This window comes from Rhizobium aethiopicum (assembly GCF_900094625.1).
Lineage (GTDB): Bacteria > Pseudomonadota > Alphaproteobacteria > Rhizobiales > Rhizobiaceae > Rhizobium > Rhizobium aethiopicum.
Genome location: NZ_FMAJ01000012.1, coordinates 114,925 through 159,096 on the forward strand (window position 1 = coordinate 114,925; position 44,172 = coordinate 159,096).

At 62.2% G+C, this 44,172-nt stretch carries 49 protein-coding genes and 1 pseudogene (1 of these 50 only partly in view); 17 read left to right on the forward strand and 33 right to left on the reverse strand.

Features of this window, described 5'->3' with window-relative positions; translation table 11 throughout:
* From ccmI to GA0061105_RS23230, 5 genes are all read right to left on the reverse strand, one after another.
* A protein-coding gene (ccmI, locus tag GA0061105_RS23210) for a c-type cytochrome biogenesis protein CcmI (RefSeq protein WP_064692322.1) crosses the window boundary here: on the reverse strand, window positions 1-777 show its 5' portion. 354 nt of this gene lie to the left of the window's left edge; the window shows 777 of its 1,131 coding nt (coding positions 1-777); its start codon is at window positions 775-777; its stop codon lies beyond the left edge, outside the window.
* Window positions 778-875: 98 nt separating this feature from the next.
* Window positions 876-1,301 (reverse strand): hypothetical protein, encoded by a 426-nt coding sequence (locus GA0061105_RS23215; protein ID WP_092753157.1) that lies wholly within the window; start codon window positions 1,299-1,301, stop codon window positions 876-878.
* Between the two features lie 119 nt (window positions 1,302-1,420).
* On the reverse strand, window positions 1,421-2,824 hold the full coding sequence (locus GA0061105_RS23220; RefSeq protein ID WP_064692320.1) for a sensor histidine kinase: 1,404 nt from the start codon (window positions 2,822-2,824) through the stop codon (window positions 1,421-1,423).
* Entirely contained in the window at window positions 2,814-3,485 is a 672-nt protein-coding gene (locus tag GA0061105_RS23225; RefSeq protein ID WP_064692319.1) for a response regulator transcription factor, read from the reverse strand. The genes GA0061105_RS23220 and GA0061105_RS23225 overlap by 11 nt, the downstream gene beginning before the upstream one ends.
* Before the next feature lie 54 nt (window positions 3,486-3,539).
* Entirely contained in the window at window positions 3,540-3,788 is a 249-nt protein-coding gene (locus GA0061105_RS23230) for a hypothetical protein (RefSeq protein ID WP_064692318.1), read from the reverse strand.
* Between the two features lie 517 nt (window positions 3,789-4,305).
* Between GA0061105_RS23230 and GA0061105_RS23235 the strand changes: the two genes are divergently transcribed.
* Window positions 4,306-5,529: an MFS transporter gene (locus GA0061105_RS23235; RefSeq protein WP_092753158.1), complete on the forward strand. Its 1,224-nt coding sequence runs from the start codon at window positions 4,306-4,308 to the stop codon at window positions 5,527-5,529.
* Window positions 5,530-5,798: 269 nt separating this feature from the next.
* Here the strand turns inward: GA0061105_RS23235 and GA0061105_RS23240 are convergent, their stop codons facing one another.
* Together GA0061105_RS23240 and GA0061105_RS23245 are read right to left on the reverse strand one after the other, a co-directional pair.
* On the reverse strand, window positions 5,799-6,104 hold the full coding sequence (locus GA0061105_RS23240; RefSeq protein WP_064692316.1) for a Dabb family protein: 306 nt from the start codon (window positions 6,102-6,104) through the stop codon (window positions 5,799-5,801).
* Between the two features lie 13 nt (window positions 6,105-6,117).
* Window positions 6,118-6,812: pseudogene (locus GA0061105_RS23245) on the reverse strand (hypothetical protein).
* Between the two features lie 156 nt (window positions 6,813-6,968).
* Between GA0061105_RS23245 and GA0061105_RS33780 the strand changes: the two are divergent.
* Window positions 6,969-7,100, forward strand: coding sequence for a hypothetical protein (locus GA0061105_RS33780; RefSeq protein WP_280949949.1), 132 nt, complete (start codon window positions 6,969-6,971; stop codon window positions 7,098-7,100).
* 41 nt (window positions 7,101-7,141) lie between these two features.
* Here the strand turns inward: GA0061105_RS33780 and GA0061105_RS23250 are convergent, their stop codons facing one another.
* The 4 genes from GA0061105_RS23250 to GA0061105_RS23265 form a co-directional block, all read right to left on the reverse strand.
* Entirely contained in the window at window positions 7,142-7,699 is a 558-nt protein-coding gene (locus tag GA0061105_RS23250; protein WP_064692314.1) for a TetR/AcrR family transcriptional regulator, read from the reverse strand.
* Between the two features lie 20 nt (window positions 7,700-7,719).
* Window positions 7,720-8,181 (reverse strand): nuclear transport factor 2 family protein, encoded by a 462-nt coding sequence (locus GA0061105_RS23255; protein WP_064692313.1) that lies wholly within the window; start codon window positions 8,179-8,181, stop codon window positions 7,720-7,722.
* Between the two features lie 75 nt (window positions 8,182-8,256).
* Window positions 8,257-9,189 (reverse strand): pyridoxamine 5'-phosphate oxidase family protein, encoded by a 933-nt coding sequence (locus tag GA0061105_RS23260; protein WP_064692674.1) that lies wholly within the window; start codon window positions 9,187-9,189, stop codon window positions 8,257-8,259.
* Window positions 9,190-9,247: 58 nt separating this feature from the next.
* A complete protein-coding gene (locus tag GA0061105_RS23265) occupies window positions 9,248-9,859 on the reverse strand; it encodes a glutathione S-transferase family protein (protein WP_092753162.1) in 612 nt (203 codons plus the stop codon).
* Between the two features lie 131 nt (window positions 9,860-9,990).
* Here GA0061105_RS23265 and GA0061105_RS23270 point away from each other — a divergent pair, with 131 nt between their 5' ends.
* Window positions 9,991-10,884: a LysR family transcriptional regulator gene (locus GA0061105_RS23270; RefSeq protein ID WP_092753164.1), complete on the forward strand. Its 894-nt coding sequence runs from the start codon at window positions 9,991-9,993 to the stop codon at window positions 10,882-10,884.
* 9 nt (window positions 10,885-10,893) lie between these two features.
* Here GA0061105_RS23270 and GA0061105_RS23275 read toward each other — a convergent pair whose 3' ends face one another.
* Both GA0061105_RS23275 and GA0061105_RS23280 read right to left on the reverse strand, forming a co-directional pair.
* Window positions 10,894-11,262, reverse strand: coding sequence for a DUF983 domain-containing protein (locus GA0061105_RS23275; RefSeq protein ID WP_092753166.1), 369 nt, complete (start codon window positions 11,260-11,262; stop codon window positions 10,894-10,896).
* Window positions 11,263-11,451: 189 nt separating this feature from the next.
* On the reverse strand, window positions 11,452-12,855 hold the full coding sequence (locus GA0061105_RS23280; RefSeq protein ID WP_092753168.1) for an aminotransferase-like domain-containing protein: 1,404 nt from the start codon (window positions 12,853-12,855) through the stop codon (window positions 11,452-11,454).
* A 217-nt stretch (window positions 12,856-13,072) separates the two neighbouring features.
* Here GA0061105_RS23280 and GA0061105_RS23285 point away from each other — a divergent pair, with 217 nt between their 5' ends.
* On the forward strand, window positions 13,073-13,978 hold the full coding sequence (locus GA0061105_RS23285; protein WP_064692673.1) for a S1C family serine protease: 906 nt from the start codon (window positions 13,073-13,075) through the stop codon (window positions 13,976-13,978).
* A 42-nt stretch (window positions 13,979-14,020) separates the two neighbouring features.
* On the opposite strand, the gene GA0061105_RS23290 is transcribed toward GA0061105_RS23285, so the two are convergent.
* The gene (locus GA0061105_RS23290; RefSeq protein ID WP_092753170.1) at window positions 14,021-14,905 is read right to left on the reverse strand and encodes a LysR family transcriptional regulator; all 885 of its coding nucleotides are present in this window, start codon (window positions 14,903-14,905) and stop codon (window positions 14,021-14,023) included.
* A gap of 102 nt (window positions 14,906-15,007) precedes the next feature.
* Here GA0061105_RS23290 and GA0061105_RS23295 point away from each other — a divergent pair, with 102 nt between their 5' ends.
* The 4 genes from GA0061105_RS23295 (at window position 15,008) to GA0061105_RS23310 (ending at window position 18,279) form a co-directional block, all read left to right on the forward strand.
* On the forward strand, window positions 15,008-15,625 hold the full coding sequence (locus GA0061105_RS23295) for an NADPH-dependent F420 reductase (RefSeq protein ID WP_092753172.1): 618 nt from the start codon (window positions 15,008-15,010) through the stop codon (window positions 15,623-15,625).
* A 134-nt stretch (window positions 15,626-15,759) separates the two neighbouring features.
* Window positions 15,760-16,140, forward strand: coding sequence for a VOC family protein (locus tag GA0061105_RS23300; protein ID WP_092753174.1), 381 nt, complete (start codon window positions 15,760-15,762; stop codon window positions 16,138-16,140).
* 300 nt (window positions 16,141-16,440) lie between these two features.
* Window positions 16,441-16,875: a hypothetical protein gene (locus GA0061105_RS34085; protein ID WP_425348779.1), complete on the forward strand. Its 435-nt coding sequence runs from the start codon at window positions 16,441-16,443 to the stop codon at window positions 16,873-16,875.
* 300 nt (window positions 16,876-17,175) lie between these two features.
* Entirely contained in the window at window positions 17,176-18,279 is a 1,104-nt protein-coding gene (locus GA0061105_RS23310) for a fatty acid desaturase (protein ID WP_092753176.1), read from the forward strand.
* A gap of 9 nt (window positions 18,280-18,288) precedes the next feature.
* Here GA0061105_RS23310 and GA0061105_RS23315 read toward each other — a convergent pair whose 3' ends face one another.
* Window positions 18,289-19,203 carry an SDR family oxidoreductase gene (locus GA0061105_RS23315; RefSeq protein ID WP_092753178.1) on the reverse strand — a complete coding sequence of 305 codons (915 nt, stop codon included), beginning with the start codon at window positions 19,201-19,203 and terminating at the stop codon, window positions 18,289-18,291.
* A 103-nt stretch (window positions 19,204-19,306) separates the two neighbouring features.
* On the opposite strand from GA0061105_RS23315, the gene GA0061105_RS23320 reads away from it, so the two are divergent.
* Complete coding sequence (locus tag GA0061105_RS23320; protein ID WP_092753206.1) at window positions 19,307-19,867, forward strand: TetR family transcriptional regulator; 561 nt, start codon at window positions 19,307-19,309, stop codon at window positions 19,865-19,867.
* Between the two features lie 24 nt (window positions 19,868-19,891).
* On the opposite strand, the gene GA0061105_RS23325 is transcribed toward GA0061105_RS23320, so the two are convergent.
* The 4 genes from GA0061105_RS23325 to GA0061105_RS23340 all read right to left on the reverse strand — a co-directional run bounded on the left by GA0061105_RS23325 (window position 19,892) and on the right by GA0061105_RS23340 (window position 22,634).
* The gene (locus tag GA0061105_RS23325; protein WP_064692671.1) at window positions 19,892-20,518 is read right to left on the reverse strand and encodes an exopolysaccharide biosynthesis protein; all 627 of its coding nucleotides are present in this window, start codon (window positions 20,516-20,518) and stop codon (window positions 19,892-19,894) included.
* A 27-nt stretch (window positions 20,519-20,545) separates the two neighbouring features.
* Complete coding sequence (locus GA0061105_RS23330; protein ID WP_092753180.1) at window positions 20,546-20,848, reverse strand: hypothetical protein; 303 nt, start codon at window positions 20,846-20,848, stop codon at window positions 20,546-20,548.
* A 44-nt stretch (window positions 20,849-20,892) separates the two neighbouring features.
* Window positions 20,893-21,876, reverse strand: a complete 984-nt coding sequence (locus GA0061105_RS23335) for a TerC family protein (protein ID WP_064692302.1) — start codon at window positions 21,874-21,876, stop codon at window positions 20,893-20,895.
* A 281-nt stretch (window positions 21,877-22,157) separates the two neighbouring features.
* Window positions 22,158-22,634, reverse strand: a complete 477-nt coding sequence (locus GA0061105_RS23340; RefSeq protein WP_092753182.1) for a YcgN family cysteine cluster protein — start codon at window positions 22,632-22,634, stop codon at window positions 22,158-22,160.
* Between the two features lie 169 nt (window positions 22,635-22,803).
* Here GA0061105_RS23340 and GA0061105_RS23345 point away from each other — a divergent pair, with 169 nt between their 5' ends.
* The 3 genes from GA0061105_RS23345 to GA0061105_RS23355 all read left to right on the forward strand — a co-directional run bounded on the left by GA0061105_RS23345 (window position 22,804) and on the right by GA0061105_RS23355 (window position 26,201).
* Window positions 22,804-24,990, forward strand: a complete 2,187-nt coding sequence (locus GA0061105_RS23345) for a transglycosylase domain-containing protein (RefSeq protein ID WP_092753184.1) — start codon at window positions 22,804-22,806, stop codon at window positions 24,988-24,990.
* An 82-nt stretch (window positions 24,991-25,072) separates the two neighbouring features.
* Window positions 25,073-25,660, forward strand: a complete 588-nt coding sequence (locus GA0061105_RS23350) for a DUF1214 domain-containing protein (RefSeq protein ID WP_092753186.1) — start codon at window positions 25,073-25,075, stop codon at window positions 25,658-25,660.
* Complete coding sequence (locus GA0061105_RS23355; protein ID WP_064692298.1) at window positions 25,653-26,201, forward strand: DUF1254 domain-containing protein; 549 nt, start codon at window positions 25,653-25,655, stop codon at window positions 26,199-26,201. The genes GA0061105_RS23350 and GA0061105_RS23355 overlap by 8 nt, the downstream gene beginning before the upstream one ends.
* Window positions 26,202-26,242: 41 nt before the next feature.
* On the opposite strand, the gene GA0061105_RS32945 is transcribed toward GA0061105_RS23355, so the two are convergent.
* Entirely contained in the window at window positions 26,243-26,410 is a 168-nt protein-coding gene (locus GA0061105_RS32945; RefSeq protein WP_167358576.1) for a hypothetical protein, read from the reverse strand.
* An 871-nt stretch (window positions 26,411-27,281) separates the two neighbouring features.
* Between GA0061105_RS32945 and GA0061105_RS23360 the strand changes: the two genes are divergently transcribed.
* Entirely contained in the window at window positions 27,282-28,331 is a 1,050-nt protein-coding gene (locus GA0061105_RS23360) for a DUF2336 domain-containing protein (RefSeq protein ID WP_208601694.1), read from the forward strand.
* A gap of 19 nt (window positions 28,332-28,350) precedes the next feature.
* On the opposite strand, the gene GA0061105_RS23365 is transcribed toward GA0061105_RS23360, so the two are convergent.
* The 4 genes from GA0061105_RS23365 to GA0061105_RS23380 form a co-directional block, all read right to left on the reverse strand.
* Window positions 28,351-28,695 carry a DUF1491 family protein gene (locus tag GA0061105_RS23365; RefSeq protein ID WP_092753188.1) on the reverse strand — a complete coding sequence of 115 codons (345 nt, stop codon included), beginning with the start codon at window positions 28,693-28,695 and terminating at the stop codon, window positions 28,351-28,353.
* Window positions 28,696-28,931: 236 nt separating this feature from the next.
* The gene (locus GA0061105_RS23370) at window positions 28,932-30,380 is read right to left on the reverse strand and encodes a methyl-accepting chemotaxis protein (protein ID WP_092753190.1); all 1,449 of its coding nucleotides are present in this window, start codon (window positions 30,378-30,380) and stop codon (window positions 28,932-28,934) included.
* Window positions 30,381-30,514: 134 nt separating this feature from the next.
* Window positions 30,515-31,468: a peptidoglycan-binding domain-containing protein gene (locus tag GA0061105_RS23375; RefSeq protein ID WP_064692295.1), complete on the reverse strand. Its 954-nt coding sequence runs from the start codon at window positions 31,466-31,468 to the stop codon at window positions 30,515-30,517.
* Window positions 31,440-32,981, reverse strand: a complete 1,542-nt coding sequence (locus tag GA0061105_RS23380; protein WP_092753192.1) for a sensor histidine kinase — start codon at window positions 32,979-32,981, stop codon at window positions 31,440-31,442. The genes GA0061105_RS23375 and GA0061105_RS23380 overlap by 29 nt, the downstream gene beginning before the upstream one ends.
* A gap of 451 nt (window positions 32,982-33,432) precedes the next feature.
* Between GA0061105_RS23380 and GA0061105_RS23385 the strand changes: the two genes are divergently transcribed.
* Window positions 33,433-33,921, forward strand: a complete 489-nt coding sequence (locus GA0061105_RS23385; protein WP_092753194.1) for a DUF5330 domain-containing protein — start codon at window positions 33,433-33,435, stop codon at window positions 33,919-33,921.
* 396 nt (window positions 33,922-34,317) lie between these two features.
* Window positions 34,318-34,740, forward strand: coding sequence for a SufE family protein (locus GA0061105_RS23390; protein WP_064692670.1), 423 nt, complete (start codon window positions 34,318-34,320; stop codon window positions 34,738-34,740).
* A gap of 294 nt (window positions 34,741-35,034) precedes the next feature.
* On the opposite strand, the gene GA0061105_RS23395 is transcribed toward GA0061105_RS23390, so the two are convergent.
* The gene (locus tag GA0061105_RS23395) at window positions 35,035-35,466 is read right to left on the reverse strand and encodes a Ros/MucR family transcriptional regulator (RefSeq protein ID WP_011424588.1); all 432 of its coding nucleotides are present in this window, start codon (window positions 35,464-35,466) and stop codon (window positions 35,035-35,037) included.
* Window positions 35,467-35,920: 454 nt separating this feature from the next.
* Window positions 35,921-36,136, reverse strand: coding sequence for a hypothetical protein (locus tag GA0061105_RS23400; protein WP_092753207.1), 216 nt, complete (start codon window positions 36,134-36,136; stop codon window positions 35,921-35,923).
* A 187-nt stretch (window positions 36,137-36,323) separates the two neighbouring features.
* Between GA0061105_RS23400 and msrB the strand changes: the two genes are divergently transcribed.
* On the forward strand, window positions 36,324-36,737 hold the full coding sequence (gene msrB / locus GA0061105_RS23405; RefSeq protein WP_092753196.1) for a peptide-methionine (R)-S-oxide reductase MsrB: 414 nt from the start codon (window positions 36,324-36,326) through the stop codon (window positions 36,735-36,737).
* A 155-nt stretch (window positions 36,738-36,892) separates the two neighbouring features.
* Here the strand turns inward: msrB and GA0061105_RS23410 are convergent, their stop codons facing one another.
* The 3 genes from GA0061105_RS23410 to GA0061105_RS23420 all read right to left on the reverse strand — a co-directional run bounded on the left by GA0061105_RS23410 (window position 36,893) and on the right by GA0061105_RS23420 (window position 38,608).
* Window positions 36,893-37,258, reverse strand: coding sequence for an SPW repeat protein (locus GA0061105_RS23410; protein ID WP_064692291.1), 366 nt, complete (start codon window positions 37,256-37,258; stop codon window positions 36,893-36,895).
* Window positions 37,259-37,589: 331 nt separating this feature from the next.
* Window positions 37,590-38,099 carry an Hsp20/alpha crystallin family protein gene (locus tag GA0061105_RS23415; protein WP_064692290.1) on the reverse strand — a complete coding sequence of 170 codons (510 nt, stop codon included), beginning with the start codon at window positions 38,097-38,099 and terminating at the stop codon, window positions 37,590-37,592.
* Window positions 38,100-38,140: 41 nt separating this feature from the next.
* Entirely contained in the window at window positions 38,141-38,608 is a 468-nt protein-coding gene (locus GA0061105_RS23420; protein WP_092753198.1) for an Hsp20 family protein, read from the reverse strand.
* A gap of 214 nt (window positions 38,609-38,822) precedes the next feature.
* On the opposite strand from GA0061105_RS23420, the gene GA0061105_RS23425 reads away from it, so the two are divergent.
* Window positions 38,823-39,044, forward strand: coding sequence for a hypothetical protein (locus GA0061105_RS23425; protein WP_064692288.1), 222 nt, complete (start codon window positions 38,823-38,825; stop codon window positions 39,042-39,044).
* A 36-nt stretch (window positions 39,045-39,080) separates the two neighbouring features.
* Here GA0061105_RS23425 and GA0061105_RS23430 read toward each other — a convergent pair whose 3' ends face one another.
* From GA0061105_RS23430 to groL, 4 genes are all read right to left on the reverse strand, one after another.
* The gene (locus GA0061105_RS23430) at window positions 39,081-41,291 is read right to left on the reverse strand and encodes an amylo-alpha-1,6-glucosidase (protein ID WP_092753200.1); all 2,211 of its coding nucleotides are present in this window, start codon (window positions 41,289-41,291) and stop codon (window positions 39,081-39,083) included.
* A gap of 14 nt (window positions 41,292-41,305) precedes the next feature.
* Entirely contained in the window at window positions 41,306-42,400 is a 1,095-nt protein-coding gene (locus GA0061105_RS23435) for a glycosyltransferase family 4 protein (RefSeq protein ID WP_092753202.1), read from the reverse strand.
* Between the two features lie 88 nt (window positions 42,401-42,488).
* Window positions 42,489-42,911, reverse strand: coding sequence for a hypothetical protein (locus GA0061105_RS23440; protein ID WP_064692285.1), 423 nt, complete (start codon window positions 42,909-42,911; stop codon window positions 42,489-42,491).
* Between the two features lie 88 nt (window positions 42,912-42,999).
* On the reverse strand, window positions 43,000-44,172 hold a 1,173-nt coding region (gene groL / locus GA0061105_RS23445; RefSeq protein ID WP_092753204.1), incomplete at its 5' end, for a chaperonin GroEL.

Below are 44,172 nucleotides of genomic sequence, written 5' to 3' on the forward strand. Positions count from 1 at the left end.
CAGCCAGGGTGCATCGGCCGGCGATTGTTGCGCCAGCGCCTCGAAGGCCCGGCGCGCCTCGTCGGTCCGTCCCGCCTGCTCCATGCCGAGCGCGACGTAGAAGCGGGCACGGGGGTTGTCAGGCTCCAGCGTCAGCGACTGCTCCAGCACTTGCCGCGCCTCCTCCGTCACCACGCCATCGGAGACCGCCATCAACGCTTCGGCGAGGCCGTCGAGCCGGATCGGGCTCGGGCCGAGAAGCCGGATCGCGTTGCGGTAGGCGACCTGCGCATCGGCTATCCGCATGGTGCGGAAATAGATCGGTGCCAATACGTCCCAACCCTTGCCGTCGTCGGGATTTTCGGCCAGATGCCGTTCCGCCTTGGCGATCAGCACCGCCACGTCATCGCCAGGATTTTCCAGCCGCGCTTCCAGCGGCTGCGATGGCAGGTCCGGCCTGCCGGTCGTCAGATAGAGACAGAGCCCGAGCACCGGCAGGATCAACAGGACGAAGACTTCGATGATGCGGTGATGCCTTATCGGTTTCTCTATCGCCTCCGGCTCGCCGGCAGAGACGGCGATCAGCCGCCGGCCGATTTCGGCCCTGGCGTAATCAGCCTCCTCGGGGGTGATCAGCCCGCTGGCAAGATCTCGGTCGAGTTCGCGCAACTGGTCGCGATAGACTGCCGCCTCGCCGGCGCGGCTGTTCTGCGCCACCTTCGCGTCGCGCAGAAGGGGGTAAAGCAGGATGACGGCGACGGCTGCCGTCAGAACGGCAACGAGAATCCAGAACAGCATATCGGCCCCAATACGTGAAGCGCCCGGCTATTCCAACTGCCAAAGCCGGAATGACGAAGATTTGAGGCTATTGGCCGCAATTCAGATCGGAGGTGGCCTCAACCGAGCGGCGACCAGCTGCCGTCTTCGTTGCGGCAGGCAGCACCCCGCGCCACGGTGTCCTTGCCGTCGACGGTCAGCGTATGGGTATATTGCCGGCAATTCTGCGAACCGACCTGATAGGGTGCTGCCGCCACCACCTTGCCTGTGACGTCGTTGCCATTCCAGACCACCGGCTGGCCGACCGCCGCCCCTTCCAGCGCCCGATATTCCGCCTCAAGCGCCCGCTGCTTGTTGCTATCGCTCAAGCTCACGCCGCTGCGGCCGACAATGCCGCCCTGAAGCGCCGTGATGAAGGCGGCCGATGCGGAGGGTTTGCTCGAAAAAATGCCACGCGAAGCAGGGCCCTTCGTCGTCGTGCAGCCCGACAGCACGACGACGAGAAGAAGGGCGGAAACCATCATGCCTTGCGAGCGTAGAATCATTGCGTCGAACCGCGATCAGAGGTCAAATTCAGCCGATCGAAGTGCAGCGTCCCCGTGTCAGCATTAAGGCAAAAGCATGCTATACGTTTGCCACTATCTTTGTGACATCAAGCGGTTGGTCATGCAACATCCTTTGTGACGCCAGGCAGGATTAGCTTCGCCTTCAGCCCGCCCCATTCACCACGCGAGAGCTCGAGGCGCCCCTGGTACTCGTTGGAAATCTCGGTGACGATCGAAAGGCCGAGCCCGGTTCCGGGCTTGCTTTCATCGAGCCTGCGGCCGCGTTTCAGCGCCTCGCGGATCTGGTCGGGTTCGAGACCAGGCCCGTCATCCTCGACGGCAAGCTCCACCCAGCGCCGGCGGGCGCTCGCCTCCGCCCCCTTCACGTCCTCGCCGGCCTCGACGGCCGAAAGCCGCACCCTGCTCTTGGCAAAACGCGCCGCATTTTCCAGCAGATTGCCGACGGTCTCCTCGAGATCCTGCTGTTCCATGGCGACGGCAAGATGCGGCGGCTGGACGACGAGATCGAATTCGGTATCGACATTCAGCCGGCGCATGACACGCACCAGCCGTTCCAGCGCCGGCTCGGCGTCGGTGCGGGCGAGCACGGATTCGCGCTGTGCGGCGATGCGGGCGCGGTTGAGATAGGACTGCACCTGCCCCTGCATCGATTCCGCCTGGCTGCGCACCAGTTCGCCATGAGATTTTTCGAGCACACGCGCCTCGTTGAGCAGAACGGCGATCGGCGTCTTCAGCGAATGAGCGAGATTGCCGACCTGCATGCGCGCCCGCTCGACGATGCGGCGGTTGCTGTCGATCAATGCGTTCACCTCGTTGGCAAGCGGCAGGATTTCGCGCGGAAAGTCGCCTTTCAGCTGCTCGCTCTCGCCGGCGCGGATGCGCTCCAATGCGGCACGTGCCTTGTCGAGCGGCTTCAGGCCGTAGAGGATCGCCAGCGCATTGACGATCAGGCTGCCGACGCCGAAGCCGGCGAGCGCCAGATAGAGGCTGTGGGAAAAGGTGCGCACATCGTCTTCGACGACATCGACATTGCCGGTGACGCGGAAGCGCGCCGCACGCCCGTCAGTATCGAGCACCACTTCGGTTTCGGCCACCTGTACGCGGTTACCGGAGGCGTCCGTCACCTGGTAGTAGCGCTCGTAATTCTTGTCGAAGGGCGCCTCGACGACGGAAGGCACCGGAATGAGCGCCGAACCGAGCGAGGGCGACACCAGCGGCGCGGTGGTATAGGTGCCAAGGGGTTCAACCACCCAATACCAGCCGGTCTTCGGCTGGGCAAAACGCAGATCGCCGAGCTGCGGGCTGCCGCTCAACGCCCCCTGATCGCCGATCGTAACCGAGTTGATGACGTTATAGAGCTGGGCTCGCAGCAGATCCTGGAAACCGCGTTCGGCGCTCTTGCGGTAGAGCGTCGAGATCAGCAGGCCGATCACCACCAGGGCCACCGTCGACCAGACCGTGGTCAGCAGCAACACACGTGCGGTGAGCGACTTAATTCGCATGTTTCGGCGCTTGGATTCGGTAGCCGAGACCGCGCACCGTTTCGATCAGGTCGACGCCCATCTTCTTGCGCAGACGGCCGACGAAGACCTCGATCGTGTTGGAATCGCGGTCGAAGTCCTGGTCGTACATGTGCTCGACCAGCTCCGTTCGCGAGACGACCTCGCCCATGTGATGCATGAGATAGGCGAGCAGGCGATATTCGTGCGAAGTCAGCTTCAGCGTCGTGCCATTGACCGTTGCCTTCGACGACTTAGTATCGAGCCGCACCGGGCCGCAGACGATCTCAGAGGATGCATGCCCGGCGGCGCGCCGGATCAACGCCCGAATGCGCGCCAGCACTTCCTCGACATGGAAGGGCTTGGTGACATAGTCGTCGGCGCCGGCGTCGATGCCGGCGACCTTGTCGCTCCAGCGATCACGCGCCGTCAGAATCAAAACCGGCATGCCGCGGCCGGCGCCGCGCCATTTTTCCAGCACGGTCACGCCGTCCATCTCCGGCAGGCCGATATCGAGGATGATGGCGTCATAGGGTTCGGTATCGCCGAGGAAATGACCTTCTTCACCATCGAACGCCTGATCGACGACATAGCCCGCCTCCTTCAGCGTGTCGGCGAGCTGCCGGTTCAGGTTGACGTCGTCTTCGATTACCAGGATGCGCATCGTTCCGCCTTCGTCCGCTTCAAATCGATCGTGTTTTGAATAGACCGATTCCGGTTACATCGGAACCTTTACCGTTACCTTGCGTGGACGCTGGCCATTGCCCGACACGAGAACGGTAATGATGCAGCTATCGCCCACCGGTTGCACAGACAGGAGCTGGCCGCCCGTCTGCTCGACGACCTGGGCTGCGGCGGCGCTGCAATCGCCTGCCACGCGCAGGACGTAGGTGCCTGCGCCATCCGGTGAGGGCGCCGATACCACCAGTCCGGCGGCCACTACTGCGACGCTCAGAGGAAAGGCCATGTCTTATGCTTTCAAGGGTAATTCCAACTTGCTGCGAATATGTACTCAAGCGACCTGAATGGCAAATGAATGCGTTGTAAAACAGGGCGTTTAGAACCGTTCTCGACTGCTTGGCAGAATCGATTTCAGCCCCTTGAATCCGCCGCTGCCGCAAGTGCGGACCGTCCCTCGGGCGCCCGAAAACGATGTCTCCCAACCCTGGTATCGGATGTTGGCCAGCGCCTCCGGCGAGGTTGGAAAGCCGGGTCGCCGCGACCGCGGTCATCGTTCCCGAATCGGCCCGCGTCGCCCTGATTCGGGGCGAACCGCAATCACGTCAGCCAGCCGATAGCGGCACGCACCAGAGCGCACCTGGTCGTCCTCAAATTGTACCGCTCTCTCATGTCATTCGTGCAAAGCTTCATCGGCTCGGGAAAACGCAGGCGGCTGGTGTAGCCGGATTGCCAATCGCAGCTTTCGCCGGCTGGTTGAAACTGCTAGTCCTTGCTGCCCCCTGCATTTCAGACCCTTCAGCACCATGCCAAAATACTTCCGCTTTCGTTCGGCGCAGACGGTCACCGTGCTTGCCATTACCCAGCTGATCGGCTGGGGCACGACGTTTGACATGCTCGGCGTCATGGGCCGCGCGGTGGCGCCGGATATCGGCGTGGCGAACGAGGTAGTCTTTGCCGGCCTCACGATCATGATGGTGGTCAGCGCCGTTGCCGGTCCGACGACCGGCCGCTGGCTCGGCCGCTACGGCGCTGCCCGGGTGCTTTCGGCCGCTTCGCTGATCTTCGCGCTCGGCCTCTCCTTGCTGGCCGTGGCGAACGGCATTCTGCTCTACGCCGCCGCCTGGCTCGTCATCGGCATCGGCGGCGCATTGGGTCTCTCGGCACCGGCCTATACCGCCGTCGTCGAACGCGAAGGGATCAACGGCAAACGCGTCATCGCCATCCTCATGCTGTTCACCGGGCTGTCGAGCACCATCTTCTGGCCAATCCTCAGCCTGCTCAACGAGGCGGTCGGCTGGCGGCTCACCTTTGTTTTCTGCGCGGCGCTGCAATTCTTCGTCTGCCTGCCGCTGCATCTTTTCGCTCTTCCGAAGCCGATCGTGCCACATGCCGAGGGCAGCGCGGCGGAGATCGCCCCAGTGCCATTGTCGAAGACGGCGCAGCGCAAGGCCTTCCTGCTGATTGCCGCGGTGGCGACGATCTCATCCTTCGTCACCTTCGGCATCGCTCCATCGCTGATCGAAATCTTCCGCCAGTCCGGCGCTTCACCGGCGCTGGCGCTGCAGCTCGGCTCGGCGCGCGGCGCCCTCGGCATCTCGGCCCGTTTTCTCGACATGCTGCTCGGCCGCCGCGGCAGCCCCATCCTCAGCGCCGTCATGGGCATCGGCCTGACACTGATCAGCTTTCTGATCATGCTCACGGCCGGCCCATCGACGCCGGTGCTCGTCACCTTCATCCTGCTCTACGGCTTCGGCTCGGGGGTCATGGCCGTCGCCCGGGCCCTGCTGCCGCTGGCGCTGTTCTCGCCGAGCGAATTCGGCCTGCATTCGGCCCGGCTGTCCCTGCCGCAGAACCTCGCCAATGCCATCGCTCCCGTTATCTTCACCGCCATTCTAGACCGTGCCGGCACCGGTCCGGCGCTGCTCGCCTGCGCCTTTCTGTCCGCATTGGCGCTCACCCTCGTGCTGATGCTGATGGCGCTGGTGCGGGGTGCCAGGGCATCGGAGCCGAGGCCGGTCGTTTCGTGAGACTTGGGGCTGCAAGTCAGTCGTGCTGATTATCTCTCGCTTATCATCCGCGCCCGCCACGGCTGTTCCGACGAACAAAGATCCGTCGTGATCGGCGAGGCTTTTGAATGGTTTGTGGCGGCTTTCTCGAAAAGTGATTCCGGTGGCTCAGAAGGTGCGTCAGCGTCGGCAACGACCAGAATCCGAAAAATCGCTCATCCACCTGACAACAAAGAAAAAACTGCAATATCAGCCATCACCCGAAGCAGGGCTGCCGGAGGCTGCCGGCGTCAGAGCGGCCGCGTCACGGCCGTGCGGCTGTCGTAATCGGCGGCGATGCGCTTTTCCCGGAGCGGGCGCACGCGCTCGATCGAGCGCTGATAATCGGGGTGTGCCTTATAAGCGGCGAGAGCCGCCTGATCGTCGAATTCGCCATAGACCACGAGGTCGATCTCGGTGCCCAGCTGGTCGGTCTTCACATTGGTGCCGATTTCCAGCAGCCGCGCGTGCGGAATGCCGGTCAGGATCGAAAGCCCCGCCCTCACCTCCTCCAGATGTTCCTCCTTTACGGTGAAGAAGACGATATGGCGGATCACGCGGGAGCTCCTGTCAGGTTCCAGAGGGGTCAGCCCGCGCGATAACACGCGGGCGGCGGCCCTTCAACCGCGCTGCCTGCCCGGCGCGGCATTCGGACGCATCGCCGCATTGAAAGCCCTGGCGTAACCGGCGAGCTTTTCGGCCCGGTCGGTGCCGTTGACGATGCGGCGCGCATTTACCCAGTCCTCGGTCGTCTCATTCAGGTGATCGGCGAGTTTATGGCCGGTAAAGCTGCCCTGCAGCATGCCTTCGATCAGAATCGTCACGGCCGCTTCCATCTCCATCGCCCGGTCGGGATCAGCGACGAGGTCGATGCCCGTCAGCACGCTCATCGCCTCGTAGTTCCGTTTATGGGTGAGCTGCACCAGCCCGCGCCCGAGCCAGCAGCGGCCATCCTCGTCCGCCCGCCAATACGGCGTCTTCACCCAGGAGAGCCGGCCTGCGGCAAAGGCTGACTCCAGGATCTCGACCGCGCGCATGTCGCTTTCAGCCAGCGTCTCGCGCACCGGCTGCATGGTATAGGCCGTTTCATGATAAGCGGTCGCGAGGATATAGGCGAGCCATCGGCGGTCGGCCTGAGCAAACCGCTTTTCCCAGGCATCGACAATCGCCGTCATGCCCACCACCTGAGGCTGAGTCAGCTCGCCTTTGAAAAGCTCTTGCCGCACCGCATCAAAAAAGAATATCCGGTCCATGTGGACAACCATTCCGCGCTTCCCGTGAACCTGATGGTTAAAACCGTCTTAATCGATTAAAATAAACTTAATCGTTTGAAGTGCCTAAGCCCCTGATTTACACGCCTTTTGTCTTGTGCAATGCATCTTTCTGCCCTGAAGCCTTACCACCACAAGAGGAGACTTCCGATGCAGACGCCTGCCACCACGCAAACCACCATTCCCCAGCATGTCGTTGACCAGATGGAAAATGAATGGCGCCAGATTCGCCTTGAGCGGGAAAACACCCGCCCGACCCGGCAGCCTCAACAACAACGCTGACAGATACAGGCAAAACGGCGCAGATGTAAGGCCCGCGGTCATCACGTCGCAGCCTCAAGCCGGTTCGCCAGCGTTTCCAGCGCACGGGTGAAGACCGCTCCATCTCGCAGTGCGCGCGACAACACCAACGCGCCCTGGATGCCGCAGACGCCTTCCTCAGCAAGCGTCTGCGCCTTCTTCTCAGCACAGCCAGCCCGCATCAGCGCCGAACGCAACGCCTCGGTCCAGCGGATGAAATAGTCGCCGATCGCCTCCGAAAACCGCTCCCGGGTGTCGTCGAGCGCGAAGGCGCCAACGAGGCAGATACGGCCGCCGCCGCGGAAATAATCATTGACGTTGACCCACATCGCCGCGATCGCCTGATGGGCGTCGTCGTCCCTCAGCGGCCGATAGATCGCCTGTTCGAACCAGGCATCGATATCGGCGAGCACAGCGCCGGCCATCTCCTCCTTGCCGCCAGGAAAGAAGTGATACAGGCTGCCCTTGCCGATGCCCGTGCGTTCGGTGATGCGGCTGAGCGTGGCACCTTCATAGCCGAGCTCGCGGAAGGTTTCTGCGAGCAGCGGTATGATGTCGGCGCGTTCATAGACGGTCTTCACCGGTCCAAGTTCATCCTACTCTAGAGGCCGAGCTCGCTCAGGCCGGGATGGTCATCCGGCCGCCGGCCGAGCGGCCAGTGGTATTTACGATCCGTTTCCCGGATCGGCAGATCGTTGATGCAGGCAAAACGACGCTGCATCAAGCCGGTCGCATCGAATTCCCAATTCTCATTGCCGTAGGAGCGGAACCAGTTGCCGCTGTCATCGTGCCATTCATAGGCAAAACGCACGGCGATGCGATTGTCGCCGAAGGCCCAGATTTCCTTGATCAGACGGTAATCCAGCTCTTTGGCCCATTTGCGCGTAAGGAAAGCGACGATCTCGGCGCGGCCGTTGATGAATTCGGCGCGGTTCCGCCAGCAGCTGTCCGGCGTATAGACGAGCGACACACGCTCGGGATCGCGGCTGTTCCAGCCGTCCTCGGCAAGACGGACTTTCCGAGTGGCGGTCTCGAGGGTGAACGGCGGGACGAGGCTGGACATGATATTCTCCTGTACTGATATGTCCCCACTGTACCTATCGGTACAATGTTATGCAAGTGACGGGCTGACACCTTCTCAGCGGTCGAGATTGCGGCTCCAGCGCAACGGCAGCGCATCCGGGCGTAGGACAATGATCTCGGGCGTAAAGCGCCATAGCCTTTCCGCCCTTTCAAAGCCGGCGATCTCAGGCGAAGACAGCAATATCTCGGTCTTTCCAGTCATCTGCAGCATATCGCCGGTTTCAAAATCGACGAAGACCAGGCCAGCCTTCGGGTTGACGAGAAGATTGCCGAGCGTGTTGAAGAACCGGTTGCCGGGAAAATCGGGGATGGTCAGCATGCCGTCAGCGTCGAGCCGCACGAAGCCGGGACTGCCGCCGCGATGGGAGACATCGACCTGCCGCTCGCCATTATCGCGATCGACATAGGAGGCGACGAAAAACGTATCGGCGCCCTCGATCATCCGCCGCGCCCAGTCGTCGAGGTTGACGAAGTGAAGCGGCCGGATCGCTGTGGGCATATCGGGATCGCGGACAAAGGCGGCTGAGCGCGGCTGGATATATTGCGGGCAATTGCCGAAGCTCTGGCCGACCCGCAGGCGGAAAGCCTCGGCATTCGTCCTGCGGATGACTCCGTTCAGCCGATTGCGCCTGCGGGTCTCCAGCTGAATGCCGAGCAGCGCGATCGCGTCTCCATTTTCCATGCCGGCATCGGCGGGATCGTCCGGATCGCGCTGCATATCGACGTCGAGAGCCTCAGGCTCAGGCGAGGACATGAACCCGGGGCGCCCCGCCCGCACCGTCGCCCAGACATCACCCTTGGCGTCGACCGCGCCGAGCACGACGAAAGGCAGCATTGGAAAGAAGGCGCGGTGCTGTTCGGGCATGGCCTTGCGGATGAAATTGCGGCCCGGCCCGTCCATGCGTTCGACCACGCCGATGCTCCGCTGCATGGCAAGTTCGCCCTCATGCCAGGGCGATGCGGCATCCTCTCTTGTCTCGTTCAGCATCATGGCCTCCTTGCGGGATCATCAGAAGGCCGGGGCGGTGCTCCGCCCCGGCGGCTGTTCATGCGGCAAGGCCGACCTTCGTCTTGCGGAAACCGACGAAACCCGGCAGCGCCTCGATGCGCGCAAGCCATGCGCCGACGCCCGGATAGGCCGAGGTGTCGACATTGCCCTCCGGCGCATTGGCGATGTAGCTGTAAAGCGCGACGTCGGCGATGGTCGGCTTGTCGCCGAGCAGGAAGCTGCGGCCGGAGAGTTCCGCCTCGACCAGTGCGAGGATTCGGTGCGCCCGGGCAATCACCTCCTGCGTGCGGAAATCGGCGCCGAAGACGGTGACCAGGCGAGCGGCACATGGCCCGTAGGCGATCTCGCCGGCAGCGACCGACAGCCATTTCTGTATCCGCGCCGCCGCAACCGCTTCCTCCGGCAGCCAATCCGTGCGGCCGTATTTGCGCGAGAGATAGACGAGGATGGCGGAGGAATCGGCAATGACCGTGCCATCATCATCGAGAACCGGCACCTGGCCGAAGGGATTGAGCTTGAGGAAATCTGGCGCCTTGTGAGCGCCTGCCGCCAAGTCGACCTCGACCAGTTCATAGCGAGCGTCAAGCAGCGACAGGAAAAGATGGGCCCGATGCGAATGGCCGGAAAGCGGGTGATGATAGAGTTTCATGATGTCTCCTCTGGGACGGACGCGATTGGCGATGGCTGCTCGGAACCATCCGCTGCGAATCTACGGCCTTCCACCAAGGTGCAGTAGAATGCTAATCCGAGAGCCGGATTTCCAATTTCTGGAAGGATATGATGGACCGCCTCGAAGCCATGACAGTACTTCTCGCCGTCGTCGAACAGGGCAGCCTGTCGGCCGCCTCACGGCATCTGCGCTCGCCGCTTGCCACCGTCAGCCGCAAGGTTTCGGAACTGGAAGCGCATCTCGGCTCGCGGCTCCTGCAAAGGACCAACCGGAAGATCGCGCTGACGGAGGCCGGCCGCTCCTATGTCGAGGCGGCGCGGGAAATTCTCGACCGTGTGGAAGAGGCGGAACGGGCGGCGGCCGGCGAATACAGCGCGCCGAAGGGCGAGTTGACGATGACGGCGCCGATCGTCTTCGGGCGGCTGCATGTCCTGCCTGTCGTGGTGGATTTTCTGAAGGCCTATCCCGACATCAATCTGCGGCTGATGCTCGGCGACCGGCTGGCGAACCTTGTCGAGGATCATATCGACCTCGCGCTGCGGATCGGCAACCTAGCCGACAGCAACCTGATCGCTACAAGGCTCGGCGCGATCCGCCGCAGGGTCTACGCCAGCCCGGATTATCTCGCCCGGCAGGCTGCAATTCGCCGCCCCAGCGATCTGTCCGTGCATGACTGTATCACCTTCGAGGGCATGGCCTCGACGCACAGCTGGACATTCATCGATAACAAGCGGGAACTCCCTGTGCCGATCCGCTCGCGGCTTGCCGTCAACACCGCCGAGGCGGCTGTGGATGCCGCCGTTTCCGGCCTCGGCATCACCCGCGTGCTCTCCTACCAGGCCGCCCACGCGGAGGCCGCAGGCCAGCTGGTGCCGCTGCTCACCGATTTCGAACCGCAGCCGGCGCCGGTGCATCTCGTCTACCCCTCGCAGGGGCTGGTGCCGCTGAAACTGCGCGCGCTGATCGACTTCGCGACGCCGCGCCTCCGCGCCGCGCTGAAATAGCCCGCAGCGTCAGGCCAGCTTGCCCTCTTCGGCCTTGTAGAAATACTGGCTGGCGACCAGCCAGCCTTTCAGCGGCCTGAGCGGCGGAATGCAGGTGGCGAGCATGAAGGGACCTGTGACGAGAAGATGCGCCCAGATCGGCGCCGAGAAAGCCACCTCCAGCCAGACGCCGAGCAGCACGCTTGGAATGCAGGCGAAGCAGATGACGAAGAAGGCCGGGCCGTCGGCCGGATCGGCGAAAGAGTAATCGAGGCCGCAGGCTTCGCACTGCGGCTGCAGCGTCAGGAACCCCTTAAACATATTGCCCTGGCCACAGCGCGGGCAGCGGCCCCTGATGCCGGTCTGCATCGGAGGAAGCGGGGGATATTCGGCGTCCATGGTGACCTCTTCCTGTCTCGCGGCTCATTCAATGCCGCACAATGTATGCATTCAATATAAATACATTGAGCAAAGTGCACCAATCAATCTGTCACAATGCCGCAGCAGTCCCCCACCGGTCGGGCGTCGCCGACTGCTGGAAACTCCATTCGAGAATGGCGTGGCAGGCTCAGCCGCGGCGTCGCCGGATCAGAAGAACGAGGCCGCCATCTCCGGCGGACCTTCCAGCGCGTGGGCCATGAACTCCAGCACGCCCTGCAATCTCTCCCGTGGGATCGGGCCGCCGAGGCAGACCCGCACCGCCTCGGGTGCGACGCCATCGACCGTGAAGGCGTCGCTTGCCACCACGCCGATGCCGGAGGAACGCATATGGCTGCCGAAGGTGGAGCGGGTCCAACTGTTGGTCAGAGGCAGCCAGATGTTGAAACTGATCGGGTCGGCGCGGTAGCTGCCGGCGGGCAGGATGGCCGCGACCATCTGCTGGCGGGCGGCCGCCTCGGCGCGGATGAAGCGCAGGATCGCATCGGCCGTGCCGTCCTCGATCCAGCGGGTGGCAAGCGCCATATTCAGGGGCGAAGCCATGACATTATTGGCGCGCATGGCGCTGACGAAAGGCCAAACCGCCCTGGTATCGGGTGCCAGGACATAGGCAAGGCGCAGGCCTGCGCCGAGGCATTTGGCCAAGCCGCCGATATGCCAGGTCAATTCCGGGGCCATTGCCGCAAGCGGCGCAGGCCCTTCCGACGGAACGAAACCGTAGGCGTCGTCCTCGACGATCGGCAGACGATATTTGCGGGCGACGGCGGCGATTTCCTCGCGGCGGCCGGCCGGGATTGTCAGCGTCGTCGGGTTTTGCAGAGTCGGATTGAGATAGAGCGCCTTCGGCTTCAACCGCTCGCAGGCTCCGGCCAGAGCATCGGGCAGGATCCCGTATCCGTCCATCGGCAGGCCGGCAAGATTGAGCCGTAACTGTGCGGCGATCGAACGTATGCCGGGATAGGTGATGATTTCCGAAAGCACGGTCTCGCCGGGCTTTGCCAGCAGCCCGAGGATCGCCAGCAGCGCCGGATGGGCACCCGGCGTGACGAATATCCGCTCCTGCGAGGGCACCAGGCCGCGTCGGCCGAGCCAGGCGGCGGCAGCTTCCCTGTCCATGTCGGATCCGCCGAAGCCTTGATAGCGCAGAAGCGGGACGAGGCTCGCCGCCACTGCCGAGATGCCCTCGCGCATGCGTGCGATCAGCTCCGGATCGTCCGGCTCCGGCGGCAGATTCATCGAGAGATCGGCAACGGACGCACGGCGGGGGTCGGGCCCGGTGTCGGCGCTCAAATCCTGGCGCTGCTTGATCGCAGCGCCAGTGACGAAAGTGCCCCGGCCGACATGGGAATCCACGAGACCGCGCTTCTGCGCCTCGACGTAACCTCTCGCCACCGTCGTGAAATCGACGTTCAGCCGTTTGGCAAGTTCACGCTGCGGCGGCAGCCGGTCACCGACCATCAGATGCCCGCTGCGCAGATCCATTTCGATCAGGTCGGCGATCGCCATGTAACGGGGGCTGCTGCTGCGGCTGAGATCTGGATGCCAGTCCTTCATGTCGTGATCCGTGTGCGTCTGATTCCTGGATTGACTGTATATTGTTGCACGCCGCGCTGTCACCCCCTCAGACATTCCGGCATTCCTCCATGCCGGGAGCTGCGGTTGTGGAAATTCCCGCCGCTCCAACCTTGCCGCCGCCGCTTCATCTCCTTACCTATGGAGGGAGAAGTGCCGGTTTTCGGCGTTGCGCGGCGGCGCCCATCGGGATGAAAGCATGAATATCGATCCGATCCTGCGGTCAGTCGTGGCCGTCCGCTCCTCCATTCCGGAAGATGCCTTCACAGCGGAGACGCTGGGCACCGTCCGGGAGGGCAGCGGCGTGGTCATTCGCGATAATGGGCTGGTGCTGACGATCGGTTATCTCATCACCGAAGCTGAGGAAGTCTGGCTGACGACCCAGGATGGCCGAGTTGTTCCCGCCCATCCGCTTGCCTACGACCAGGAGAGCGGATTCGGCTTGGTGCAGGCGCTCGGCGTCCTGGACGCGCCGGCGGTGGATTTCGGCGATGCCGCCGTGGCCAAACCCGGCGATCCCGTCGTGCTGGTCGACGGCATCGGCGAATTCGTCCAGGCAAATATCGTGGCCCGGCAGGAATTTGCAGGTTATTGGGAATATCTGCTGGAAGAGGCGATTTTTACCGCACCGGCCCATCCCGCATGGGGCGGCGCGCCCCTGATCGGCGCGGACGGCAAGCTTCTCGGCATCGGTTCGCTTCGCCTGCAGATGAGCCAGGACGGCGAGGTCGCCGATATCAACATGGTCGTTCCGATCGACCTTTTGCCGCCGATCCTGGACGATCTGTTGAACCGTGGCAAGGTCAACAAGCCGCCGCGGCCATGGCTCGGCGCATTCTCCGCCGAGAGCAATGGCGGCGTGGTGGTGATGAGCGTGACCGAAGGCGGTCCGGCCGCCGAGGCGGGCCTGCGTCAGGGCGATATCATTTCGGAGATCCGCGACGAAGAGGTCGATGGCCTGGCCGATTTCTACCGCAAGCTCTGGAGCAGCGGCCCGGCCGGCGCCGAGATTCCGATGCGGATCCTGCGAAACGGCCGGGAGGCTTGGCTGCGCGTCAAATCCGCCGACCGCAACAGCTTTCTGAAAAAGCCGCAGTTGCAGTAAGGCCGCACCGCCGTTCGCGCCTTCTGCCCCTTGCAAATCCTATCAGCGCAAATCCCCCGCGATCCAGTCGATCACCGCTTTCACCCGTCGCGGCACGAATTGCCGCGACGGGTGAACCGCATGGATTGGCAGGCTGGACTTGTGCCATTCGGCGAGCACCTCGGTCAGCCGTCCAGCGGCGATGTCCTCCTCTACCAGGATCAGCGGCGCATAGATGATGCCCGCGCCTTCGACCGCAGCAACCCGCATGGCTTCACCGTTGTCGATCCCGATATTGCTGTTGATCTTTGCCGACAGCACCCGTCCATCCTGACCTTCAAAATGCCATTGATCGCGGGGGACGAGGTTAAGGCTGAGGAGGCAACGATGCTGTTCCAGTTGCTCGGGATGGCTCGGCACGCCGGCTCTGTCGAGATAGCCGGGAGAGGCGCAGCAAACGAAGCGGTAAGTGCCTATCCTCCTTGCGATCAATGAAGACGGCCGCAGATGCGCCACTCGAATGGCGAGGTCATAACCTTCCGCGATCAAATCGACGTTCCGGTCGCTAAGGTTGAGGTCCAGGCTGACGGCGGGATGCTGATTGGCAAAGCGGGCGATCGACGACGCCAGCCTTTTTACCCCGAGAGTAGTCGGGCCGCTGATGCGGAGATGGCCAGAGATCTCGTGGTTCTGCGGACCGGCGAGGTCGTTCAACCGCTCCAACTCATCGATGACCCTGCTTGCCCTCTCCAGAAATCTGACGCCGATCTCGGTGAGCCTTTGTGTCCGGGTGGTGCGCTCGATCAGCTTGACGCCATAATCCGCTTCCAGAGCCTGAAGGCGGCGGCCCACCATCGCCGGCGACAGGTTGAGCCTGGCTGCAGCTTTCGCGAAGCTGCCGGCCGTGGCCACGGCTATAAAGGTCTGCAAATTGGTGAGATCGTTCATTCGATACTTTTATGCAATTATGTTCCGTCATTCAACGTCATTAATTATGGGATCGCGGTGGGCTATATCCGGATCGTTCAACCTGACGAAGGGATCGCTCACATGAAAACAGCTATTATCGGAACCGGAAACATGGGGGCTGGCTTGGCCCGGCGCCTGGCAGGCAAGCGCGATCTGATCCTCGCCTCGCGCAACGAGGCCGCGGCAACGTCGCTTGCGGAAGAGATCGGTGCTGCGAGCGTCCCGATCCTGTCGGCCGTGGCCGAAGCCGATATTCTGGTTCTAGCCCTGCCTTATGCCTCGGCGCTCGAAGTTGCCGGAACAGCGCCGTTGCAGGCTAAAATCGTCGTCGACATTACCAATCCGCTCAAGCCTGATTTCTCCGGCCTGCTATTTGGCCACGACACGTCGGCAGCCGAGGAGATCCAACGCAGGGCCGAAGGCGCCAAAGTCGTGAAAGCCTTCAACACGATCTTTGCCGAGCTGCTGGCGGCCCCAGCAAAACAGACCGCCAATATTCCGGTGTTCCTGGCTGGTGACGACGATGCGGTCGAAACCGCCGCAGCCCTGGTGAGGGACGCCGACTTCGCTGTCGAGAAGACTGGCTCGCTCGATGCCGCCCGCCTGCTCGAACCGCTGGGAATGCTCAATATCCGGCTGGGTTACGGCTTGGGTCGCGGTACGGCTATTGCCCCGAAATGGGCTAGCGTCGACGGCTGAGATAACGACCGGCCTCGCTCAACGCCGGGCCACTCGTTTTAATCCGATTTCCCGACAATCCGTTCGTTGACTTGCAGCGGCCCGCGAAAGATGCTGCACTGCATTCGTTTTGGAACGAACGGAGTTTGCGGATCATGTTCGATCATATCTCCATCGGCGTTAAAGACCTCGATAGAGCCCGCCATTTCTACGATGCGGCGCTGGCGCCGCTCGGATATCAGCGGCTGTCGAATTCCGGCGGTGTGATCGGCTACGGCCCGGAACGGGTCGGCCTATGGGTGATGCAGGTCGCGCATCCCGTCGTCGCCGACCTGCAATCCGGGCTGCATTTCTGCTTCGTCGCGACAAGCGAGGCCGCGGTCGACGGTTTTTATGCGGCCGCAATCGCATCCGGCGGCGCCGATAACGGTGAACCGGGCATCCGGCCGGATTACGGCCGATTCTATTACGCCGCCTTCGTCATCGATCCTGACGGGTACCGCCTCGAAGCCTATTTCGATAAGGGTGAGTTGTAAACGGTTCCAAACGAGCTCTGATCGAGCCTAAAGCTCGCCGGATCCAATGCTTTCGATGCAGGTGCGGCGGCAAGCCACATGCAGTATCGGCTGCCGGACCGCCCGCCTATCAGGGCGCGGAATGATGGTCACTGCCCGGCATCTCGAACGGTGGGCCGCGCCTGCGCCAGAGGGTCTGTCGGGGCAAGAATCCGGTTGCGTTGCCCCGGTGAAAGGCGCATGGTTTCAGCTTCGGCAGCCATTGCACGGGCGCTGCCGATTGAGGGTTCACACCCCCGCCCCGACGAAAGGAGGACTTCGATGTCTTCCAGTTCCGATAAGCCACATTTGACATCGTCAGATCTCGACATGCTTCAGGGCGTTCTCGAGGCTGCCGGATACGACGCAAGAATTCGGGCCGCCGACGACCAGGTTTGTAACGCCGCAGCCATGCTGTTGATCAGAAAGTTCCAGGAGGGCGTCACCTCGCCGGCCATGCTGTTGCGGGCGCTCGAATATCATTTTGGCAAACCGAGAAAGCAACCGAAATCCGTCACGCCCGTCTGTAACCGCTATGCTATACAGGGGCTGCCCGCGAGCGCCGCGCCTCAGGCTAGTTCAGGGCGGATCACGCGCGCGCAGGCTAGCGCCTTCCATTCATCCAGAGGGAGATACATCCATGGCAAAGGGACAGATGAGAAGCAATCGCGAGGTCCGGAAACCGAAGAAGGACAAGCAGGGGGCGAAGGTGGATAGCACATTCGCCAACCAGATGAAGACGGCGACCCAGAGCGCACCGCACGGCAGTGCTGCGAAGAAGTAAGCGCCCATCGCCTGCAGCCTCTCGCCTTCGCCGGCACAGAGCAAGCGCAGATCGAGAACGATTTGCGCTTTGGATGATGTGCGGTTAAAAGCGGCGGCGCGTCCTGCCGGACGCCGGACGAGTGACCGTATTTTCGAAAACGCCGGAAGGTGCCCGCATAGCATGACCCTTGTTACAACAATTGGCCGCGTCGAGACTTCGTCGCCGGCCGCTGCCTTTCGCTGCATTCTTTCGTGATCGAATCCGCCCGCCGCTACGAGAGCGATGAAATCCTGGTCGCCGCTTTCGATGCGCCCAGTGAAAACCCAGAGAAACCCGCGGGACATGCAGACACTTCCGCCGAGAAGGCCTGGCTGAAGATTCTTGCCGGATATCGCCAGCCGCGGGCCGCACGAAGCGCCTACGAGCTTGCCGTCACGGCTATCCCTTTCGCGCTGTTCTGGGCCGCGGCCTGGGCGGCCCTTCACTACGGCTTCTGGCCCGGTCTGATCCTGGTCGTTCCCGCCGCTGCCTTCCTGCTCCGACTGTTCATGATCCAGCATGATTGCGGCCACGGCTCGTTTTTTGCCCGTCGCCGCCTCGACGACTGGGTCGGACGCACGATCGGCATTCTGACGCTGACGCCTTACGACTATTGGCGCCGGGCGCATGCCGAACACCACGCCTCGGCGGGAAATCTAGACGAGCGCGGCGTCGGCGACATCGAGACGCTGACGATCGCCGAATATAACGCGCTGTCGCGCCGCGGCCGGCTCGCCTACCGGCTCTACCGGCACCCGGCCGTGATGTTCGGGATCGGGCCGGCATGGCTGTTCATCTTCAAGCAGCGCCTGCCTTTCGGCATGATGCGCTCCGGCGCCCTGCCCTGGGTCTCGACCATGGCGACCAACCTTGCCATCGCGCTGGTCTCCGCACTGCTGATCTGGGCCGCCGGGGTCACTCCCTTCCTGCTGGTGCATCTTCCGATCGTGCTTCTGGCGGGGGCGGCCGGCGTCTGGTTGTTCTACGTCCAACATCAGTTCGAAGAGACGCATTGGTCGAAGAAGCCGGACTGGCAATTCCAGCATGCGGCTCTGCACGGCGCCTCGCATTACGATCTGCCGCCGGTACTGCGCTGGATCACCGGCAATATTGGCATCCACCACGTGCATCATCTGTCGAGCCGGGTTCCCTATTACCGGCTGCCGGAAGTGCTGCAGGACCATCCCGAGCTTGCCGATGTCGGCCGCATCACGCTCATGGACAGCCTGCGTTGCGTCAAGCTGGTACTGTGGGACGAACAGACGAAGCGGCTGGTCTCGTTTCGCGACGCAGCACGGCTCGCTGCCGCACGATAACCAGCCGTTTTAGCGGTAGCCGGTTACATCGGCCGGTTTGCCCGGCTCCTGTACTTCCACAAGGTAGCGCCAGCAATCCGGCCGCGAACCATCGACGTCGTCGAAGCCGTAGACCTTGGCCAGTCCGCCGCTCGACAGCGACTGGCCGTTCCAACGGGCGCGCTCGGGATCGGCTGATATGGCAGCGATCGCACGGCCGACGAAGCGCGGCGTTTCGGAAATGGCGAAATGCGGCTGCGCCTCGATCGCGTCGCGCCAGTTCTCCTCACGCACGCCATAGGCCTCCAGCATCATCTCGGAGCGTAGCCAGCCGGGCGTGATCGAAACGGCGGTGGCGCCGTGTTTGGCCAAATCCTGCGCGTGCGCCCAGGCCATGCGGGTGACGCCCGTCTTGACGAGGTCGTAGAAGGGCGACAGCCGGTAATGGTTCGCATTGTACTCGGCCGTGCCGTCGGTCACCTCCACCAGCAACCCGCCCGGCCGCTCGATCACCAGCGCCAGCGCATAATGGGCAGTGATCAGATGGGTCTCGATGCCGAGTTGCAGCATGCGCAGGCCCTTGTCGAGCGAATGGTCCCAGACGGGTTTGTCCCATTCGAACAGTTTTTCGCAACCCCAGATGTCGTTGACGAGAATATCGAGGCGGCCGGCCTCGCTGCGGATGCGGGCGACCAGCGCCTCGACCTGCGCCGCGACGAGATGATCCACCGGCACCGCAATGCCCTTGCCACCAGCCGAGGTTACCAGGTCGGCCGTCTCCTCGATCGTTTCCGGCCTCATATATTCGGATGGCCGGGCGCGTGTCGTGCGACCCGTCACATAGACAGTGGCGCCGGCAGCGCCGAGTTCCACCGCGATGCCGCGACCGGCACCACGCGTCGCCCCCGCCACCAAGGCCACTTTCCCTCGCAAATCCGCTGTCACGTCTCCGTCCTCCAAGCTAGAACCGAGCGGCGGCCGGCAAGCCGCCTTAGTTGAATATAAACGAATGTTCGTTCATAATAAAACCCAATGCAAGAGGAATTTCATGCCGCGCCGCCGCACCCTTTCCGACGAACAGCTTCTCGCCATGGTGCTGGGCCTGATCCACACCGAGGGGCCGGATGCGGCGACCTTTGCGGCGGTGGCGAAGGCGAGCGGTCTTTCCGGTTCAACGCTGGTCCAGCGTTTCTCGACGAAGGCGGCGATGCTGCGCGCGGCACTGCTCTACGCCTGGGACCGGCTGGATGCGGAAACGGCTCGGCTCGCCGACAGCGTGGCGAAAACGCCGGAGGGCGCCGTCGCGCTGCTCGTCGGCTTGTCGCAGGATTACGGCGACGATGCCGCCGCCTATGGCGAGGGATTGCTTGTGCTGCGCGAGGATTTTCGCGATCCGGTGCTGCGCGCCCGAGGTGCGGCCTGGGGCACGGCGCTGACGGCGGCGATCGCACAATGCTTCGGCTCGGCGAAGGCGCCGGAGACGATCGCCCGGCTGATGCTGTCACAATGGCAGGGATCGCTGACCTGGTGGGGGTTTGGCGCCGACGGCCCGGTGGATGCCTATGTCGAGACGGAACTGCGGCGTTTTCTTGCCGCCGTGGCGTCCTGACCCAGCCCAGACATTTCGCCTAAATTAATAGGCAGTGACCAACATCGCCTTGATAAAATAAAGCAAAGCGACAGTCACGCCGATCGTCGCCGCTGTGAGCAGCAGTCCGATCAGGGTGACCAGACCGTCCCGCTCCATCAGGGCAACGGCCAGGACCACCAGCGAGAACACCGGCAGAATATTGCCGAACGGGATCGGCAGCGCGATCACGACCGCGAGCAGAAAAACAGGAATACCAAGAAGCATCTGCACCTTGGTGCCTGTGAATGCCTCCAGCCGCCCGGCGCGCACGACCTTCTCCACCCGGGCGATCACCGGAACCGCGTGGCCCACGACGAGATCGAGCGTCGCATATGAAACCCGGCGATTCCGGACGACCGCGGGCAGCCACACCTTCCGGCAGCCGGCGACGATCTGGAGGGAGACAAGCGCGAGGGCTGTGCCGAACACCATCCCGAACGGGCCGGGAATCGGGGTCAGCGCCGGGATTGCCAGGAACAGGATCGTAAAAGCGATGCTGGTCGCCCCCATCGCCTCCAGCGCCTCTCCGATGGAGAGGCCGCCTCTCGGCCGGGCGAGTTCCAGCATCTCCCGAAGCCGCGCGGTGGCCACACCCCGCGGTGCGCGTCTATCCCCGTTCTGATCAGGCATCATACCATCCATTCCAGCCGACGGCCGTCACGCAGCCGCGCCGTCCCCGTTCAGGGCGCCGATGATGGCTGCGCAATCCGGGTCTCTGGTATCGAGAAGCTCGACCGGCGAGGTGTGGCCGATCGCAATGCTGACGACTGTGGCCGCCGCCCAGCCGTAGTCGCCGGCCGCACGTTCGACGAGTTGCGGTCCCTGGGATGCCAGGCAAGCCTTGGACTGGCTGACGATCTCAACGGGAAGCCCGGCGCGCTCAACCTGTTGCTGGATCTCAGCCTGCAGCGGATCGATGACAAGCAGGGCAAAAATCCAGCCGATGAAATTCGAAATCATATCTGTTTCCTTTGTTGGTAATGCTTTCCGGCGACAGCGCCCGCTCAAGCGGGCTGCTGCGAACCCCGCGTCTTCAGGAGGCTCCAGGCGACGCCTGCAGCGATGATCGCGAAGGTGATGCCAAGCGAGAGGGCGGCCGGGAATTTTTCAAGACCCAGCAGGTCGGCAAGGAAGATCTTCGAGCCGATGAAGATCAGCACGATGGCGAGCGCGGGCTTCAGGTAGCGGAAGCGATGGATCATCGCCGCGAGCGCGAAGTAGAGGGCGCGGAGGCCGAGGATCGCGAAGATGTTCGAGGTGTAAACGATAAAGGGATCCGTGGTGATCGCGAAGATTGCGGGAACCGAATCGACGGCGAAGATCACGTCGGCCACTTCGACCATCACGAGCGCCATGAACAGCGGCGTGATGAACCAGGTCATCCTGCCGGTACGCGGGTTTGCCTTTCGAACGAAGAACCGCTCGCCGTGATGTTCATCGGTGACGTTGAAGCGGTTGCGCATGAAGCGGACGAGCACGTTCTTCGAGACGTCGGGCTCAGCCTCGCCGACGACCAGCATCTTGATGCCGGTTGCGATCAGGAACGCGGCGAAGACATAGAGAAGCCATGCGAATTCGGCGACCAGCGTCGCGCCGACCCCGATCATGATGGCGCGCAGCACGATCACGCCGAGAATACCCCAGAAGAGCACGCGGTGCTGGTAGAGGCGCGGCACGGCGAAGAAGGCGAAGATCAGGGCGATGACGAAGACATTGTCCAGCGCCAGCGTCTTTTCGACGACGAAGCCTGTCAGATAGGCAAGGCCGGGCTCCGAGCCGAGATACCACCACACCCAGCCACCGAAGGCGAGACCAAGCCCGATATAGAGGGCAGAGAGCCTGATGCTTTCGCCGACGCCGATCTCCTTGTTCTGCTTATGAAGTATACCGAGGTCGAAGGATAGAATGGCGATGACGAGGACGAAAAAGCTCGACCACATCCAGAGCGGCGTTCCCAGCCACTCGGCGAACAAAAACGAGAAATCCAAAGATAGTCCCCTGTCGGCACTGGTTGTCGGAAAAGAGGTCCGACATCGCAAGAGTGCCGAAGCTCTCGCCAGAGGGGCCCGGACCAGCGGGTCGCACCCCAGATGGGATCTCGCTTTTCGGGAATCAAGCAGCGGCCGCGCCAATTCATCGCTGGTGAGAGATCAGGGGCCGCATGTGCGAGTGGGGATAAAGCCGGGGCGGTCGGAAGGCCGGTGCCTTATCAAGCGCTCAGGTCACCTTGCCCCCGCGCTGGGGAAACGCATCTGCAATCGCCGCCCCATCAGGCTTCTTCTTCATCCTTTTCCGCGCCCACGGTCAGCGGCCAGTCGACGACGTAATCCTCAAGATCGTCGATATCGATTTCGTTTTCGTTGATCGTGCGGCCGCGGGCGGAAATGCCGGCAGCATGGACGGTTTCGGGATCGCCGGAGACGAGCGGGTGCCACCAGTAGAGGTCGCGGCCCTCGTTTATCAGCCGGTAGCCGCAGGTCGGTGGCAGCCAGGCGATCTCGGGCACGTTCTCCTTGGTCAGCTGCACGCAGTCCGGCACGAAATCCCAGCGGTTCTCATAGCTGGAGCAGCGACAGCTGTGGCCGTCGAGCAGCTTGCAGCTGACCGAGGTGAAATAGATATCGCCGCTATCCCATTCCTCGAGCTTGTTCAGGCAACAGAGGCCACAGCCGTCGCAGAGGCTTTCCCATTCGGCGGTGGTCATTTCGGCAAGCGTCTTGCTCTTCCAGAAGGGCAGATCGTTCATCGTCCGTTTCTTGCAACAGCGGCCCGCAAATTCACGTGACCGCCACCCTACTCTCTTGTTATCCGCGACAAAATCAATCAATTCTTCAGCATGCTCCTGGTATCGGAGAGCTTTCGGGCCATCGGCCCTCGCGACATGAGGCAGGCGCGATCAGGCGGGAATACAGGACGTGCAGGATCCGGACAACCCTGAAAAAGGGCCTGAAAAGGGTACAGAGAAGCGAGCCGGCGACGCGGCGGGCAGGCGGCCGCCGAAGAGCCGCCACATTCTGCTGCGCATCGATTCCTGGATCGACTCGACCGTCTGGAACGCCGGCTTCCGCGCCGCCGAGATCTGGGAAGACACAACCATCTTCTTCCGCCGCTTTCGCGTGCGCGGCTGGAAGCGCATGGTCTTCGAACTGGCCGGCGAAGGGCTCACGCTCGGCGCGTTCGGCGCGGTGCTGATGCTGGTGCTTGCCCAGCCGGCCTTCGAGGCGACCAAGGAGGACTGGCGCAATCGCGGCGATTTCGCCGTCACCTTCACCGACCGCTACGGCAACGTCATCGGCCATCGCGGCGTCATCCACCAGAATTCCGTGCCGATCGACGAGCTGCCGGATTCATTGATCAAATCGGTGCTTGCCACCGAAGACCGGCGCTTCTTCGACCATTTCGGCATCGATGTCGTCGGCCTCTTCCGCGCGATGGTCACCAACGCCCAGGCTGGCGAAGTCGTCCAAGGCGGCTCGACGCTGACCCAGCAGCTCGCTAAGAACCTCTTTCTTTCCAACGAGCGCTCGCTCGACCGAAAGATCACCGAAGCCTTCCTGGCCCTGTGGCTCGAGGCGAACCTTTCCAAGAAGGAAATCCTCTCCACCTATCTCGACCGCGCCTATATGGGCGGCGGCACCTTTGGTGCTGCAGCAGCGGCGCAGTTCTATTTCGGCAAGAACATCACCGATGTGAACCTTGCCGAGTCGGCGATGCTTGCCGGCCTGTTTAAGGCGCCGGCCAAATATGCGCCGCATGTCAACCTGCCGGCGGCGCGTGCCCGCGCCAACGAGGTGCTGACCAATCTTGTGCAGAGCGGGCTGATGACCGAGGGCCAGGTGATCGCCGCCAGGCGCAACCCGGCAACCGTCGTCGATCGCAACGAGGTGGAATCGCCCGATTTCTTCCTCGACTGGGCTTTCGACGAGGTTCAGCGGCTTTCGCCGCGCTTCCACCAGCATTCGCTGATCGTACGTACGACGATCGACATGGGCATCCAGAAGGCGGCCGAGGATTCCGTCGAGACGTCGCTGCGTGAATATGGCGAGGCCTATCACGCCAAGCAGGGCGCCATGGTGATGATCGAGAACGGCGGCGCGGTCAGGGCCATGGTCGGCGGGCGGGATTACGGCGAGAGCCAGTTCAACCGCGCCACCAGGGCTCTGCGCCAGCCGGGCTCCTCCTTCAAGGTCTATACCTACGCGTTGGCGATGGAGAGCGGGATGACGCCGCAGACGACGATTGTCGACGCGCCGATCTACTGGGGCAACTGGAGCCCGCACAACTACGCGAACCGCTATGTCGGACGCATAACCCTCGAGACCGCGATTGCGCAGTCGATCAACACGATCCCGGTGCGGCTCGCCAAGGAGAAGCTCGGCATCCAGCCGATCCGGGCCATGGCCAAGAACCTCGGCGTCGAAACCCCGATCCGCGACGACGTCACCATCCCGATCGGCACGTCCGAAGTGACGGTGCTCGACCAGGCGACCGCCTATGCCACCTTCCCGGCCGGCGGCTACCAGTCGCGCCGCCACGGCATCAGCCAGATCCTCGATTACGAAGGCGATGTGCTCTACGATTTCGACCGCGACGAGCCGGCGCCGAAACGCGTGCTGTCCGAACAGGCCGACGCCTATATGAACCAGATGCTGTCGCGCGTTCCCTATGTCGGCACGGCGCGAAAGGCGGCACTCGACAACGGCATCGTGACGGCGGGCAAGACCGGCACGACCCAGGCCTATCGCGACGCCTGGTTCGTCGGCTTCACCGGCAACTACACCTGCGCCGTCTGGTTCGGCAATGACGACTACACCTCGACCAACGAGATGACCGGCGGCTCGCTGCCGGCAATGACCTTCAAGCGCGCCATGGATTATGCTCACCAAGGCATCACGCTGCGCGCCATCCCCGGCATCCAAAATCCCCTGCCCTCGGAAAAGGATCTCGCCAAGACCGTTGCCGCCAAGCCGGAGGACGGATTGCCGCAGCTCATCCGGCCTCGCATGCTCTCGGTTCAAACGACCGAGATCCTCAAGAAGCTCGGCGAGAAGCTGAAGAATGCCGCGCCGCTCGCGCCGGCGAAGGTGGCGAGCGCCGAATAGACGACGGGGTATGTCACAGCGCGGCATTCCACCCCGCCAGAATCAGTGGTAACCCTGTCATCCCGGTTTCCAAGGTCATGACGTGTTTCGATTCCCCCTTTTCATCCTGATCACGCTGATCGTCGCCTTCGGCGGCGGGATCATGATTTCGCTTTATGCGCTGGATGCGACACAGGGTTTCGGAGCGATCAAGCTCGGCGCCTGGGAGGCCTTTCCGGCCTTGCAGACGGTCGATGCAGATCCTTATGCCAAGTCGCACCGGGCACGCGCCGGCAAGCTGCTCTACGGCAGCGCGGAGGGGCTGACCTTCACGGCGAGCGTCGACGACGAAGGGGCACGGCTGAATGCCGGCTGCCGCTACCGCATCAGCGGGCAGACGCCGCCCGCCCGGCTCTGGACCCTGTTTACGGCCGACAATGGCGGCAATCCGGCGGCGGTGAAGACCGGGCTTCCCGCGGCGCTCAATTCCTGGACGGTGCTGCGCCAGCCCGACAGCAGCTTTTCGATCGAGATTTCCGCCGTCGCCCAACCGGGCAACTGGCTGGCCCTGCCGCAGGCCGGCACTTTCCGGCTGGTGCTGACGCTGTTCGACACGCCGACCGCCGGCAGCTCCGGTGTGATCGACCTCGCCATGCCGAAACTCACCAGAACCGGATGCGGCAATGCTTAGGATGCTCTTCGCCGTCCTGACCGGTCTTTTCGGCGCAGCGCTGCTGCATCTCGTCATCATCCTTTCGCTGCCGCACTTCACCGGCAGGGATGCGGCGACGCGCGTGGAGGCGGAAGGCGAACTCAACAATTTCTATCTGCTGAACGACCAATATGACGAGGCGGGCCTTGCCAATCGCGACCCCTTCGTGCGGACCGCCGTCTGCGCCTTTGACGTCGAGGATGGGCCGGTGCATTTCACCGCCAAGGGCAATGTGCCCTTCTGGTCGATCGCCATCTACGACAGCGCCTCTAATGAGGTCTTCAGCATGAACGACAGGACCTCGGTCGGCGGCGCGCTCGACGTCCTGGCAGGCGGTCCGATCCAGCTGACGGACCTGCGCAAGAACCTGCCGCGAGAGCTGGAACAGGCGATCCTGGTAGAAATGGCGCGGCCGGACGGTTATGCCGTGCTGCGGACGCTGGCACCGCAGGCAAGCTTCGATGAAGCAGCGCGCAATTTCCTGATGGAAGCGGGCTGCGAGCAATTCACCACCCGCTAGGTGCCCGGATTTGCGACCACGCGCTGGAGTTGAAGAAGCGCCTATTTTTTGCTGGCGCGCGGCGCAGGCGCCGGGCGTTGTTTCGAGCTCTCGGCGAGCCGCTCGTAGCGGACCCCGGTGAACCAGAGGATCTTGGCTTCGCGCGGTTCCTTGTCCAGGCGACGCGGCGCCCGCGGCCGCCGATCCGCCAATGCGACTACTATTGCCATTCTCGTCTCCATGCACTGCCCGAGACGGATGAACTTGCGATGGATTTCACCCTGCCCGCCAATCTGCGGGCCGGCGCGTCCTGCGGTGCCGGCATGACCGGACCGAGGGCATTCGCGCCTTTCCCACGGCACCTGACTGAAATACCGTGATGCGGAGTTTCAACGATCCAAACACTCAAATCGCGTCGTTCCTGTCCGAATTGAGACACATGACAGTTAACAGTTTACTAATATTCAGCGGAAGCCAAATACAGTTTCAGTGACTTCTTCTTCAACGCGTGAGGAGTCGATTTGGTTTCATGCCGCTTGCTGAAAATCCGGACGCTAGCAACAATATAAAATCGGAAGCAATTCAATAAGTTGATGGCGAGGGGAGTGCTCTATCTGCGGCAAACGGCGCCGGTGTTGCAAATATGTGGCACAAAGATATTCGTTGCGGCAGGCCACTATCGGCATTGTTTCCTTCAGCGCAAGACTACACGTCGGGGCGACGGGTGCTTGCAGTTCCCGCCACGGTCGAAGCGGCTGGAAGCATCGGCCTGACCTTTATCGTTGCGGCACTTTTGTTCACTGCGGCACGCGTTGGTCGTCGTCGGCCCCGATCAGGAGGAAGGACCGAGCTGTTTCATCTGCCGCCGCGGCGGCGGCGGAAACTGCCGCAGTGCCTCTGAGAGCCGACGATCCGTCCATCGCCGGCCAGTCGTCTGGCCACACGTTTTGCGTGTACATATCCGGCACATTTTAATAAAATCTTCAGCATGCATTAACCGTATCGGTGTAGGGTTTGTTCATATCCGTGTGGTCCGACAGGCGTTCCGCCAGCGCTTTCGGCCCGTGGTTTCCCTTGGTTCTGCGTTTTCAGGGTGTGCTTGTGCGTGACCGGTTTCGAGACCTAGAGGGCCCGTTGGCCGTCAGGAAAAAGGACGTGGTGCTAATGGCGACCGTCAGCAGTTTCGAGAGCCTGTCTCGGCCGACACGATCCGAGCTGCGTCAATTCGCCGAACTTTTCATGCCGCTGTTCCAGGCTTCCTCCGACGAGGCCAAGCGCCAGGCAGTCGCCGCCCTTTCCCAATGCGAGACCATGCCGGCAGCCGTGGCGCTGTTCATCGGCAATCAGCCGATCGAGATCGCCGCGCCTTTTCTTGCCGCCTCGAAGGCTATTGCCGACGACACGCTGATCACTATCGCGCGCATGCAGGGGGCGGCGCATGTCAAGGCGATCGTCAGCCGCCACTCGCTCTCGCCGAAGGTCATCGACGCGCTTGTGGCTTTACGCCAGACCCAGCCGCGTCCCGCGGCCCCCGCGGCGCCGATCAGGGAATCGGTGGCTGTCCCGCTTTCGCCAGTCCAGCCGGAGAGCAACGAGGCCGAAGCGCTGGAGGAGCAGCGCCTCGCCAATGAAGAAGCGTTGCGTGGCCGAATCCTCGATCTTGCCGGCCATCTCGGGCGCGACGATCAAGACAGGCTCGGCCTGCGCACGCTGACCGACATCCAGGAGGCGCTGCTGGTGCGCTTCGCCCGCTCGCGCGAGGCGGCGCATTTCGCAACCGCACTCGCCGACGCGCTTTCCGCCAGCCGCTGGCTTGCCGAACGCATCATGCTCGACCTGTCCGGCCAGCAGCTCGCCACGACGCTGACGAGCCTCGGCATGGGCTTTCTAGACGCAGTCTTCGTGCTGGAAAGGTTCTATCCGCACCTTGCCGAACAGCAGCACAATGTCACGCGCGGCTGGATGGTGCTCGATGCGCTCGATCCGGAAGAATGCCACGACCGGGTAGAGGCCTGGCGGCGCGCCGATCGCTATACCTATAAGCCCGAGGCAGCCGGCTCCCGGACATCTCAAGAAACGGAAAACCACCGTTTCCTCCAGCAGGCGCCGGCGCAGCGCGACATGCGCAGGCTCGGACGGCGGTCACGCTGAGCAGACGAAGGCTCGGCTCTCAGCTCTCCCCCGCCAGCGGGATCACGTCGCCCAATTCCTCCGCCTCCAGCTCAACGATCCAGAGATCGGGGTCGAAGCGGCGTTCGCGCTCCAGCATCGCCCGCACCGCCTGCGGCTCGCTGCGCGCGAGACGGATTTCGAACAGGCGGTCGCGAACCTCGTCTTCGCCGAAGGCGGTCTGCGGCGCCGGCGCATAGAGCGTCTCCAGTCCGTCGCGAAAGTGCTGGCGGATGAAGATCGCGCCTGCCTCCTCCGCGCCCTTCTTCTCCACAGCGGCGAAATCGCCATTTGCGAAGACGCGGCGCAGAATGGAGGATACGAAGATGTCGGCGCGTAATCTCATCGGCGCGGTATAGAGCCTTTCCGAGTTAGATTGAAGCATTCTGTTGGCTCAGACGGAGTCGGATGGTCGACTGGCCGGCGCGTCGTAGACCAGTTCTACGACCAAGCCGGCCGTCGATCAGCCGGCCCGTTTCAACCAACCCGAAGGGTCGGGCAGAATGCTTCAATCTAACTCGGAAAGGCTCTAAGACCGGCGCGCGCGCGCCGGCAATGCGCAGTCGAGCCTCGACCGATGCGTCAGACCTTTACCGCCAGCCGCAGGCCGCCCCAATGGCGGCCCCGCACGATGATCGGAGCGGAGATGTCCTTCATCATCACGAAATTGCCGCCGCCCATGTCGCGCCGATAGGTCTGGACGAGGAAAGGCGCAGTGCTGCGGCCAGCGGCAAGGCCGACGCGGTCGGCGAAGATGCGGCGATTGCGGCAATTGGCAGTGTTCCAGACGACGTCGCCCGGCCGCTGCGGCTGCGAGAATTTCCGGTTATGGGTCGGCAGATAACCGTTTTCGTCGACCGCCGCGCAGAAAGCGACGCGCTCGTCCAGGGCGGCGACGGGCTCCTGGATCGGTGGCAGCAGGCGGTCGGTGAGTTCGGTGAAGGCGGCCATCATCTGCGCCGGATCGGTGCCGGGTATTGGCCTGTAGCGTCGGTCGAAGAGGGCTTCGAGGCCGATCTGCCCCTCGGCGACAGCGCGTTCGAAAGCGCCCGATATCTGCCTTGCCACCGATTGCGCTTCCTCGATCCAACGGCTGTCGGCGGTCTTGACGCCGGCGCTTGCCGTTAGCTGGACAAGCGTTTCCGAAAGGCCGACGACGCTGTCGACGCGTTTTGCCGCCTGCTGCAGCCTGACATTCGAACCGGCGACCTCGCCGGACATTTCGCCGAGCTTCTGGACGAAACCGGCGCATTGCTGGTCGACCGCCTCGGTGGTGTTGGCCATGACGGTCGAACTATCGAGAATTCGGGTGATGACATGTTCCATGCTTTCGAAGGCGCCGCGCATCGCCTCCGATTTGTCGCGCACGCCGGCGGCGCTTTCGCGCGCATCGCCGCCGACCGCCGACAGCCGGTCGATCTTAACCCGCAACTCATCCAGCGTGTCCTGAATGGAGCCGGTCGCCTTCGAGGTCTGCAGCGAAAGTGCGCGCACCTCGGCGGCGACGACGGCGAAACCCTTGCCCGCATCGCCGGCGCGTGCCGCCTCGATCGCGGCATTCAGCGCCAGGAGATTGGTCTGGCGGGCAATGGTGCTGATCTCCTCGGCAATCTTGTCGACATCGGCAAGCGATTTCGCGAAGCCGGCGATTTCAGCGCCGATGACGTTGGAGGACTGAACCATATGGCCTATCTCGGCAACGGAGCCCGTCAGGCGGTCGGCCGATTCCTTGAGCATCTGGCGGGCTTCGGCCGCCGTGCGGTCGGTCTCGCGCAGCGACAGGGCGACCGAGCGATTGGTCTCGGCAATCGAAAGCGCGGTGCTGGTGACGTGATCGAAGGCGGTGGCATGGCGCGCCGACAGCGCTGCCATGTCCTGAATGGCACCGGCAATATCGACGAGATCGATGCCAAGGGTGGAGGCTTCCTCGGCAAGGCGCTGCAGGATGTGGCGCACTCCCTCGCGACCAGGGCCTTCCGCTTCGACCGCCGGTTCTCCGGCCAGATCGTCTTTCGCCTTCAGCGCATGCATGACCGACGTTCCCCCGCCTCAATTGGCAAAGCTTCGGACAACATGGTTAATAAGTTGCAAACAGCGCCCGGACCTTAGACTTAGGTTGCAGCATCCGGATCGACTTTTCGGCTGCACCACTTGGCACAAATGGTTCAGATCGCGCCGATTTCCTTCAGTTTCTTCAGCACCGCCTCATTCGGCTCGCCGTTTTCGGGGAGGTTGTAATGCTTCTGGAAGTGGCGGATGGCGGCGCGGGTCTGTTCGCCGGCAACACCGTCGACGCCGACATTGGCATAGGCCATGTTGGAAAGGCCCTTCTGGATCTTCAGAACCAGGTCGACATTGGTAAGCTCGGTGGACGGGAGCTGTTTTGCGGCTGATGGAGCTGTCTTGACCGTCTTTTCGGCGCTGCGGATCGCAGCGGCGACCGGGTCTTCCGCCGCCGCCTTCGAAGTGACATCCTCACGCGGCTTTTCCACGGGCACGGTCGAGGGGCCGGCAGCGTCGGTTTTCAGCGCAGCCAGCACTTCCGGCGTCGCTTCCCCGGTCTGAGACATGCCGACGGTCTCCTGGAAGAACAGGATGGCGGCGCTGGTGCGGGGGCCGATGATGCCGTCGGCGGTGCCGTTATAGAGGCCGCGGCGCACCAGCTGCTGCTGGATGTCCATGACAAGCGCGCTCGGCTGCTGGAGGGGTGCGGCGGGAGCCGGTGTCGCGCTGGTGGTGGCGGCGTCCTCCGGCCGTTCGATCCGGAAGGTAGTGACATCAGTCGGTTGTTCGTCGGCCGGACGGCGGGCGCCGAGCACGTTTGAAGACTGCGGATCGCGGGTACGGAAAATCGGGTGCGGATGCAGGCCAGGCTGATACCAGAGCGCATTGGCCGCAACGAAAGAGAAGATGACGAAAAAGGCGATCGTGCCGCCGGCGACCGACGGATTGCGGCCGATAACGCCGCCCAGCGCAGATGCGCCCTGCAGGCCGAGACCGCCTAGCGCAGATGCGCCCTGGAGGCCGAGGCCGCCAAGAGCAGCCGCACCCGACACGACCAGACCCGGCTGCTGCCGTCGCTTGTTTCCCTTAGGCGATTTTCGCTTGCGCGCGGCCATCGAAAAGCCCCTCTTCCAATTCAGCTCCGATACCGACCGCGTCCTTCAGCCGCGGCGGGAATTCGACTGTCGCCCCATGGCCGGCATCGTCGGCGCGCCGGGCGCCCGAGCCGTCCACCGCGATCTCGATGGTGATGATCGTACCCTCGCCCGGCTGGCTGGCAATGGCGAAATTGCCGCCATGCAGCGCCACCAGCCCCTTGACCAGCGAGAGGCCGAGACCGCTGCCCTCAAAGCGGCGGGTGTAATCGTTCTGGATCTGGACGAAGGGCTGGCCGAGCATTGCCAGCTTGTCGGCGGCAATGCCGATGCCGGTATCGCTGACCGTCAGCTTCAGGATGCCGTCGCGGGCCGCCGCATCGACGGAGACGACGCCGCCGGCCTCGGTGAATTTCACGGCATTGCCGACGAGATTAATGAGGATCTGCTGGATGGCGCGCTGATCGGCGACGATCTCGCCGAGGCCGCGCTGAATCCGGCTCGTCAGGGTTACGCCCTTGGTCTTGGCCTGCAATGCCAGCATCGATTCGCAGGATTTGACGGAGCTTGCGATATCGAAGGCTTCGAGAATGAGTTCGTAGCGGCCGGCTTCGATCTTGCTCATGTCGAGCATGGTATTGACGACCGACAGCAGATGCGCGCCGGATTCGCGGACGAGGCCAACATATTCACGCTGGCGGTCGTTTTCGAACTTGCCGAAATATTCGCCGATCAGAATATCGGAGAAGCCGAGAATGGCGTTCAGCGGCGTACGCAGCTCATGGCTGACGGCGGCGAGGAAGCGCGACTTGGCATCGTTTGCCGATTCGGCGTCGGCCGCACGGCTCTGGGCTTCGGCCCGCAGCTGCTGCTCGACGGAGACGTCGCGCAGCTGGGCGATGACGGCGGCAAGCTCGCCATCGCCATCGCGGCGCGCCGTCATGTCCATTCTCAGATAGGCGAACTGACGCTGATCGCGCGAGACCGAAGGCCGGTCGAGGCGCAGATCGACGCTTGCAGCATCTTCGCCGCGCCTGAGCTCATCGAGCGCCTGCAAGAACAGAATACGGTCGGAGATATGCACCTGCTCCAGAAAGCCCCTGCCCTTCGGATCGCGCATCCAGGCGAGGAAATCGCGCCGGTCGCGGCCGCCTATGGTGGCGACGCTGCCATGTGGATCAAGGAACAAGACGAGGCCCGGGGTGACGGTGAGGAAGAAATCCTCAGCCGACTGTGTGGCAATGCCGGCGGACGAGCCCTGGCGGGCAAGCGCGATGCTGCCGACGGCGGAAAAGAGGAAGGCGGCGCAGACCATGGCGACACCGGCCGGCAGCGCGACGGCCGGGCTGGTGACCGTCGACAGACCGACAGGCGCGGCAACCAGAGCGGCCGACGAGAGCAGCACGAGGCGGCGCAGAATCGTAAGCTCGCGCTGGCGCACGGCTTCGCCGCCGCCCGTCCGGGAAAGCCAGCCTGTCGCCGCCCGGTCTACGAGCGCCGTCACCCAGCCGCCAATGTCACTCAATACTCGCACGCAATACCCGCCCAAAAAGGCTGTTTGTCGATCCGGACAATAGGCCCCCGCGACTTAAGGAAAGGATAAGGCAAAAGCGCTGTTCACAGCCAGAAAGAGCAGAAATTCCCGTTTTGAAGCATCCGCGGGCTCCTTTGCCTTTTGTGGTTAATAGCCGGTAAGCGGCGGATTTCCTTCATATTTCAGCATCGCGTTAACTCCTGTGGCAAGGCGAACCGGCAAAAGTCCTGCAATTGCAGGCAGGTGCTGCCCTGATGCTTAACGACGATCGATCGCATTCGAATTAAATGCGGCTCAAATCCGCGTCGCTAAAATTTGAATTAAATTTGCCGCAAATGCGCGCGAGTTTCGAAAAGCGGCATTCGCAACTCGCCGATAGGGTGAAAGCACACCGGACAACCGGCCTGATTCGGCGACAGAACCGGACGGGAAAACAGGATGGGCAACGACAATGTGGTTTCTGATCAAAGGATCCTTCTGGTTTGGCCTTGTGCTCGTGCTTCTTTCCGTCTTCAGCACGGAGGGATCCGACAAACTGGCCCGCGGCCCGCAACTGCAGCTTTCCGATGCTTTCACGGCGGCGAGCGGCGCCTATGACTATCTCACAGGCATGTGCTCGGAAAAGCCGGAGGTCTGCGCCAAGGGCACCGAGACCCTGACGGCGCTCGGCTACCGGGCCCGCGAGGGCGCCCGCGTCGCTTATGAACTTCTCGACAGCCAGTTCACCGACGAGCCGACGACGAGCGCAAGGCCTGCCGAACCGGCTAACCGTGCGGCACCTGCCATACCCTCTCTCGCCTCCCCGTCCGATCAGGAGAAGATGCGCGAGGCGAAGGCTGCTCTCAACCAGCCGATGCCTTACCGTCCACCGGTCGACGACGAGGCCGAGACCGTCGTAACCGGCGCAATTCCGCTGCCGACGCCGAAGCCGGCGATCTGACGAGATCGCGCGGGCAGCCGCCCGCCATCCATTGCGACTGTTCGACCTATTGAGGCGATTTTGACCGCGAGACCGCGCCTCGCTGGAATTTCCTGAGCTTGCATCGGTGGTCCGCATGACGCGGAAATGCCCCATGCCTGACGTGCCTGCCCTGTTTAATTCAGCATGTTGCTGCGCCGTGAGGATGCCCATCCCTCACGGCGTTTCTTTTGCGCGCGTGCCGCGATAACGACATGCGCAAACACAAAAGCGCAAGCGCAGGCAAATCTGAACAGGCCGCCGCACGCTTTAACGGTTCAAATCTGCCGATCTTTCACCTATATGCACATCTAGAGCATGTCCGGTCGCAAAATCGCCGTGTCGTTTTGCTGACATGCCAATGGTGAAAGGCTTTCCATGGCATCCCTCGACCAGATCATCGACGACTTCACCTTCCTGGACGATTGGGAAGACCGCTACCGTTATGTCATCGAACTCGGCAAGGCGCTGCCCGAGCTCGCCGAGGAGAAACGCACCTCAGAGAACAAGGTGATGGGCTGCGCCAGCCAGGTATGGCTGGTGACGCATACGTCGGGCGATCCGGAAGACCCGGTCATGAGCTTCGAGGGCGACTCCGACGCGCATATCGTGCGTGGCCTCGTCGCCATCGTGCTTGCCACCTATTCCGGCAAGCCGGCTTCCGAGATCGCTGCGCTCGATGCCTTCGAGATCTTCTCGAAGATCGGCCTGGTGGAGAACCTGTCGTCGCAGCGCTCGAACGGGTTGCGCTCGATGGTGAAGAGAATCCGGGAAGAGGCAAAAGTCCGCGCTGCGGCTTGAGCGTGATGTTTCGATTCGCACGAGAAGTGGCGGGCCGAGCAATTCCGGGAACGGCCATGCCGTCCGATAGAGTATATTAACACTTGCTTATAGTGCGAGAATACATTCCGTGTCGCGCTTGAAAGCATAACACCCGCTTCGTCAAATATCCCGTCCACACCTGCTTCGGTTGCGACCGGCCGCGTGGACAGGACCGCACCCGGAACGGCTCACGGTCGTCGGCATCATGTTCGCGAAAAAACAAAAAAGCCGGGTACTCGACCCGGCTTTTGTCGTTGTCTGCTTTCGAAAAGCTCAGCCGCGGCCGCGCTTGCGGCGCTGACCCAAGCCCATCTCCTTTGCCAGGCGCGAACGCGCTTCGGCATAGGCGGGCGCCACCATCGGGTAGTCGGTCGGCAGGTCCCACTTTTCGCGGTATTCTTCCGGCGAAAGACTGTGATGCGTCATCAGGTGACGCTTGAGGGACTTGAAGTTGCCGCCACATTCCAGGCACGTAATCTGCTCGTCCTGTACGGACTTGCGGACAGAGACTGCAGGCTTCTGCTTTTCGACAACGGCCGCAGCGGGCTGCGGTACGGACGTGTTGCTCAGTGCCGAATGCACGTCGGAAATCAGATTCGCCAGGTCGCTGACCGGGACAACATGGTTGCTGACATAAGCCGCGACGATGTCGGCCGTCAGTTCCACAAGCAGCTCCGGCGCATTGCCGGTCGCCATATCCGTCATATTTCTTCTCCTGTTAGCATGCTCAAACGATCTTTGACTGTCACGTCAAAGACCCGCCTCGTAGAAGCGAACAGCAAAAGCACAGGAAGCAATCTTCTGTTTCGAAAAACGTGAAATCCACCCCTAGATTCCGAAGTCCGAGACCTGTTCTTATACTGCCTGACCGAAAACCACTACCGTCTTGCTCCAGGCGATGGCCCCAGTTAGACATTAAAAATGAAAACTGAGGGACTTGGAAGCAGTACGATTGTAATTCACAATCAGAATTCTACTTGCATTTTCAAATACCATCGTTTGGCCGAAAGGCCAATTATTATTTGTCGTTTTTCTTGAGAAAAAATGGCTGACGAAGAATTATAGGACTTTAGGCCAAGCTTTACTCACAGCTTCCTGTGCATAAGTTCGACGTAAAATAGGTTAAGACGCCAAGCATGGGCTGAGAGAGTTGCCGTGGTCAAGCCGGCGAGCGAGAGAGACGCGTCAGCAGCCGGACGACCGAACCGTGCAGGATGAAGAGCAGAAGCGTCAGCGGCCAGAGCAGGCAGGCGAGAATTCCGGCGAGACGATGAAACGTCAAACCGGCATGATTGGCCCAACCCTCCAGCAGCGTGACCGCCATGGCGGTCACGGCCACGAGGCCGTAGAGCAGGACGATTGCGGCTTCAAACACCAATGGCTCCTCAATGCACGTAACATTAACCCTAACAGAGAACCCTTAATAGATGTAAAAGCAGACGTCTTTTCTGATTGCTGCATGCCGCGATTCCGGCGGCGCGGCGCCGGAGGCTTGATGAACCAAGGACGGCGCACCACATTTCTCGCAAAACGGAACCGCCCCTCGGCAAAAGGAGCACGTCATGTCCGAAACTGCAACCACCGCCAAGATCCATAAAACCGACGCCGAATGGAAAGAGCAGCTGACGCCCGAGCAATACCGCATCACGCGCCAGCACGGCACGGAACGCGCCTTCACCGGTCCCTATTGGGATTCCTTCGAGACCGGGCTCTACCGTTGCGTCGGCTGCAACGCGCCGCTTTTCCGCTCCGACACGAAATTCGATGCCGGCTGCGGCTGGCCGAGTTATTTCGAAGCGGTCTCGCCCGATGCGGTGACCGAACATCGCGACACGACCTACGGCATGGAGCGCATCGAAATCCGTTGCGGCTCCTGCGACGCCCATCTCGGCCACGTCTTTCCCGACGGCCCGCCGCCGACCGGCCTGCGCTACTGCATCAATGGCCACGCCATGGTGTTCGAGCCGGGGGAATAGGCGCGAGCCAATGTCGGCTATCCGCCGCCCGTCCGTCAACGGCGATCACCGCGTCGCGTCGCCAACTCTGATCAGCCGCTAGGCCTCTCCTTCAGGCGAGGCTGGCGAAGAGATAAAAAGAACGGGCCCGAACGTCCGAGCCCGTTCGCACTCAGTCATGCGGCCGATAATGGGTGGTTATGACTGAACCAGATGCTGCCCGCCGCGAGAGCAGCGACGACCAGGCCGACAATCACATGCGCCCACATGGCCGCTGTCACGGCCGAAAAGCCGAGGACCCACGGAGCAATCACAGTCCATAGTCCGAGGACCAGGTTGCACCATTCCTCGGCCTCATAGAAAGCGTAGAGAGCGGCAACGGCGATCAGGGCGATGACCGCGCCAACGATCCAGGCATTCCAGGCGGCATAGGTCTCAGCAGCGAAACCGAAGAGCCAGGGCGAGATGAAAAGGCAAAGACCGGCAACGATATTGACGATATCGAAAGCGGTCCGGTTGTTGGAAGACAGAGACTTCAGCATCGATCATTTCTCCTTCTCGGTTGGTTGCATCATCAATGGCCGCCTTCTGCGGGCAGAAGACGGTTGCGGCAGGAGCGCTTGAATCACCATCGCCGCAAAGCTCGGTTATCGTGTCGTGGGAAGCCAGAAATGAGATGCGGCCGACGCTCTTCCCCTGGAACTGCTGAACTGTGAAAGGAAGACGGCTGCGCCGATTGTCGTTCGAGGCGCGGAGGCGGGAGATCGGTGCTGTGTTTTCGCGGTGTGTATGTCCGATAGTCCCCATCGTTTATCCTCCCCAACCTGGTGAAGGATGAGCGACGGCCGGCGAGGTGACCGGCCGCCGCACTCGTCAGCTTCTGATCGCGATGCGCTTGACCTGTGACTGCGCCTTTTCGGTCTTAGGCAGAGTGACGGTCAAAACGCCGTTCTTGAAGGTGGCGTCGACCTGGTCCTCCTTGACCTCGGCGCCGAGCGGAATGCGTCGCTCAAAGCGGCCGTAGTAGCGCTCCGAAAACTGCCTTTCCTTGTCTTCCGTTTCCGAACGCTTCTCACCCTTCAGCGTGAGCACGCCGTCATTGATAAAGACCTCGATGTCCTTTTCTTCAAGACCGGGTACTTCGGCCGTGATCTTGATTTGTCTGTCGGTGTCCGAAATCTCGAGGCTCGGCCAGCCTGCACCGAAGCCGCTGGCGCCCCGAAGCGACGGCAGACCGGGGCCAAAGCCGCGAAAGACGTCGTCGAACAGCCGGTTGACCTCGCGGTGGAGCGACAGGAAAGGATCGCGGTCGTCGTCGCGAAGGAGACTCGGCATCTGGTTGCCGTTGTTGCGGCCCCAGGGAATCAAATCACGAACACTCATGGCTTTACTCCTTTCTGGTGGTCCTTCGGCATTCCGGAAGCCTAGGCCGCCTGCGTCTCGGCCGCGATCTGCTTTGTCCCGGCCTTCGGCGTTGTTCCGATGTCGATTTGGCGCGGCTTCATCGCTTCGGGAATTTCGCGCTTGAGATCGATCGTCAGCAGACCATTGGCAAGACCGGCGTCGACAACCTTGACATGATCGGCCAGTTCGAACCGACGCTCGAACGAGCGTCCGGCAATGCCCCGATGCAGGTACTGAACATCTTCGCTGTCTGCCCTCTGCCCCGATACCATGAGCATGTTCTGCTCTTGAGTGATTGCCAACTCATCGTGCGAGAAGCCCGCCACCGCCATAGCTATGCGATAGTCGTCCTCACCGGTCTTGACGATATCGTAGGGCGGCCAGTTGTCGATTGTCTCGGCGCGGCCCGCAGCCTCAAGCGCGTTCAACATCCGCTCAAAGCCGATGCTCGACCGGAACAGGGGAGAGAAATCGAGGTTTGTTCTCATAACCATATCCTCCTTGCAAGCAACATGGACACAAGGAGACGCCAAGAGCGACTGGCGTCTCCTGGACTTTGTGTCGACCCCTATTTGGCGATCAACAATGCTAATATAATTCAGTGTCTTACGGTTTCAAGAGGACCGAATTTCTCGTCGAGAAAAATTGACCTTTTCTAAGGCGCCACCATATGTTTTGGAGCTTGAGCGAGGAGCAATGGCTATGACACTGACTTCGAACGACGTCGTCGCCGTCCTTGGGCCCATCGACAAAACGCTTGTGGCTGAGATCATCGCGACAGGTGCAACCCAAGCCGAGCTTGCCGAGGCGTTTGCATGGGCCAACAACGACGAGGCCCTGATGGGTGAGGGCCGGCATCTGCCGACCGGGAGGGTTGCTGCGCTAGTTGACCTGCTGAGGTCCGACGAAGAGGAACCGGATTAGAAAGACGGGGATCCGCCTTCCCTGCACCGTGTCTCATCAGGCCGTGGTGAGCACGCGGACATCCCCCTGTCGATTGATCACATCGACCACGACCTGGTGTCTCGACCGGCGGATGGCCACGTCAACCGAGCCATTGCCGATCAGCAGACGTCGCAAGATCACCTCATCGAGGAAAGAAGGAAGCCGCGGCACGCTGAAGCTGATCTGCAAGCTATTCGGATCGAAGTCGAGGCCGAGGCAGGATTGCAGCAGCGACAAAGGGGCTGCTGCCGCCCATGCTTGCGGCGAGCAGGCGACCGGATAAGAGGTCGGTCCCCGCGCGCGCTGACGTGGCAGGCCGCAGAGGAGTTCGGGAAGCCGCCGCAGGTCGATATAGGTCGCAGCGGCAAACAGGCCCTCGAAGATCTGCGCGGCCTCGGCCCGATAGCCATAGCGGGCAAGGCCACTGGCGATCAGGGCATTGTCATGTGGCCAGATCGAGCCATTGTGGTAGCTCATGGGATTGTAACGTGCTTCGGTCGAGGGAATGGTCCGGATGCCCCAGCCACAGAAAGACGGGGCACTCATCAGGGTGCGGGTCACCTGTGCGACGCGTTCAGGATATGCAATACCGGTGAACAGAGCATGGCCCGCATTAGAGGAGCGGATCCTGCAGGGCCGTTTATCGCCGTCGAGGGCCAGCACATAGGTGCCCAGCTCCTCATCGAAGAAGCTCACGTCAAAGGCGCGGCGCAGTCCCTCCGCACGCGCGAGAAAGCTCGCCGCGCGTTCCGGCTTGCCCCTTCGCCGGAAGATTTCAGCAGCACTTTGCCAAGCGCCGTAGACATAGGCCTGGACTTCGGCGATCGCGATCGGGCCTCGGGCCAATGTACCATCGGCATGGAAGACCGAGTCGTGGCTATCCTTCCACGCCTGATTGATCAGTCCTTCTTGCGTCAGCCGCCCGTATTCGACGAAGCCGTCGCCATCGCGATCCCCATGTTCGTCGATCCACGTCAGTGCCGCTTCGAGATTCGGCAGGAGATGGTCGATCGTCGCAAGATCACCGGTTCGTTGAAGATAGTCGCCGGCCAGCATCACGAACAGCGGCGTCGAGTCGATGCTGCCGTAGTAACGCCGGAATGGAACCTCGCCAAGTTCGGCCATTTCGCCGCAGCGCACTTCGTGCAGGATCTTGCCGGGCTCGGCGTCCGAGGCAGGATCAACGTTCGTTGCCTGGTTGGCTGCCAGATGACCGAGAACCCCGCGGGCGATCTCCGGATCGAGCCACAGTGTCTGAAGCGCCGTGATCAGGGCGTCGCGGCCGAAAACAGTGCTGAACCAGGGAATACCGGCATAAGGATAGGGGCCTTCTGGCTTGTCGGTGATCAGCATGTATAGGTCGGAAGCGCTGCGCCGCGCGACTTCGTTAAAGACCTCGTTGGATGTTGCGATCGACGCCGCGCGTGCGGAAGAGGCGCGCAATGCGCGGCGGGCATCCCGCAAGGCAAGGAAGAAGGAAAGGCGGCTCAGCCGGTCGGCGGAGGTATGGTCGCAGCCGATCTGAATGAAGAGCGATTTGGTCTCGTGCGGCTCCAGATGGAAGTCGTAAGTGACGAGATCGCTACCTATCTCAGCAGGTTCCGGCATGAACGAAAGGCGTGTCGACCGCTTGCGATCGTCCAGACCAACGTAGGAAAGCAGGATCCAATCCTGTTCCACGACGGCGGGAAGATGGCGCCCTCTCCTTGCCCTTGCGGTGCCGCGGACTTCGAAAAGATCAGCGAAATCGGCCCCGAAAGCAATCTGGATGCGAACATGTTGCCGCCGCTCATCATAATTCCTCACGGCCAGCCGTTCATAACAACAGGCATTCCAGAGAAAGCGCGATCTGCGCAGATGAATCTGGTCGTGGCCCAGAACCAGCCTTCCCTTCTCATCGAACTGATCAGGATTGGTGAGATCGCAGGTGAGCGTGGCATTGTCATCTCGCAGCGTCGACGACAGAAGCATCGGCCGCTGTCCATTGATCGTCAGGTAAAGATGCGAGAGATGACGGGTGTCCCGGTGGAAAAGGCCCTCCGGACTGCCGGGACCGGAAAGAGCATCGCCATTATGGTCGAAGACGGCGAAAGTATCGCCGTGCTTCAAGGTGCGCGGCCGGCGCTCCTGCAACGATGCGGTGGCCGGAATGAAGAACTGAGCGACCGGCACCGCCAGGCCTGACGATGCTGTGGCGGGGTTACTGTCCGCAGACACGTTCGACATGTCTCCTCCTTGCCTCAGGCGACAGCCTGCAGGTCCAGCGCTTGACCATTCGACCGGCCAATCGGCGCGGCTTTGATGCGAACGCCCGGCAGGTTGCGATAGATGTCGAGATAGTCGCACGCCATTCGTTGTGCGGTGAAGCGCTTTTCAAACGCGGCCCGCACCTTGCGCCGATCGAGGCGGAGCGCCCATTCGACGTTTTCAGCCGCCTCGGTGACGCTGTCGACCAGTATGCCGGAGATGCCATTGTCGATGACCTCCGGCACCGAGCCACAGCCGAAAGCGATGACCGGCGTGCCGCAGGCCATGGCCTCGATCATCACCAGCCCGAAGGGCTCCGGCCAGTCGATCGGGAAGAGCAGAGCGCCTGCATTTCCTAGGAAGTCAGCTTTCTCACGTTCGTCGATCTCGCCGATGAATTCTACATGCGGATGGTTCCGTACCATCGGTTCGATGACGGTTTCCCAATAGGCCTTGTCCGCATTATCGATCTTGGCGGCGATCTTCAGAGGCATTCCGACCTTTGCCGTGATCTCGATCGCGCGGTCGGGGCGCTTTTCCGGAGAGATCCGACCAAGGAAGGCCAGGTAATTACCCCTCGGGTTCTCGGTGAAGGGAAGAAGATCGGCCGGCAGACCGTGATAGACCGTTCCGCGCCAGTTGACCGGTGGCATCGGGCGGCGCTGATCATTGGAGATCGACACCAATGGAATATCGCGGAACGTCGCGTAGAACGGCTTGAGATCCGGCAAGTCGAGTCGCCCGTGCAGCGTGGTCACCGTTCGGTCGGCGAAATCACGAATCATCGGGAAATGCAGCAGGTCAATGTGGAAATGTAGCACGTCGAACTCATGCGCCCGCTGACGGATCTCCTCCAGCATCACCACCTGATGCGGCAGATGCTCCCTGACCGTCGGATTGAGCCGCAAGGCGACGTCCGCGCACGAGACGAGTGTCGCCTGCGTGACGGAATCGCCGCTGGCAAAGAGCGTGACCTCGTGTCCCTGTGCGACGAATTCTTCAGTGAGATAGGAAACGATCCGCTCCGTTCCCCCGTAGAGCTTTGGCGGAACGCTCTCGGCGAGCGGTGCAATCTGGGCGATCTTCATCGGCAAAACCTCCTCAGTTGAGCAAAGGGTCGTCGGCAAAAATCATGCCTGCGTCCTCGAGAGGGACACGGGCAGGCCAGACGGAGGGTCAGCTTTCGAACAGCGGTCGGCGCCGTCCTCCTTTCCAGTAGCTGCACAAGCCAAGGCCGGGAACCCGGCGTGCGGGCGGTTTTCGACGACCGGTCCTTTGGGACCTCAGGGAAGCGGACATATCCTGCTTCAAGGATGGGCTGTCGCCCTTATCCAACGCCTTCAGCGCTTCAAGGATCTCGTCATAGGATACAGCTCTTTCGGCCCCGGGGTAAAGGCGAAGGGCAGGAACGGATTCGATTGCGAAGAGATCGGATGCCCATGAAGCGAGAATGGCCCGCTTCTCGTCGTTGCCGATGTCGGCGGCGGCAAGCACGTCCCGCGGGTGGCCGAAATGTCTCGCCGGATGAAGCAGATGCGCCGCGCCGATGGCGGCGACGGCATTCTGCTGTACGGAATTGCTGATGTTTACCTTTCTCATAGCTTGGCTCCATTGATGATGGAACTAGTTTCATCCGATAATGCATGGTACGGCCCGCCCCGAGGGCAGAGCGGGCCGATCCATTTGCTTAGAAGTCCATGCCGGCGCCAGCGGGCATGGCCGGAGCAGCATCCTTCTTCGGCTTCTCGGCGATCATCGCCTCTGTCGTCACCAGCAGGCCGGCAACCGAAGCTGCGTCCTGAAGTGCGGTGCGAACGACTTTTGCCGGGTCGATGACGCCCTGCGCGTAGAGGTCGCCATATTCGCCGGTCTGGGCGTTCCAGCCATAGGAGAATTCGCTCTTCTCACGCAGCTTTCCGACGACGACCGAGCCTTCCGCGCCGGCGTTTTCGGCAATCTGGCGAGCCGGGGCCTCGAGCGCACGGCGGACGATTTCGACGCCGACCCGCTGGTCGTCATTGGCGGCCTTGACTTTGTCGAGCGCCTTGACCGCGCGCAGCAGCGCCACGCCGCCGCCCGGCAGTATGCCTTCCTCGACCGCCGCGCGGGTTGCATGCAGCGCGTCGTCGACGCGATCCTTCTTCTCCTTCACCTCGACTTCCGTCGAGCCGCCGACGCGGATGACGGCAACGCCGCCTGCGAGCTTGGCAAGACGTTCCTGCAGCTTCTCGCGGTCGTAGTCGGAGGTGGTTTCTTCGATCTGCGCCTTGATCTGGGCGATGCGGCCTGAAATCTCCTCCTTCGAACCGACGCCGTCGATAATGGTCGTGTTTTCCTTCTCGACTGTCACCTTCTTTGCTCGGCCGAGCATGTTGAGCGTCACATTCTCGAGCTTGATGCCGAGATCTTCGGAGATGACGGTGCCGGCGGTCAGGATGGCGATGTCTTCAAGCATGGCCTTGCGGCGGTCGCCGAAGCCAGGCGCCTTGACGGCAGCGATCTTCAGGCCGCCGCGCAGCTTGTTGACGACAAGCGTAGCAAGAGCTTCGCCTTCGACGTCTTCAGCGATGATGAGAAGCGGCTTGCCGGACTGAACCACAGCTTCGAGGATCGGCAGCATCGACTGCAGGTTCGACAACTTCTTCTCATGAATGAGGATATAGGGATCCTCGAACTCGACCCGCATCTTGTCGGAATTGGTGACGAAGTAGGGGCTGAGATAACCGCGGTCGAACTGCATGCCTTCGACGACTTCGAGTTCGGTTTCGGCGGTCTTGGCTTCCTCCACGGTGATGACGCCGTCATTGCCGACCTTTTCCATGGCTTCCGCCAGGAAGCGACCGATTTCGGGATCACCATT

Excerpts from the sequence above, each read along its gene's own strand:
- GA0061105_RS23355 (WP_064692298.1), top strand. The coding sequence starts at position 25,653 with ATGCTTAGGATGCTCTTCGCCGTCCTGACCGGTCTTTTCGGCGCAGCG.
- GA0061105_RS23390 (WP_064692670.1), top strand. The coding sequence starts at position 34,318 with ATGGCATCCCTCGACCAGATCATCGACGACTTCACCTTCCTGGACGAT.
- GA0061105_RS23220 (WP_064692320.1), bottom strand. The coding sequence starts at position 2,824 with ATGCGAATTAAGTCGCTCACCGCACGTGTGTTGCTGCTGACCACGGTC.
- GA0061105_RS23385 (WP_092753194.1), top strand. The coding sequence starts at position 33,433 with ATGTGGTTTCTGATCAAAGGATCCTTCTGGTTTGGCCTTGTGCTCGTG.
- GA0061105_RS23330 (WP_092753180.1), bottom strand. The coding sequence starts at position 20,848 with ATGATTTCGAATTTCATCGGCTGGATTTTTGCCCTGCTTGTCATCGAT.
- GA0061105_RS23230 (WP_064692318.1), bottom strand. The coding sequence starts at position 3,788 with ATGGCCTTTCCTCTGAGCGTCGCAGTAGTGGCCGCCGGACTGGTGGTA.
- GA0061105_RS23295 (WP_092753172.1), top strand. The coding sequence starts at position 15,008 with ATGAAAACAGCTATTATCGGAACCGGAAACATGGGGGCTGGCTTGGCC.
- GA0061105_RS23415 (WP_064692290.1), bottom strand. The coding sequence starts at position 38,099 with ATGAGTGTTCGTGATTTGATTCCCTGGGGCCGCAACAACGGCAACCAG.
- GA0061105_RS34085 (WP_425348779.1), top strand. The coding sequence starts at position 16,441 with ATGTCTTCCAGTTCCGATAAGCCACATTTGACATCGTCAGATCTCGAC.
- GA0061105_RS23320 (WP_092753206.1), top strand. The coding sequence starts at position 19,307 with ATGCCGCGCCGCCGCACCCTTTCCGACGAACAGCTTCTCGCCATGGTG.
- GA0061105_RS23265 (WP_092753162.1), bottom strand. The coding sequence starts at position 9,859 with ATGAAACTCTATCATCACCCGCTTTCCGGCCATTCGCATCGGGCCCAT.
- GA0061105_RS23300 (WP_092753174.1), top strand. The coding sequence starts at position 15,760 with ATGTTCGATCATATCTCCATCGGCGTTAAAGACCTCGATAGAGCCCGC.
- msrB (WP_092753196.1), top strand. The coding sequence starts at position 36,324 with ATGTCCGAAACTGCAACCACCGCCAAGATCCATAAAACCGACGCCGAA.
- GA0061105_RS23325 (WP_064692671.1), bottom strand. The coding sequence starts at position 20,518 with ATGCCTGATCAGAACGGGGATAGACGCGCACCGCGGGGTGTGGCCACC.
- GA0061105_RS23255 (WP_064692313.1), bottom strand. The coding sequence starts at position 8,181 with ATGTCCAGCCTCGTCCCGCCGTTCACCCTCGAGACCGCCACTCGGAAA.
- GA0061105_RS23420 (WP_092753198.1), bottom strand. The coding sequence starts at position 38,608 with ATGAGAACAAACCTCGATTTCTCTCCCCTGTTCCGGTCGAGCATCGGC.
- GA0061105_RS23270 (WP_092753164.1), top strand. The coding sequence starts at position 9,991 with ATGGACCGCCTCGAAGCCATGACAGTACTTCTCGCCGTCGTCGAACAG.
- GA0061105_RS23225 (WP_064692319.1), bottom strand. The coding sequence starts at position 3,485 with ATGCGCATCCTGGTAATCGAAGACGACGTCAACCTGAACCGGCAGCTC.
- GA0061105_RS23285 (WP_064692673.1), top strand. The coding sequence starts at position 13,073 with ATGAATATCGATCCGATCCTGCGGTCAGTCGTGGCCGTCCGCTCCTCC.
- GA0061105_RS33780 (WP_280949949.1), top strand. The coding sequence starts at position 6,969 with ATGCAGACGCCTGCCACCACGCAAACCACCATTCCCCAGCATGTCGTT.
- GA0061105_RS23410 (WP_064692291.1), bottom strand. The coding sequence starts at position 37,258 with ATGCTGAAGTCTCTGTCTTCCAACAACCGGACCGCTTTCGATATCGTC.
- GA0061105_RS23365 (WP_092753188.1), bottom strand. The coding sequence starts at position 28,695 with ATGAGATTACGCGCCGACATCTTCGTATCCTCCATTCTGCGCCGCGTC.
- GA0061105_RS23370 (WP_092753190.1), bottom strand. The coding sequence starts at position 30,380 with ATGCATGCGCTGAAGGCGAAAGACGATCTGGCCGGAGAACCGGCGGTC.
- GA0061105_RS32945 (WP_167358576.1), bottom strand. The coding sequence starts at position 26,410 with ATGGCAATAGTAGTCGCATTGGCGGATCGGCGGCCGCGGGCGCCGCGT.
- GA0061105_RS23395 (WP_011424588.1), bottom strand. The coding sequence starts at position 35,466 with ATGACGGATATGGCGACCGGCAATGCGCCGGAGCTGCTTGTGGAACTG.
- GA0061105_RS23440 (WP_064692285.1), bottom strand. The coding sequence starts at position 42,911 with ATGAGAAAGGTAAACATCAGCAATTCCGTACAGCAGAATGCCGTCGCC.
- GA0061105_RS23260 (WP_064692674.1), bottom strand. The coding sequence starts at position 9,189 with ATGCTGAACGAGACAAGAGAGGATGCCGCATCGCCCTGGCATGAGGGC.
- GA0061105_RS23280 (WP_092753168.1), bottom strand. The coding sequence starts at position 12,855 with ATGAAGGACTGGCATCCAGATCTCAGCCGCAGCAGCAGCCCCCGTTAC.
- GA0061105_RS23275 (WP_092753166.1), bottom strand. The coding sequence starts at position 11,262 with ATGGACGCCGAATATCCCCCGCTTCCTCCGATGCAGACCGGCATCAGG.
- GA0061105_RS23215 (WP_092753157.1), bottom strand. The coding sequence starts at position 1,301 with ATGATTCTACGCTCGCAAGGCATGATGGTTTCCGCCCTTCTTCTCGTC.
- GA0061105_RS23425 (WP_064692288.1), top strand. The coding sequence starts at position 38,823 with ATGACACTGACTTCGAACGACGTCGTCGCCGTCCTTGGGCCCATCGAC.
- GA0061105_RS23235 (WP_092753158.1), top strand. The coding sequence starts at position 4,306 with ATGCCAAAATACTTCCGCTTTCGTTCGGCGCAGACGGTCACCGTGCTT.
- GA0061105_RS23290 (WP_092753170.1), bottom strand. The coding sequence starts at position 14,905 with ATGAACGATCTCACCAATTTGCAGACCTTTATAGCCGTGGCCACGGCC.
- GA0061105_RS23340 (WP_092753182.1), bottom strand. The coding sequence starts at position 22,634 with ATGAACGATCTGCCCTTCTGGAAGAGCAAGACGCTTGCCGAAATGACC.
- GA0061105_RS23375 (WP_064692295.1), bottom strand. The coding sequence starts at position 31,468 with ATGGCCGCGCGCAAGCGAAAATCGCCTAAGGGAAACAAGCGACGGCAG.
- GA0061105_RS23435 (WP_092753202.1), bottom strand. The coding sequence starts at position 42,400 with ATGAAGATCGCCCAGATTGCACCGCTCGCCGAGAGCGTTCCGCCAAAG.
- GA0061105_RS23430 (WP_092753200.1), bottom strand. The coding sequence starts at position 41,291 with ATGTCGAACGTGTCTGCGGACAGTAACCCCGCCACAGCATCGTCAGGC.